Origin of the sequence: Halorubrum lipolyticum DSM 21995 (genome assembly GCF_000337375.1) — an archaeon.
Lineage (GTDB): Archaea > Halobacteriota > Halobacteria > Halobacteriales > Haloferacaceae > Halorubrum > Halorubrum lipolyticum.
This window is the reverse complement of sequence record NZ_AOJG01000004.1, coordinates 1-55,667: the sequence shown is the minus strand read 5'-3', so window position 1 is coordinate 55,667 and position 55,667 is coordinate 1. Positions and strand designations below refer to the sequence as shown.

Annotated in this window: 46 protein-coding genes and 2 pseudogenes; 23 read left to right on the top strand and 25 right to left on the bottom strand. The window is 69.8% G+C overall.

Annotated elements, in window-relative coordinates:
• Window positions 1-1,216: molybdopterin-dependent oxidoreductase (locus C469_RS01660; protein ID WP_008003257.1), on the bottom strand; the 1,216-nt coding region annotated here is incomplete at its 3' end.
• Window positions 1,217-1,459: 243 nt separating this feature from the next.
• Here C469_RS01660 and C469_RS16990 point away from each other — a divergent pair.
• From C469_RS16990 to C469_RS16600, 6 genes are all read left to right on the top strand, one after another.
• Entirely contained in the window at window positions 1,460-1,603 is a 144-nt protein-coding gene (locus C469_RS16990) for a hypothetical protein (RefSeq protein ID WP_160163054.1), read from the top strand.
• Window positions 1,604-1,893: 290 nt separating this feature from the next.
• Window positions 1,894-3,699, top strand: coding sequence for a nitrite/sulfite reductase (locus C469_RS01655; RefSeq protein WP_008003256.1), 1,806 nt, complete (start codon window positions 1,894-1,896; stop codon window positions 3,697-3,699).
• A 150-nt stretch (window positions 3,700-3,849) separates the two neighbouring features.
• Complete coding sequence (locus tag C469_RS01650; protein ID WP_008003252.1) at window positions 3,850-4,272, top strand: universal stress protein; 423 nt, start codon at window positions 3,850-3,852, stop codon at window positions 4,270-4,272.
• Between the two features lie 16 nt (window positions 4,273-4,288).
• Entirely contained in the window at window positions 4,289-4,573 is a 285-nt protein-coding gene (locus tag C469_RS01645; RefSeq protein WP_008003250.1) for a DUF6360 family protein, read from the top strand.
• A gap of 70 nt (window positions 4,574-4,643) precedes the next feature.
• A complete protein-coding gene (locus tag C469_RS01640; RefSeq protein WP_008003248.1) occupies window positions 4,644-5,921 on the top strand; it encodes an amidohydrolase in 1,278 nt (425 codons plus the stop codon).
• A 206-nt stretch (window positions 5,922-6,127) separates the two neighbouring features.
• On the top strand, window positions 6,128-6,394 hold the full coding sequence (locus C469_RS16600; RefSeq protein ID WP_147587225.1) for a hypothetical protein: 267 nt from the start codon (window positions 6,128-6,130) through the stop codon (window positions 6,392-6,394).
• A gap of 267 nt (window positions 6,395-6,661) precedes the next feature.
• On the opposite strand, the gene C469_RS01635 is transcribed toward C469_RS16600, so the two are convergent.
• The 6 genes from C469_RS01635 to C469_RS01610 all read right to left on the bottom strand — a co-directional run bounded on the left by C469_RS01635 (window position 6,662) and on the right by C469_RS01610 (window position 15,007).
• Complete coding sequence (locus C469_RS01635; protein ID WP_008003246.1) at window positions 6,662-8,032, bottom strand: geranylgeranyl reductase family protein; 1,371 nt, start codon at window positions 8,030-8,032, stop codon at window positions 6,662-6,664.
• A 166-nt stretch (window positions 8,033-8,198) separates the two neighbouring features.
• Entirely contained in the window at window positions 8,199-9,251 is a 1,053-nt protein-coding gene (locus C469_RS01630; protein WP_008003244.1) for an ABC transporter permease, read from the bottom strand.
• Window positions 9,244-10,590 (bottom strand): ABC transporter permease, encoded by a 1,347-nt coding sequence (locus C469_RS01625; protein WP_008003242.1) that lies wholly within the window; start codon window positions 10,588-10,590, stop codon window positions 9,244-9,246. Before C469_RS01625 ends, C469_RS01630 begins: the two co-directional genes overlap by 8 nt.
• Complete coding sequence (locus tag C469_RS01620; RefSeq protein ID WP_008003240.1) at window positions 10,587-12,185, bottom strand: ABC transporter ATP-binding protein; 1,599 nt, start codon at window positions 12,183-12,185, stop codon at window positions 10,587-10,589. The genes C469_RS01625 and C469_RS01620 overlap by 4 nt, the downstream gene beginning before the upstream one ends.
• A 143-nt stretch (window positions 12,186-12,328) precedes the next feature.
• Window positions 12,329-13,420, bottom strand: a complete 1,092-nt coding sequence (locus C469_RS01615) for a BMP family lipoprotein (protein WP_008003238.1) — start codon at window positions 13,418-13,420, stop codon at window positions 12,329-12,331.
• A gap of 93 nt (window positions 13,421-13,513) precedes the next feature.
• A complete protein-coding gene (locus C469_RS01610) occupies window positions 13,514-15,007 on the bottom strand; it encodes a phosphoglucomutase/phosphomannomutase alpha/beta/alpha domain I (protein WP_008003236.1) in 1,494 nt (497 codons plus the stop codon).
• Window positions 15,008-15,122: 115 nt separating this feature from the next.
• Between C469_RS01610 and C469_RS01605 the strand changes: the two genes are divergently transcribed.
• Window positions 15,123-15,401, top strand: coding sequence for an acylphosphatase (locus C469_RS01605; protein ID WP_008003234.1), 279 nt, complete (start codon window positions 15,123-15,125; stop codon window positions 15,399-15,401).
• 38 nt (window positions 15,402-15,439) lie between these two features.
• Here the strand turns inward: C469_RS01605 and C469_RS01600 are convergent, their stop codons facing one another.
• The gene (locus C469_RS01600) at window positions 15,440-15,901 is read right to left on the bottom strand and encodes a hypothetical protein (protein ID WP_049910913.1); all 462 of its coding nucleotides are present in this window, start codon (window positions 15,899-15,901) and stop codon (window positions 15,440-15,442) included.
• 119 nt (window positions 15,902-16,020) lie between these two features.
• Here C469_RS01600 and C469_RS01595 point away from each other — a divergent pair, with 119 nt between their 5' ends.
• Window positions 16,021-16,242: a hypothetical protein gene (locus C469_RS01595; protein ID WP_008003230.1), complete on the top strand. Its 222-nt coding sequence runs from the start codon at window positions 16,021-16,023 to the stop codon at window positions 16,240-16,242.
• 3 nt (window positions 16,243-16,245) lie between these two features.
• On the opposite strand, the gene C469_RS01590 is transcribed toward C469_RS01595, so the two are convergent.
• Window positions 16,246-16,653, bottom strand: coding sequence for a winged helix-turn-helix transcriptional regulator (locus tag C469_RS01590; protein ID WP_008003228.1), 408 nt, complete (start codon window positions 16,651-16,653; stop codon window positions 16,246-16,248).
• 69 nt (window positions 16,654-16,722) lie between these two features.
• Here C469_RS01590 and C469_RS01585 point away from each other — a divergent pair, with 69 nt between their 5' ends.
• On the top strand, window positions 16,723-17,172 hold the full coding sequence (locus C469_RS01585; RefSeq protein ID WP_008003226.1) for a DoxX family protein: 450 nt from the start codon (window positions 16,723-16,725) through the stop codon (window positions 17,170-17,172).
• A gap of 95 nt (window positions 17,173-17,267) precedes the next feature.
• A complete protein-coding gene (locus C469_RS01580; protein WP_008003224.1) occupies window positions 17,268-17,750 on the top strand; it encodes a VOC family protein in 483 nt (160 codons plus the stop codon).
• A 27-nt stretch (window positions 17,751-17,777) separates the two neighbouring features.
• Here C469_RS01580 and C469_RS01575 read toward each other — a convergent pair whose 3' ends face one another.
• The gene (locus C469_RS01575) at window positions 17,778-18,293 is read right to left on the bottom strand and encodes an SRPBCC family protein (protein ID WP_008003222.1); all 516 of its coding nucleotides are present in this window, start codon (window positions 18,291-18,293) and stop codon (window positions 17,778-17,780) included.
• Between the two features lie 408 nt (window positions 18,294-18,701).
• Between C469_RS01575 and C469_RS01570 the strand changes: the two genes are divergently transcribed.
• From C469_RS01570 to C469_RS01535, 8 genes are all read left to right on the top strand, one after another.
• A complete protein-coding gene (locus C469_RS01570; RefSeq protein ID WP_008003221.1) occupies window positions 18,702-19,217 on the top strand; it encodes a CNNM domain-containing protein in 516 nt (171 codons plus the stop codon).
• A 102-nt stretch (window positions 19,218-19,319) separates the two neighbouring features.
• Window positions 19,320-20,432, top strand: a complete 1,113-nt coding sequence (locus tag C469_RS01565) for a succinylglutamate desuccinylase/aspartoacylase family protein (RefSeq protein ID WP_008003218.1) — start codon at window positions 19,320-19,322, stop codon at window positions 20,430-20,432.
• A gap of 98 nt (window positions 20,433-20,530) precedes the next feature.
• Window positions 20,531-21,598, top strand: a complete 1,068-nt coding sequence (locus C469_RS01560; protein ID WP_008003217.1) for an ABC transporter ATP-binding protein — start codon at window positions 20,531-20,533, stop codon at window positions 21,596-21,598.
• A complete protein-coding gene (locus tag C469_RS01555) occupies window positions 21,595-23,541 on the top strand; it encodes an ABC transporter permease (protein WP_008003215.1) in 1,947 nt (648 codons plus the stop codon). The genes C469_RS01560 and C469_RS01555 overlap by 4 nt, the downstream gene beginning before the upstream one ends.
• Complete coding sequence (locus C469_RS01550; protein WP_008003214.1) at window positions 23,534-24,589, top strand: ABC transporter permease; 1,056 nt, start codon at window positions 23,534-23,536, stop codon at window positions 24,587-24,589. The genes C469_RS01555 and C469_RS01550 overlap by 8 nt, the downstream gene beginning before the upstream one ends.
• 121 nt (window positions 24,590-24,710) lie before the next feature.
• Window positions 24,711-27,134 (top strand): DEAD/DEAH box helicase, encoded by a 2,424-nt coding sequence (locus tag C469_RS01545; RefSeq protein WP_008003212.1) that lies wholly within the window; start codon window positions 24,711-24,713, stop codon window positions 27,132-27,134.
• 64 nt (window positions 27,135-27,198) lie between these two features.
• Window positions 27,199-27,645, top strand: coding sequence for a phosphate-starvation-inducible PsiE family protein (locus C469_RS01540; protein WP_008003210.1), 447 nt, complete (start codon window positions 27,199-27,201; stop codon window positions 27,643-27,645).
• Window positions 27,646-27,684: 39 nt separating this feature from the next.
• Window positions 27,685-29,265 carry a cryptochrome/photolyase family protein gene (locus tag C469_RS01535; RefSeq protein WP_008003209.1) on the top strand — a complete coding sequence of 527 codons (1,581 nt, stop codon included), beginning with the start codon at window positions 27,685-27,687 and terminating at the stop codon, window positions 29,263-29,265.
• A gap of 259 nt (window positions 29,266-29,524) precedes the next feature.
• Here the strand turns inward: C469_RS01535 and mvaD are convergent, their stop codons facing one another.
• The 3 genes from mvaD to C469_RS01520 form a co-directional block, all read right to left on the bottom strand.
• On the bottom strand, window positions 29,525-30,523 hold the full coding sequence (mvaD, locus tag C469_RS01530; protein ID WP_008003207.1) for a phosphomevalonate decarboxylase MvaD: 999 nt from the start codon (window positions 30,521-30,523) through the stop codon (window positions 29,525-29,527).
• A gap of 135 nt (window positions 30,524-30,658) precedes the next feature.
• Window positions 30,659-31,660: a cytochrome d ubiquinol oxidase subunit II gene (locus C469_RS01525; protein ID WP_008003205.1), complete on the bottom strand. Its 1,002-nt coding sequence runs from the start codon at window positions 31,658-31,660 to the stop codon at window positions 30,659-30,661.
• Window positions 31,653-33,101, bottom strand: a complete 1,449-nt coding sequence (locus C469_RS01520; protein ID WP_008003203.1) for a cytochrome ubiquinol oxidase subunit I — start codon at window positions 33,099-33,101, stop codon at window positions 31,653-31,655. Before C469_RS01520 ends, C469_RS01525 begins: the two co-directional genes overlap by 8 nt.
• 254 nt (window positions 33,102-33,355) lie before the next feature.
• On the opposite strand from C469_RS01520, the gene C469_RS01515 reads away from it, so the two are divergent.
• Window positions 33,356-33,697, top strand: coding sequence for a 2Fe-2S iron-sulfur cluster-binding protein (locus C469_RS01515; protein ID WP_008003202.1), 342 nt, complete (start codon window positions 33,356-33,358; stop codon window positions 33,695-33,697).
• Window positions 33,698-33,762: 65 nt separating this feature from the next.
• Here the strand turns inward: C469_RS01515 and C469_RS01510 are convergent, their stop codons facing one another.
• Window positions 33,763-34,260 (bottom strand): SRPBCC family protein, encoded by a 498-nt coding sequence (locus tag C469_RS01510; RefSeq protein WP_008003200.1) that lies wholly within the window; start codon window positions 34,258-34,260, stop codon window positions 33,763-33,765.
• Between the two features lie 118 nt (window positions 34,261-34,378).
• Between C469_RS01510 and C469_RS01505 the strand changes: the two genes are divergently transcribed.
• On the top strand, window positions 34,379-35,305 hold the full coding sequence (locus C469_RS01505; protein ID WP_008003198.1) for a DNA-3-methyladenine glycosylase family protein: 927 nt from the start codon (window positions 34,379-34,381) through the stop codon (window positions 35,303-35,305).
• A gap of 94 nt (window positions 35,306-35,399) precedes the next feature.
• The gene (locus C469_RS01500) at window positions 35,400-35,816 is read left to right on the top strand and encodes a DUF555 domain-containing protein (RefSeq protein WP_049910909.1); all 417 of its coding nucleotides are present in this window, start codon (window positions 35,400-35,402) and stop codon (window positions 35,814-35,816) included.
• Between the two features lie 157 nt (window positions 35,817-35,973).
• Here C469_RS01500 and C469_RS01495 read toward each other — a convergent pair whose 3' ends face one another.
• From C469_RS01495 to C469_RS01460, 7 genes and pseudogenes are all read right to left on the bottom strand, one after another.
• On the bottom strand, window positions 35,974-36,207 hold the full coding sequence (locus C469_RS01495) for a UPF0058 family protein (RefSeq protein ID WP_008003195.1): 234 nt from the start codon (window positions 36,205-36,207) through the stop codon (window positions 35,974-35,976).
• Window positions 36,208-36,468: 261 nt separating this feature from the next.
• A complete protein-coding gene (locus C469_RS01490) occupies window positions 36,469-36,648 on the bottom strand; it encodes a DUF7836 family putative zinc-binding protein (RefSeq protein ID WP_008003193.1) in 180 nt (59 codons plus the stop codon).
• Window positions 36,649-36,744: 96 nt separating this feature from the next.
• Entirely contained in the window at window positions 36,745-37,746 is a 1,002-nt protein-coding gene (locus C469_RS01485) for a transcription initiation factor IIB (protein ID WP_008003192.1), read from the bottom strand.
• 276 nt (window positions 37,747-38,022) lie between these two features.
• Window positions 38,023-40,272: pseudogene (locus C469_RS17805) on the bottom strand (DUF7282 domain-containing protein); the annotation flags it as partial.
• Window positions 40,273-40,680: 408 nt separating this feature from the next.
• Window positions 40,681-40,986: a hypothetical protein gene (locus C469_RS01470; RefSeq protein WP_008003190.1), complete on the bottom strand. Its 306-nt coding sequence runs from the start codon at window positions 40,984-40,986 to the stop codon at window positions 40,681-40,683.
• A gap of 99 nt (window positions 40,987-41,085) precedes the next feature.
• Window positions 41,086-41,367, bottom strand: a complete 282-nt coding sequence (locus C469_RS01465; protein ID WP_008003187.1) for a winged helix-turn-helix domain-containing protein — start codon at window positions 41,365-41,367, stop codon at window positions 41,086-41,088.
• A 66-nt stretch (window positions 41,368-41,433) separates the two neighbouring features.
• A pseudogene (locus tag C469_RS01460) lies at window positions 41,434-42,193 on the bottom strand (mechanosensitive ion channel family protein).
• 257 nt (window positions 42,194-42,450) lie between these two features.
• On the opposite strand from C469_RS01460, the gene C469_RS01455 reads away from it, so the two are divergent.
• A complete protein-coding gene (locus C469_RS01455; protein ID WP_008003184.1) occupies window positions 42,451-42,663 on the top strand; it encodes a PLDc N-terminal domain-containing protein in 213 nt (70 codons plus the stop codon).
• 524 nt (window positions 42,664-43,187) lie between these two features.
• Here C469_RS01455 and C469_RS01450 read toward each other — a convergent pair.
• The 4 genes from C469_RS01450 to malA all read right to left on the bottom strand — a co-directional run bounded on the left by C469_RS01450 (window position 43,188) and on the right by malA (window position 50,557).
• The gene (locus C469_RS01450) at window positions 43,188-44,219 is read right to left on the bottom strand and encodes a sodium:calcium antiporter (protein WP_008003182.1); all 1,032 of its coding nucleotides are present in this window, start codon (window positions 44,217-44,219) and stop codon (window positions 43,188-43,190) included.
• A 4-nt stretch (window positions 44,220-44,223) separates the two neighbouring features.
• Window positions 44,224-45,714, bottom strand: coding sequence for a 4-alpha-glucanotransferase (gene malQ, locus C469_RS01445; protein WP_008003180.1), 1,491 nt, complete (start codon window positions 45,712-45,714; stop codon window positions 44,224-44,226).
• Window positions 45,715-45,818: 104 nt separating this feature from the next.
• On the bottom strand, window positions 45,819-48,455 hold the full coding sequence (gene gghA / locus C469_RS01440) for a glucosylglycerol hydrolase (RefSeq protein ID WP_008003177.1): 2,637 nt from the start codon (window positions 48,453-48,455) through the stop codon (window positions 45,819-45,821).
• Window positions 48,452-50,557, bottom strand: a complete 2,106-nt coding sequence (gene malA / locus C469_RS01435; RefSeq protein WP_008003175.1) for an alpha-amylase MalA — start codon at window positions 50,555-50,557, stop codon at window positions 48,452-48,454. Before malA ends, gghA begins: the two co-directional genes overlap by 4 nt.
• Window positions 50,558-50,669: 112 nt before the next feature.
• Here malA and C469_RS01430 point away from each other — a divergent pair, with 112 nt between their 5' ends.
• Complete coding sequence (locus C469_RS01430) at window positions 50,670-55,418, top strand: glycoside hydrolase family 15 protein (protein WP_008003173.1); 4,749 nt, start codon at window positions 50,670-50,672, stop codon at window positions 55,416-55,418.
• Window positions 55,419-55,667 lie beyond the last annotated feature (249 nt).

The following is a 55,667-nucleotide window of genomic DNA, read 5'->3' as shown; positions in this document are numbered from 1 at the left end:
GGCTCGCGTCCGGCATCCCCGCGACCGGGTTCGTCGCCACCGTCCAGCACACCTCCGGCGGCCCGTCCGCGACGGCGTCGACGATGCCGACCGGTCCCGGCCCCGGGTCGTCCGGGAGCCGGTCTCGGGGAACGTCCCACGCGTCGGCGACGGTCCGGCGCTGCTCCGGGTCGGTGAACTCGCGTTGCCCGGGCCACGTCCCCTTCGACGAGCAGACGCGGGTCCCCATCGAGTTCGCCTGCCCGGTCAGCGAGAAGGGGCCGCTCCCGGGCCGGACGTTCCCGGTAGCCAGACAGAGGTCGATGAGCGCCCGCGAGGTCGCGGTCCCCTGCACGCTCTGGTTGACGCCCATCCCCCAGTAGACGAGCGTCGAGTCGGTCATGGCGTCGGCGACGCGCTCGACCGTCTCGACCGGGACGCCGGCGGTCTCCGTGGCCTCCTCGACCGCGGGCAACGAGTCGACCGTCGCCTCGAAGCCGGTCGTCGCCTCGGCGACGAACTCCCGGTCGACGGCGTCGTCCGCGACGATCTGCGCCAACACCGCCCGGGCGAAGGCCAGATCGGTACCGGGGTCGACCTGCGCGTGCAGGTCGGCGTCGTCGACGGTCTCGCTCTCGACGGGATCGACGACGATCAGCTCGCCGTCGTCGTCGCTCGCGCTGTCCGCGATCCACCGGTACATCACCGGGTGCGCCACCGCGGGATTCGCGCCCCAGACGACGTGGGTCCGCGCGTCGGGGATGTCCTCGTACGTCGGCGGCGGCGCGTCGCTCCCGAACGCCTGGTAGTAGGCGGTGACGGCCGAGGCCATACAGAGGGTGGTGTTGGCGTCGTAGTACCGGGTCCCGAAGCCGCCGCGGGCCAGCTTGCCCAGCGCGTACGCCGCCTCGTTCGTCTGCTGTCCGCTCCCCAGCACCGCGACGCCGTCCGAGCTCTCGGCGAGCGCGTCCTCGACGCACGAGACGACGGTGCCGATCGCCGTCTCCCAGCTGGTCGGGACGAGGGTCCCCTCCTCCCTGATGAGGGGTCGCGTCAGCCACTTGCCGTCGGGGTTCGCGGTCTCGTCGATTCCGCGTTGGCAGGCGAGCCCGCGGTTGACCGGGTGCGACGCGTCGCCGCGGACGGTGTCGAGCCCGTAGTGGTTGGTGTACCCCTGCTGGAGGTGACCACAGCCGACCGCACACCGCATACACGTCGTCGGCGTCCACTCGGTCATCTGCGGTGCCGCTCCGCCGTGGAGGCCCCTCGCCGCGCCGGAACGGACGATCCGCCGGCGGCTCCGATCCGCGACCGGTCCGAAACGGGTGGCCCGTACACGTGATGTCGCATCAGTTGATTTCTGAGTACCACATACCGTATCACCGGCATAATTGTTTTGGTATAGATGAGATTCCGGAATTTCGAAAAAGAACGTCTAGTTATTCAGAATATTTCTAAATAAACACGCACATGCTTGTGCATGGGGGCGCCCACGTCGCTCCCGTGCGCACGCCGCCCGTGCACACGCGGAGCCTCACCGACGACTCCCGACGCCAACGACGCCGACGGCACCAACGACGTCGACGACGCCGACAACCCCGACGATACCAACCACAACGACTGACACGCTCGCCCGTATCGCACCGGCACCCCGCCCCGGTTCGGAACCGTCCGTTTGCATTTGTGAACTTCTGTCTCGCTTCGGTACCGCATATATAATTTCCTTGTTGAATAGATGAATTATATCTCGCACTGGCGGACGGGTTTTCGATCGCCTCGTTATCTCCCTTATTTTGTGTTTTTATAAAAGCCGAAGTATTTTATTCCATCCTGTAAACTTCTATCCGAGATGACCCACTATTCGGCCAATATAGGTTCGGAACGGTTGCGCACCAACGACGAGGGTGATCGGTGATGGCCAACAAGAAGGAAACGTGGAAATCGGAGCTGTACGGCGACGAGGTGCGGGAGAAGCTACTGGAGTTCGCGGAGGAGGGGTTCGAGTCGATCCCCGAAGACGAGCGGGACGCGTGGTTCACCCGGTTCAAGTTCTGGGGGGTGTTCCACCAGCGCTCGGGACAGGAGGGCTACTTCATGATGCGGCTGACCAACGCCAACGGGATCTTGGAGCCCGATCAGCTCCGCGCGATCGGCGAGGTCGCCCGCGAGTACGCCACCGGTCCCGTCTCGAACCCCGAGTTCGGCGACAGCTGGATCGACCTGACCACCCGCCAGTCGGTCCAGCTCCACTGGATCGAACTCGAAGACATCCCGGAGATATGGGAGAAGCTGGAGTCGGTCGGGGTGACCACCCGGTCGTCGGGCGGCGACACGATGCGGAACATCTCCGGCAGCCCGGTCGCCGGCAAGGACGCGGACGAGGTGATCGACACGCTCCCGCTGCTCGAACGGTTCCAAGAGGAGATCCGCGGCGACGACGATCTCTGTAACATGCCCCGGAAGTTCAACATCAGCATCTCCGGGACTCCCGAGGGCGGCGCGCAGGACGCGATCAACGACATCGGGCTCGAACCCGCCAGCAAAGAGGTCGACAGCGTCGAGGGAACCTCGACGGGCAGCCGGACGGAGTCCGGCGACGGCGAGGAGACGCTCGGCTTCAACGTGCGCGTCGGCGGCGGGCTCGGCGGCCGCGAGCCTCGGGTCGCCCGTCCCCTCGACGTGTTCGTGACCCCGGACGAGGCGTACGACGTCGTCCGCGGCTTCGTCGAGCTGTACCACGACCACGGCGGCCGCCAGGTCCGTGCGAAGAACCGCTCGCGCTTCTTCGTCGACGAGCACGGCACCGAGTGGATCCGCGACCTCCTCGACGAGGAGTACGTCGACGCCGACCTGCGGACCGCCGGCGAGGACATTCGCGACGAGTACACGTACAACGCCGGGTCGGCTCCCGAAGACGGGAAGCAGGACTACACCGGCGTCCACGAGCAGGGCGACGGCAAGCGATACGTCGGCCTCAGCGTCGCCGTCGGTCGGCTCCCGGCCGACGAGGCCATCGAACTCGCCGACCTCGCGGACGAGTACGGCTCCGGAGAAGTCCGGCTCACGCGCCGGCAAAACCCGATCATCGTCGACGTGGACCCCGATCGGGTGGACGAGCTGCTCGCGGAGCCGCTGCTCGCGAAACACCGGCCGGAGCCGAACCCGTTCGTCCGCGGCGCGATGGCCTGTACCGGCACCGAGTTCTGCTCGCTGGCGCTCGTCGAGACGAAGGCCCGGACGGCCGCCATGCTCCGCTGGCTCCGCGACAACGTCGCCCTGCCGGACGACGTCGAACAGCTGAAGATCCACTTCTCCGGCTGCACCGCCGACTGCGGCCAGGCCAACACGGCCGACATCGGTCTGCTCGGGATGCGGGCGCGGAAGGACGGCGAGATGGTCGAGGCGGTCGACATCGGCGTCGGCGGCGGGATGGGCGAGGAGCCCTCCTTCGTCGACTACGTCCGACAGCGGGTGCCCGCGGACGAGGCGCCCGGCGCGATCCGGAACCTGATCGAGGCGTTCGCGGCGCGCCGCGAGCCGGGCCAGACCTTCCGCGAGTGGGCGGACGCGACCGACGACGAGGCGCTCGCGGAGCTGTGCGAGCCCGAGGAGACGGACTACGTCGATCCGTCGCTCACCGACGCGAAGCAGTCGTGGTACCCGTTCGCCGAGGAGGGGACGACGGCCGCGAACCCGGGGGTGGCCTCGTCGGATGACTGACCGGACGATCGGTCCGAAGACGGACGACGGCGGGACTGTCGTCGACGAGTCCGCGGACGACCGTGCACAACACGCGTCCGCCGACGTCGCGCCCGAGCTCTTCGGCTGGTAGCCCTGCACTGACGCGACCGATCGATCCACACTCGACACATGTACGACGAGATTCTGTTCCCGACCGACGGCAGCGAGGCATCGAAACGGACGCTCCCGCACGCGGTGAGTCAGGCGGAGGCCTTCGACGCGCGGGTTCACGTCCTCTACGTCGTGGACACGACGTACGCCGGCGTCGGCGCCGGCGGCGGCAAGAACGTCAACTCCCTCCGGGCCGAGGGCGAGGAGGTGACCGAGGAGTTCGAGCGGCGGGTCCGCGACGAGAACGTGGACGCGGTCTCGCGGATCGAAGAGGGAGATCCCCACGCGGAGATCACGGAGTACGCCGCCGACGAGGCCGACATGATCGTGATGGGCACGCGGGGACGGAGCGGGATCGAGAAGTACCTGCTCGGCAGCGTCACCGAGAAGGTCGTCCGGACGGCCGACGTGCCCGTGTTCACGGTCCGCACTCCGGAATGACCGGCTCCCGAGCGAGATGAACGAACGGATCACGTCGGTGACCGCGTACACCACCCTGGAGTTCGTCGACGGCGCGGCCCTCGGTCACGACTGGACCGAGGGGGGTTCGGGCGTGTTGAACGTTACCGCGTCCGGCGAGGAGCCCGACCGCGTCGAACTCCAGTTCGAGCTCGACGGCCTCGACGTCGAGCGGCTTCCGAACCACGCCGATCGGATCGACCTCACCCCCGAGCAGGCCAGAACGGTCGCGGCCGCGCTGACGCGGTACGCGGACCGGATCGACGGCGACGAGTCGGCGTGACCGAACGGCGAACCGGAGCGAGCCGCGCCGACACGGGGCCTTTTAAGCTCGATCGCGGCCTCCGGCCGGTATGAGCGCTCTCGACGACGCGTACCGCGCGTTCCGCCGCGACCTGCACCGTCACCCGGAGCCCGCGTGGTGCGAGTTCTACACCACGGCCAGAATCGTGACTGAACTCCGCGAGCGCGATCTCACGGAGCTGCACGTCGGGCCGGAGGCGCTGGCGACCGACGACCGCATGAACGTCCCCGACGACGAGGAGCTGGCCGAGTGGGAACGGCGCGCCCGTGACGCCGGCGCGGACCCGGAGATCGTCGACGAGCTCTCGGGCGGGTACACCGGCTGCGTCGCCGTCGCCGAGCGCGGTCCCGGTCCCGTGGTCGGGCTCCGGGTCGACATCGACGCGCTCCCGGTGACCGAGTCCGCGGACGGCGACCACGTTCCCGCCGCTGAGGGATTCCGCTCGGAGCGGGACGGGTACATGCACGCGTGCGGCCACGACGCGCACGCGACGATGGGCCTCGGCGCCCTCGACGCGGTCCTCGACTCCGACTTCTCCGGCACGCTCAAGGTGTTCTTCCAGCCGGGCGAAGAGCAGGTCGCGGGCGGCAAACCGATGGCGGAGTCGGGCCACCTCGACGACGTGGACTACCTCTACGCGGTCCACGTTGGCCTCGATCACCCCTCCGGCGAGGTCGTCTGCGGCGTCGAGGGGTTTCTCGCCGTGCGCCACTTCCTCGCCGAGTTCACCGGCGAGCCCTCGCACGCCGGCGCGCGGCCCGAGCAGGGACGGAACGCGGTGCAGGCGATGGCGGCCGCGGTCCAGAACCTCTACGCGATCCCCCGCCACGCGGACGGGCCGACCCGGGTGAACGCCGGGCTCGTGGGCGGCGGCACGGCGACGAACGTCATCCCCGAGGAGTCGCTCGTCGAGGGGGAGCTCCGCGGCGCGACGACCGAGCTGGCGGAGTACATGTCCGACCACGCCGACCGGATCCTGGAGTCGGCCGCGGGGATGCACGACTGCGAGGTCGAGGTCTCGACAAAGGGGGAGGCTCCGAGCGCGACGAGCGACGACGCGCTCGCCGGGATCGTCGGCGAGGTCGCCGGCGAGACCGACGGCGTCACCGAGATCGTCGACCGCGCCGATCTGGGCGGTTCCGAGGACGCCACCTACCTGATGCGGTCGGTCCAGCGGCGCGGCGGGCTCGCCTGCTACGTCGGCGTCGGCACCGACCACCCCGGCGGCCACCACACGAGCACGTTCGACGTGGTCGAAGGCGACATCGCGGTCGGAATCGACGTGCTCTCCGGGGCGATCCGACGCGTCGCCGAGACGCGACCGTAAAAGGCGTGAAAACGGCGGAGTCTGAACACCCGATGTTGGTGAATTCTTTTTTAAGCCGAAAAAGATAGAATATCAGGTCACTGAAGCCCGTTTTTTGAGTGATAGCGGGAGTAGGTATCGCAGATCGGTGACGGTGATACGGTATTTAACTGAGACTGAGCGGTCCCGAGGATCACTTATAAAAAACGGTGCGGTGGCGCGCCCTGGTGAGCGGCCGTCAGGCCGCGAACCGCGAGGGACCGAAGGTCCCTCTGGCAGCCGGCGGCGACGACGGTGCGAGGGAGTCGCTGGCGGCCGTCGCCGCCAGCGACAGGGCGAGAGCGAAGCTCTCGCTTGCAGCCGGACGCAGTCCGGCGACGAGGCTGGGGAGGTGTGAGGTGCGGGGCAGTTGCGGGCGGGTGGGACTCAAAGGGGCAGCCGGTGAGGCGGGCACAGGCGACACAAGCACCGCAACGAGTGAGCGAACGAAGTGAGCGACCGAGTGAGGAGCGCAGCGAGCGTGCCCGCCTCACCGGCTGGGGCTTTGGAGGTGTTCACCGCAAAGTCGTCGATCATTTATAAACAACCGATCAGCCAAATTGATACACGTACTCCCGCTATTGCTCACCACCGTCGCTGCACTGACCGCACCCCAGTCAGAGTCCTACAATTTTTGAAGAACTCGACAGATTCGAACCGGAGAACGCGGAGATCGAAGATCCGGACGATCGCACCGAACAGCGGGACGATCGGCGCCCGACTCAGTACTTCGCGTCCGCGCCGGTCGTCTCGTAGATCCGGTCCATGATCGCGTCGCGCTCGCCCGTCCAGTTCGCCATCGCGGCGGGGCTGGTGGGGTACGACCCGTAGTGGTCGAGCAGCTCGTCGGCGAGCGACTTCGTCTGGTAGAAGTTCCGGATCGTCCCCCAGTAGCCGAAGCTCTTGACCGCCGCCTTCAGCTTCAGCCCGAAGGACATGGAGGTCGACCCCTCGTACAGCGCCTCAGCGAGCTTCTCGCCCGGCAGCGCCGCGAGCAGGCCCATCAGGTCGTCGACGTCCACCGCGGTCGCGAGCACGTTGTACACGTCGAGGCCGGCGTACCGGCCGCCGAAGTGGTCCATCACGCGGGTGTTGTACCGCCAGAGGTTCTCCTCGCTCACGTCGCCGTCGGAGACGGCCTTCACCGCCTGTTCGCCGGCGTACTTGCCCGCGTACGCCGCGCCGGCGATGCCGCCGCCGGTCGTCGGGTTGACGTGGCCCGCGGCGTCGCCGACCGCCATGTACCCCGGCGCGACCGCCGAGTCGTACGGGCGGCGGGTGGGGAGCGCCGCGCCGAGCTTGTCCGTGACCTCCGCGCCCTCGAACTCGGGGCGGTCCCGGAGGTCGCGTTTCAGCGCCTCGACGAGCTGCATCGGCTCCTCGTTCATCTGGAAGCCGAGCCCGGCGTTGATCTCCGTGCTCGTCCGCGGGAAGTACCAGAGGTAGCCCGCGGCGCGGTCGGTCGCCTTGAACACGAGGGCGTCGTCCCACTCGACCGGCTCGGGGACCTCGACGATCTCGCGGTACGCCGAGCAGAACTGCGAGTAGCGCACGTTGGTGTCGAACGTCGTCCCCTCGAAGTCCGCCTTGTCCTGCAGCAGCGACAGCGACCCGGCGCCGTCGATGACGAGGTCGGCCTCGTAGGTCACCGGGTCGCCCCCGCGCTTGGCGCGCAGCCCGGTGACCCGCCCGTCGCCGGTCTGGACCACGTCGTTGATGACGGTGTCGTAGTGGAACTCGACCCCGGCGTCCTCCGCACCCGCGATGATCCGCCGGCCGTACTCCCAGCGGTCGATGACGGCGAGCTCGCCCGGGACCGGGATCTCGAGGACGGTGTCCTCCTGCGGGATCTCGAAGCGCCCGTGGTCGACGCCGGTGTTGGTGAACGCCGGCTCCAGCCGGTCTTTCGGGATCGCTTCCGGGAAGGCGTCGGCGCCCTTCAGCGCGTCGCCGCAGGCGATGTGCCCGGCCTCCTCCGCGTCCTTCCGCTCGACGATGACGACGTCGAGCCCCTCGTTCGCGATCGTCGCGGCCGCGTAACAGCCGGCGGTCCCGGCGCCCGCCACGACGACGTCGTACTCGTCGATGCTCATACCACGTGCGTGGTCGCCCCTGTGGCAAAACTCTTTGTTCCCGATTCGGTCGCCTGCGGGACGACACGAGCCGGAGTCGGACGGAAGAACGCGAGTCGGAGTCGGACCGAAGCACGCGAAACCGCGACCGCGTCGAGCGCGCTCGGACGCGGGTCGAGGTCTGCGCTCAGTCCTCGGTCTCGTAGTGTTCGCCCGCGGCCTCGGGCAGTCGGGTGCGACCGACCAACGCGAGCACCACGATGACGACCACGTACGGGATCGTCTGGACCAGCGTGTCGGGGACCGCGTAGCCGAGCTGCTGGAGCCGGATCTGGGTCGCGTCGAGCCCGGCGAACAGCACGCCCGCCCCAAGCGTGCCGACCGGGTTGTAGTTGCCGAACAGGTACGCCACGATGGCGATGAACCCCTTGCCCTGCACCATCGTCTCGCCGGAGCCGATGAACTGGCCGATCGAGAGCGCGAGCGCGGAGCCGCCGATGCCGGAGAGCACGCCCGACAGCAGCACGCCGGCGTGTCGCACCTTCGAGACGGATATCCCCACCGTGTCGAGCGCCTTGGGGTTCTCGCCCGCCGCCCGGAGGTGCTTGCCGAACGCGGTGCGGTTCAGCGCCCACCACGACGCGACCGTCGCGACGACGACCATGGTCGCGGAGTACCGCCACCCGATCCGCGCACCGAGGTTCGGCGTGTTGACGCCGCCGAAGAACACCGTCGACATGAACGGCGCGAGCCCGAGCGCGATGAGCCAGACCGCCAGTCCCGCGATGATCTGGTCGGCCTTGAACTCGATACAGACGACGCCGAACACGCCCGCGAGCGCGGTCGACGCCGCGATGCCGCCGAGGAAGCCGACCCAGATGGCGGGGACGCCGAGCACGGTGTTCCCGATACCGACGACCGAGGCGACGTAGACGGAGACGAACGCCGAGATGATCAGCAGCCCCTCCAGCCCGATGTTGATGACGCCGGACTTCTCCGCGAAGATGCCGCCCAGCCCGGCGAGCACGATGGGCGCCGCCAGCCGCGACGTCGACGCCGCGGTGCTCGTCGAGAAGACGATTCCCGAGAGGTCGCCGACGACGGTCTCGGGGAACAGCGCCCCGAACACCAGCAGCACGCCGAGCACCCCGACGGTGCCCACGATCAGCGACCGCACGTAGTCGGACTCGATCAGGTCGTCGAGGACCGGGATCGTGAGGTCCGCGAGCGGGTTACGCATCGGTCTCACCTCCGTCGGCGACGGCCGCGTCGTCGTCCGCGTTCGCAGCGCTCGACTCCGACCCGCCGGAACCGCCCGGCCCCGACGACCCTATCCCGGCGTACCGGCCGAACATCCGGAAGAACTCCGGCATGGCCACGAACAGGATGATCAGGCCGCGCAACACGCCGACGAGCTCTGTCGGCACGTCCGTTCGAAAGCCGATCTCCAGGGCGCCGCCTTTCAACAGTCCGAAGAGGAACGCCGCCGGCAACACCCCGAGCGGGTTGTTGCCGGCGAGGATGGAGACGGTGATCCCGTCGAAGCCGAGGTCGGGGACCGACGCCATCCACCGGCCCTCCGACATCAGCACCCACAGCGACCCGCCGACGCCGCCGATCGCGCCGGACAGCGTCATCGCCCGCACGGTCGTGAGCTTCGCGTTCACGCCGCCGTACTCGGCCGCGGCCGCCTGCATCCCGCTGGTGCGCAGGTCGTATCCGAATGAGGTGTGCTCGACGAGGTAGTAGAGCCCGGCGATGAAGCCGACCCCGACCAGCAGCGCCAGCAGCGCGAAGTCGCTCGACTGCGGGAAGAGCCACGGGAGGAACTGCGCGTACTCGGGGACGTACCGGGTGGCGACGACCGACGAGCCCTCGGCGCGGAACACCTCCAACACGAGGACGTACGCGACGTTCGCCGCGACGAAGTTGAGCATGATCGTCGTGATCACCTCGTTGGCGTCGGCGTACGCCTTCAACGCGCCGGGGATCGCGCCCCAGAGCCCCCCACCGACCGCGCCGGCGAGGGTCCCGACGACGATCAGCACCGCGCCCGCGACCGGGCCTTCCGGGAGGAACGGCGCCGCGGCGAGCACGGTCAGCGCGGTCGCCAGCGCGCCGACGACGAGCTGGCCCTGCGTCCCGATGTTGAACAGCCCGGCGCGGAACGCGACCGCGACGGAGAGCCCGGTGAAGATCAGGAGCGTCGTCTCCGAGAGCGTCAGCCCGAACGAGAGGTTAAACGGTGTCCACGACGGGTCGAACAGCCCCGGCTCGCCGATAGCGAACGGGTAGCCCAGCGCGCCGTTGAACAGGACGAGATACACCTCGAACGGGTCGTAACAGAAGCCGAGCCCGGTGACCGGCATCGTCCACGCGGCGGTGCTACACTGCGCGACGCGCCCGGAGACGAGCACGATGGCGAAGCCGACGGCGATCGAGAGCAGGATCGCGGCGACGCTTATCAGGAGGCGCTCGGCGACCGAGCGGTCGACGAACGGCGTCACGACGCGGCGGGCGATCGAGGGGACCCGATCCGAGCCGGAGCCGTCGGCGGACCCGCCGTCGGAGCGGCTCACGCGTCCACCTCCTCGTCCCCGCTATCGCCGGCGAGATCGGTCGCGGCGTCGTGGAGCGCGGCTCCCTCGACGGAGTCGTCGTCGAGTCGCTCGCCGGCCATCAGCAGGCCGATCTCCTCTTCGGTCACCGTGCCGGGGTCGACGACCCCAGTGAACTCCCCTTCGTGGATCACGGCGAGCCGGTCGGAGAGCCCCTGCACCTCGTCCAGCTTCGAGGAGATCAACAGGACCGCCTTCCCCTCGGCCCGCAGTTCGAGCAGGCGGTCGTGGAGGAACTCGGTGGAGCCGATGTCGACCCCCCGCGTCGGGTGCATCGCGACGACGAGCTCCGGGTCGCGCTCGAACTCCCGGCCGACGATGAACTTCTGCTGGTTGCCGCCGGAGAGGTCCTCCGCCTCGGCGTCGGCGTTCGGCGGGCGCACGTCGTACTGCTCGATCACGGACTCCGCGTGGTCCCGGGAGGCGCGCCAGTCGAGCCGGCCGTTCTCGGCGAACGGCGGGTCGTGCTGGCTCCCGAGAATGCCGTTCTCGGTCAGGTCGTACGACATCACCAGCCCCCGTTCCTGGCGGTCCTCGGGGATGAAGGCCATACCGCGGTCGATGTGCTCGCGTCGGCTCTCGCCGGCCATCGGCTCGCCGAGGTAGGTGATCGACCCCTCGGTCGGGTCGCGCATCCCGGTGATCGACTCGACGAGCTGCGACTGGCCGTTGCCGTCCACGCCCGCGACGCCGAACACCTCGCCCGCGCGGAGCTCGAAGGAGATCCCCGACACCGCCTCGACGCCGCGGTCGTCGTCGGCGCGGAGGTCGGTCACCTCCAGCACTCGCTCGCCCGGCTCCTGCGGCGTCGTCGCCGGGTCCATCAGCACCTCGCGGCCGACCATCATCTGCGCGAGGTCCTCGCGGGTCACGTCGCCGGACGCGACCGTGCCGACGTTGACGCCGTCGCGGAGGACCGTGATCTCGTCGGCGGCCGACAGCGCCTCGCTGAGCTTGTGCGAGATGAAGATGATCGTCTTCCCCTGGTCGGTGAGCTCCTCGAAGACGCCGTAGAGGTCCTCGACCTCCTGCGGGGTGAGCACCGCGGTCGGCTCGTCGAGGATGAGCACGTCGGCGCCGCGGTACAGCGCCTTCAGGATCTCGACGCGCTGTTGGACCCCCACCGACACGTCCTCGATCCGAGCGTCGGGGTCCACGTCGAAGCCGTAGCGCTCGCTCAGGTCGGCGACCGCCTCGCGGGCGGCGTCCTCGTCGACGCGGAGCCCGCCCCACGTCTTCGGCTCGTTGCCCAGGACGACGTTCTCCCACACCGTCATCGGATCGACGAGCATGAAGTGCTGGTGGATCATGCCGACGCCCGCGTCGATCGCGTCGCGCGGCGAGTCGAACGACTGCGGCTCGCCGTCGAGGAAGACGGTCCCCTCGGTCGGCTCGTAGAGGCCGTACAGCACGTTCATCAGCGTGGTCTTGCCGGCCCCGTTCTCGCCGAGGAGAGCGTGGACGCTTCCGCGCTCCACCGCGAGATCCACGTCGTCGTTCGCGACGACCCCGGGGAATCGCTTCGTGATGCCGTCCATGTGGACCGCCGGGTTCATTCACCCGTAACTCCGCGCCGGAGCCTAAAAGAGCGCGGATTCGGCCGCGAGGCGCGGAGAGCGCCGGAGTGCCGACCGCGGCACCGCGGCTACGCGGGTGGTGAAATCGGCGGATCGATCGGAGCGGCTCCCGGCGGACCGGCTCAGTTCCCGTCGGTCGTCTCCGGCACGTCGATGTTCCCGGCGATGATCTCGTCGCGCGCGTCCGAGACGGCGGTCACGACCTCGTCGGGCACGTCGTCGCCGATCTGGTCGCCGTAGACGCACTCGACGCCGTTCGACTCCAGCCCGAGCGCGACCGTCGAGCCGCCCTGGTGGGCGTCGTCGATGACGTTCGAGATCGACTCGTACACCGCGGTGTCGACGCGTTTCACCATCGAGGCCAGGATGACGTCCGCGAACGAGTCGTCCGAGATCGACTGGTCCTGGTCGACGCCGAACGCGAACCGCCCCTCCTCCTCCGCGGCCTGGAACACGCCGACGCCCGTCGCGCCCGAGGCGTGGTAGACGATGTCGGCCCCGCCCTGGTACATCGAGAGCGCGGCCTCCTGGCCGCCCGAGGGGTCCGCGTAGCTGCCGACGTAGCTCGTGGTGACGCTGACGTCCTCGGAGACGTACTCGACGCCGGCCTCGAAGCCGGCCTGGAACCGGCGGATGACCGGGCTGTCGACGCCGCCGACGAACCCGACCTCCGTCGAGTCGGTGTCGGTGGAGCCCGCGCCCGCGGAGAAGTCCATCTGCGTCAGCTCCGCGGCGAGCACGCCCATCAGGAACGAGCCCTGGTGCTCGCGGAACAGGTAGCTCGCGACGTTCGGCTCGTCGACCTCGGTGTCGACGATCATGAAGTTCTGGTCGGCGTACTCGGGCGCGGTCTCGGTGAGCGCGTCGCCCTGGTTGAAGCCGATGGTACAGACCAGGTCGTACGCCGGGTCCGTCGAACCGGCGTACTGCTGTTGGAACTGCTCGAACTCGCCCGCGCCGTCCGGCTCCGACTCGTCGTACGCGATGCCGAACTCCTCTTCGGCCTGGAAGATGCCCTGCTGGGCCGCGTCGTTGAACGAGTTGTCGCCGAGCCCGCCGTCGGAGTAGACGATCCCGACCGTCGCGGAAACGTCGTCAGAGCCGTCGGAACCGTCCGAACCGCCGCTCGGTCCGCCGCTACAGCCGGCGAGGCCGACGAGGCCCGCCGCGCTTGCCGCCTTGAGGAACCGCCGCCGATCGAAGTCGGATGCCATGTCACCTACAACGGGGCGGGTACGCGGCATAAATTCGTCGCTCTCCCCGTCTCGGCGTCGCGCGTTCGCTCGATACCGCAGAACGGCCGTCGCCTATTGGCCGCCGTCGACCGCGGCGACCGCGTCCTCGACGACCGCCTCGACGCTCGCGATCAGCTCGTCGACCTCGTCGCTCTCGGCGTACACCCGCACGTACGGCTCCGTCCCCGAGGGGCGCACCAGCGTCCACGAGGCGTCCGGGAACTCCAGCCGGACCCCGTGGTCGGTGTCGACGGTCGCGTCCGGGAAGGCGTCCGGGAGAGCCGCCGCCAGTCGGTCCATTACGTCGGGCTTGGCGTCGTCCGGGCAGTCGACGCTGACCTTGCGGTACGGGCGCTCCGCGATCGGCTCGCGGAGCGCCTCGAGCCCCGACTCGGCGACGAGCCGGGCGATCACCGCCGCCGAGGCCACCCCGTCGATCCACCCGCCGAAGCCGACGTGGATGTGCTTCCACGGCTCGGCGGCGAAGACGACGCGGGTGTCCGAGGTCGTCCCCGCCGACTGGGCCTCCGCCCGCACCGCCGCGATCCCCTCGTGAAGCGCGCCGAGGCGGACGCGCTCGACCCGGCCGCCGGCCTCGCGGACGCGCTCGTCGATCCGGCCCGAGGCGTTGGGGGTCGTCACGACCACCGGGTCGGCGGCGTCGCTCTCGCGGGCGTACCGCTCCGCGAGCAGCGCGAGGACGGTGTCCTCGTGGACCACGTCGCCGGCGTCGTCGACGATCACGATGCGGTCCGAGTCGCCGTCGTGGCCGATGCCGAAGGCGAACCCCTCGGTGTCGTCCCCGTCGTCTCCGTCGCCTCCATCGCCTCCATCGCCGCTCCCGCCCGGGCGACCGGGATTTGCCACGCCCTCGTTAGCGTCGGCGACGAACGCCCGGAGGTCGCGCAGCGTCTCCGGGGTCGGCTTGCTCCCGCGGCCGGGGAAGTGCCCGTCGACGTTCCCGTTGAGCGTGACGACCTCGGCGCCGAGCTCGCGCAGGACGGTCGGCGTCGCGGGCGCGGACATCCCGTTTCCGCAGTCGACCGCGACCCGGAGGCCGTCGAGGTCGTCGCCGAACCCCTCCGCGTACGCGCGGACCGCGTCGAGGTAGCCGCCGAGGGTGTCGACGCGCTCCGCCTCGGTCCACTCGTCCCACGCCGCCGGCGGCTCCTCGCCCGCGACGCGCTCCTCGACGGCGCGCTCGGCCTCCCGGTCGAACTCGCTGCCGTCCCGGAGCAGCTTGATCCCGTTGTCGGTCGGCGGGTTGTGCGAGGCCGTGAGCATCACGCCGTACCGCCCCTGCGAGGCGTGCGCGAGCGCCGGGGTGGGGAGCCGCCCGGCCCGAAGCACCCGGACGCCGCCCGAGGCGAGCCCCGATTCCATCGCGGCCGCGAGCGCCGGGCCGGTCACGCGCCCGTCGCGAGCGAGCACGACCTCGGCGGGCGCGTCTCCGTCAGCGGCCTCCCGTACCTCCGCCGCGACCGCGCGACCGACGGCCAGCGCGAGCTCCGGCGTCACTCGGGTCTCGGCGCCGCCGCGGATCCCCGCGGTTCCGAACAAGTCCATACCTCCGGTCTCGGCGGCGAGGAGTTAGAAGTCGTCGGTTGCGGGTCGCCGTCCGGATCGATCTCTCGCGACGGCCCCGCGATTTTTAACTCTCCGGCGGACGCAGCCGTCACCGATGACCGACCGAACGCGAGCACACGTGTACGTCTCGGGGCGCGTACAGGGCGTCTACTACCGCGCGACGACCCGCGACACCGCCCGGGAGAAAGGCGTCGACGGCTGGGTTCGCAACCTCGACGACGGCCGCGTCGAGGCCGTCTTCGAGGGCCCCGACGCGGCCGTCGAGGAGCTGGTCGCGTGGTGCGAGACGGGCAGCAAGGCGGCCGACGTCGACGGCGTCGACGCGACGTACGGGGAGCCGGAGGGACTGGACGGGTTCGAGGTTCGGTGGTAGGCGGGCGTATTTAAATATCGCCGGCGCGCGACGGCGCGCTACGGCGCCACCGGATCGCTCGACACGTCGCGGACGCCGAGCTCCTCCAGCGCGCGTAACGCGACGATCGCCTCGACCACGTCGCGCTCCTCGGTGTAGGGGTCGCCGACGGCGTCGAGCGTCGCCTCGGCCTCCGACTCGACTCGCGCCTCCAACTCCGTCTGGTCGGTCTCGGCCTTCGTCGCCGACAGCAGCGCCTCGTGGTCCTCGCGGAGGTCGAGCGAGACGTGGGCCGCGTTACACCGCGAGAGGGGATGCGCGTCCATCTCGACGGCCAGATCGCTCACGAGGTCCCAGTCGTCGGCGCAGAAGCGGAGCGTCACCGTCCCGACCACGTCGCGCCACGCGATCGGTTCGCCGTTCTCCATGAGCCGGATCGCCCGCGGCGGCACCGCGATCCGGGTGTGGGTGTCGTCGCGGCCGCACAGGCAACAGGGGGTGTTCTTCAGTCCGGCGTACACGCCGATCCGTACGGGTCGGAGGAGGGTGTCGCTTTCGGTGGGATCGGTCTCGCCGGGGCCGGGCGGGCACAAAGCGTATGTCGAGTGGACTCGACTCGCCACACACTCGCCCCATTGTCATGGCTCCGATTCCCGCTCCCGTCTCCGACCGGTTCCGCTCCGTCGAGATCCTCGTCGCCGTCTATCTGGTGGCCGTCTTCGGTCTCACGGCCGTCATCGTGGCCGCGTGGCTCCCGGTCGAGTGGGCCGTGCCGACGCTGGCGGTCGTCGCTGCGGCGCTTCTCGTTCCCTTCTGGCCGGCGATCAGACGGGCCGCTCCGGGCTCGGCGCGGCCAGATTGACAGTCAGTTGCTGCACTCGGCGAGCCACTCGTGGGCCCAGTCGTCGATCTCCTCGAAGACGGGCGCGAGCGATTCGCCCTTCGGCGTGAGGCTGTAGTACGTCGCCACGGGCGAGTCCTCCTCCAGCCGGCGGTCGACGAAGCCGGTCTCCTGGAGGTCGTCGAGCACGCGCGAGAGCGTCCGGGCGTTCGCGTCGGTCTCGCGTTTCAGCTCGTTGAAACGGGACTCGCCGTTCAACAGCTCGTGGAGGACCACGAGCCGCCAGCGCGAGCCGATCTGCTCGAGCGAGTCGACGACCGGACACGGCGTGTCCGGGGCCGAAGTCGCACTCGGGTCGGAGGACGCGTCCGTGTCGGGCTCTGAGTCCGTCGTGTCCGCCGGTTCGGCGCCGGCGAGGTCCTGCGATGACATCGATGTTACCTACTAACCATATTGTCCGGGAAGCGATAAATAGGTTACGTCCGTATATGTGGTTACACAATGTTAGCAGAAATCGCGACGATACCGCTACAGCTCGACACTCCCCTCGCGGGCGAGATCTTCCTGCTCGGCCGGGTCCTGTTCGGTGTCACGCTCGCGTTCATGGGGCTGAACCACTTCATGGACGTCGACACCATGACCGGCTACGCCGAGTTCAAGGGCCTCCCGGCGCCGCGCTTCTCGGTGATCGCCTCCGGGCTCGTTCTGGTCCTCGGCGGGGTCGGCGTCGCGGCCGGCGCGTTCCCCGTGCTCGCGGCCGGCGCGCTCGCCGTCTTCCTGCTCGTCTCGGCCGTGACGATGCACGACTTCTGGTCGGTCGACGACCCCGAGGAGAAGCAGAGCGAGATGACGAGCTTCCTCAAGAACGTCTACGGCGCCGGCGCCGCGCTCGCGCTGCTGGCCGTCGGCGGCACCGCGTGGCCCTACGCGGTGAGCCTCGGGCTGTTCTGAGCGACCCGACCGATCCCGAACGAAACGACGCGCTCCCGACCGTTTTCGAGCCGCCAGTACGACTAACTGTCTTCCCGACGACCTATCACACAGCTATGACCGACGCGCCGCCCACCACCGGACTGCACCACGTGACGAACATCTGCACCGACATGGACGAGACCGTCGCGTTCTACGAGGACGCGCTCGGCTGGTACACCGTCAAGCGGACGCAGAACTACGACGACCCGGGGACGCCGCATTACTACTTCTCGCCCACGCCGACGGGCGAGCCGGGGACCAACGTCACCTATTTCGAGTACCCGGGCTCGCAGGGCGCCCCCGGCCCCGGCGCGAGCCATCACTTCGCGTTCGGCGTCGAGGATGAAGAGACGCTCCGCGAGTGGCAGGCCCACCTCCGCGAGCAGGATGTGCGCGTCTCCGAGGTGAAGGACCGAACCTACTTCAAGAGCATCTACTTCAGCGACCCCGACGGGCTCGTCTTCGAGCTGGCGACTCAGGGGCCGGGGTTCACCCGCGACGAGGAGGAGCCCGGCAGCGAGGAGATCGACCCGTTCGAGGAAGGCTACGAGAGCTGATCGGCCCCACGGTGCGAATCGGGGCCGTCAGGCGTCGATGTCGATCGCGCGCTCGGTCGATTTCTCGCCCGACCGGTCCTCGACCAGCGCCGCGAACCGGTCGAGCGCGCGCCGACAGACGGGGACGTACCAGGCCGCGACGACTGGCACCTCGACGACGACGCGGCTGCGGTCGGGTTCGCCGGCGTAGCTGTCGACGCGGTGGCCGGTCGCCGGGATCCCGGAGATCCGCCAGTCCCAGCGGCGACCGTTGCAGGCGGTCACGCGGAACGGGAGCCACGAGCCGGCGACGCGCACCTCTCCCGTCGTCCCGCGGGTCACGTATCGGTCGTCGCTCTCGACCGCGTCGATCGCCGGTCCCCAGTCGGGCCACCTGCGGGTGTCGCGGAGGTACTCGGCGGCGACCGCCGGCGCGACCGCGACGTCGCGACCCACGGCGAGCGTCGCTCCCTCGCGGACGACCGTCGACGCGGACTCCTCGCCGCAGCCCCCGAGATCGAAACGACCGTCCGATTCGTCGCCGAGACAAGGCTGATTATTCACAGTTCGTCCAACGGTCTCGTCGTAGTTAAGCCGACACATATTAATTCCTTAAATGGTATCAGGACTCATTATCTCTTTCCACGAAGGGTTAATACGGTGATCCTCGCTATCCAGCTTCAAGATGGCAGACGACCGCGATACCATGAAAGACGTCTCGCACACGGCACCGAACGACACCTCGGCGAAGGGCGTCTGGGAACGAGGACGAGGGCCCGTCGAAGAAGAGGAAGAAGAGGAGTAGCTAGAGAGTCCGTTTTCTGAGTACTGCTTGTCACCGCTTATCGCTACTTACCAGTCGTTTTCACGACGTATCGGCGCTTCGCGCATCGACGCGGGAGCGGAGCGCATCCGCTTCGATCGCCGGTGTCCGGCCGACACCCTCTTTGACGTTGTATTTAAATAGAGCGCATGGTCGGAGTCACACTCGGGTTGGCCGGGATCGCGACGGTGATGGTGTTGCTAGCGCTCAGCGCGTTCTTCTCGAGCTCGGAGACCGCGATCTTCTCGCTGCCGGCCGAGTGGTTCGAGCAGCAGGCCGCCACGAACGATCCCCGAGCGCGCGTTCTGAAGGAGCTCTACGACGATCCCCACCGGCTGCTGGTGACGCTGCTGGTCGGAAACAACGTCGTCAACATCGCGATCTCGAGCATCGTGACCGTGCTGGTCGCCAGCTACCTCCCCACGGGCAGCGCGGTCGCGGTGACGACCGTCTGTACGAGCTTTCTCGTCCTCGTGTTCGGTGAGATCGTCCCCAAGGCGTTCGGTCTCGGGAACGCCGAGCGGTGGTCGCTGCGGATCGCGTCCCCGATCCGACTGGTCGAGCGCCTCCTCTCGCCGCTGATCACGCTGTTCGACGGGATCACTCGTCGGATGAACGCGTACATCAGCGGCGACGCGAACATCGAGAAGCCGTACACGGACTGACGGGGACTGAATCGTCGGGACCGCTCGATCCTCGAGGCGTCGCGTTCGACGCGCGGCCACCGCCGCCAGAGGGATTTTATCCCCGTGTTACGACCTCTGGCCATGAGCGACCCGCAGTCCGAGTCGAGTTCGGATTCGCAGTCGGAGCCGCCGTCCGAAGCGAGCCGCGAGCCCGAACCGTTCCGCTACGACGCCGTCGTCGACCCGGGCGAGAAGCGACACATCCGGTACGAGGTCGGCGAGACGTACCTCGGCGACCCGATCGAGATGCCGGTGACGATCGTCAACGGCGAGGCCGGCGGGCCGACGCTCTTCTTAAGCGCCGGGATCCACGGCGACGAGCTCAACGGGGTCAAGGTGGTCCAGGAGGTCGCGGACCGCTACTCGCCCGCCGAGATCCACGGAACGGTGGTCTGTCTCCACGTCTGTAACGTCCCGGCCTACGAGGCGCAGCGCCGCGACACCCCCATCTACGACCAGGACATGAACCGATCGTTCCCGGGAAAGGAGCGCTCGAACACCACCGAGCGGATGGCCAACCGCATCTACCGGCGGTTCGTCGCGCAGTGCGACCTCGGCTTAGACTTCCACACGTCGACCCGCAACCGGACGACCATCTACCACGCGCGCGCCGACCTCGACGACCCCGGCGTCCGGCGGCTCGCGCGGGCGTTCGCGACGAACGTGGTCCTGTACGGGGCCGGCGATCAGGGGTCGCTCCGGTCGACGGCGACCGCGGACGGGATCCCGACCGTCACGGTCGAGATGGGGCGCGCCCACCGGTTCCAGCCGGTGCTCATCGAGAAGGCGTTGGAGGGCGTCGAGAGCGTCCTCGCCGAGTACGAGCTCACCCCCGGCGAGGCGGTCCACTGGCCGGGCTGGTTCCAGTCGACCGCCGCCGACAGCACGAAGCGGTGGCTCCGCGCCGACACCGGCGGCCTCGTCGAGATGGAGTGGGGACCCTATCCGCTGGTGTACGAAGGCGAGACGATCTGCACCGTCACGAACCACTTCAAGACGGCAGAGCACGCGGTCGAAGCGCCGTTCGACGGGCTGATCCTCGGCTCGCTGGAGAACCCGGTCGCCGCGCCTGGCCACCCCCTCTGTCACATCGCCCAGCTCGACGGGGAGACGCGACGGGAGATCGAACGCGAGATCGAGATCGGTGAGTTCGACGGGTATCGCTCGCACGGCGACTCGTGGGCCGACGACTGACGGAACTCTGAGTCCCCGTCCACCGTCCCGTCCGCCGCGTTCTCGCGGGTGATAGCCGCGGGCGTGGCTTTAACCCGGCCGACGGCGGAGCCGAGCGCATGATCGAAGTGGAGGGGCTGTGCAAGACGTACGGGGAGTTCGCCGCCGTCGTCGACAGCACCTTCTCCGTCGAAGCGGGCGAGGTGTTCGGGATCGTCGGCCCGAACGGCGCCGGGAAGACGACCACGCTGAAGGTGCTCGCCGGGCTCGTCGACCCCACCGACGGCGAGGTCGAGGTCGCCGGCTTCGCCTCGGACGACCCGGAGATGCGCCGGCAGTTGGGGTTCCTCCCCGAGGAGTCGCCCCTGTACGAGGAGATGACGCCGCTGTCGTACCTGCGCTTCTTCGCCGACCTGTACGACGTGCCGCGCGAGGCCGCGAACGAGCGGATCGAGGCCGCGCTCGACCGGCTCGAACTGGACCACCGCGAGCGCCGGCTCGGCGACATGTCGAAGGGGATGAAACGCAAGGTCGCCATCGCCCGGTCGCTCGTCAACGACCCCGACGTGCTCGTGTACGACGAACCGGCCTCCGGGCTCGACCCGGTGACGACGAACTCCGTGCTGGCGTTCACCCGCGAGCTGCGCGAGACGGGCAAGACCGTCGTCTTCTCCGCGCACAACCTCTACCACGTCGAGTCCGTCTGCGACCGGGTCGCGGTGATGAACGAGGGGCGGATCGTCGCCCGCGGGAGCGTCGACGGGATCCGCGAGCGACACGGCGAGACGACGTACCACGTGTTCACCGACGTACTCCCTGCCCGAACCGACGCGCTGGCCGAGGTTTTCGGCGACCTCGACGCCCTCGGCGACCCCGCGGACGACCGAGCCTCCCTCGACGCCGCGACCGAGGAGATCGGCGACCGGTTCCGGACGACCGTGCCGACGATGGACGCGGTCGAGGCGGTCCGCGAGGCCGCCGCGGCGGCGGACGGCGAGGTCGTCGACATCCGCACTCGAGAGCCGAACCTCGAGGACGTGTTCCTCGACATCGTCGGGCGGCCGATGCCGGGGCGGTACACCGGGGGCGGCGGGGGCGCCGGTGACTCGGACGGCGGAGACCCCGCGCCGGAAGGGGGCGAACGCGACGCGACGCGACCGACGGAGCCGCCGGAGGGGACCGAGTGATCGACCGACTCCGACGGGTCCTCCGGGTCGCCCGCTGGGAGACCGCCCGCGCGGGCGGGGGCGTCGACCGTCGGACCCTGCTCGCGGCGCTCGCGCTCCTGCTCGTCGCCGGCGGGGTCCTCGGCGGGGGGCTCGCGGCCGGCGTCGTCGGGCTCGACGTCGACCGCGACGTGTACCGCGTCGCCGTCGACCGCGACTCCCCGTACGCGGACGCGGTCGAGGAGGCGCCGGCGCTGACGGCCGTCCCCGTCGACGGCGCCGCGCTCGGCGACACGGCCGACCTCGTCGTGTTCGACGGGGGGCAGACAGAGACCGGGGCAGTCGAGACCGTCGCCGTTCGCGCCAGCGACACGCGGAAGGGCGAGGCCGCGGCCGCCGAGTTCCGCGAGGCCGTCGAGGCGCACAACGAGCGGCTGATGGCCGCCGAGGAGAACCGGACCGCCGCGTTCCCGATCACCGTCACCCTCCAGTATATCGGGCGGACGAGCGGGCTCGACGAGGGCTCGACGCTCGGCGGGGAGGAGGGCGGAGACGGGGACGGGGAAAGCGGCGCCGGCTCCGGAGACGCCGACGGCGACGGTTCCGGCGGGAGCGATGGCGGCTCCGGCGACGAGAGCGGAGGAACCGGCAGCGACACTGCGGACGAAGACGCCGAGGGGGACGACGGCGGCTTCGCGGTCCCCTCGGTCGGCGGCGCGGCGTTCGGTGCCGACACGGTCGGCTCGCCGGGGTCGATCGCGCCGCCGTTCCCGTTCGTCTCGCTCCTCCTCGCGTTCGTCTTCCTCGTGCCGATGAACTTCCTCATCCAGGCGTACGGCTCGTCGGTGCTCGACGAGCGCACGAACCGTCGCGGGGAGCCCCTGCTCGTCACGCCGCTGTCGCCGGTCGACATCGTCGCGGGAAAGACGCTCCCGTACGTCGCGGCCGCGGCGCTCGTCACGACGCTCATCGCGGTCGCCGTCGGCGGCGGGGCGCTGTCGGTCGTCGCCGTGCTCCCGGTGGCGCTGACCTTCCTCGCGGCCACCTTCGTCGGCGCGATGTTCGCGCGGTCGTTCAAGGAGCTCACCTTCGTCACGGTGGGCGTGAGCGTCCTCCTCACGACGTACGCGTTCGTGCCGGCGATCTTCACGAACGTCACGCCCGTGGCGCTCGTCTCGCCGCTCACGCTCGTCGTCTTCGACCTGCAGGGCGAGGCGGTCGGATTGGGTGAGGTCCTCTTCTCGACCGGGCCGATGACGGTCGGGGCCGCGCTCCTGTTCGGACTCGGGCTCGGGGTGTACCGCGAGGAGGACATGTTCACCCAGAAACCCGTCGGGCGGAAGTTCCTTGACGCGCTGGCGGTGCGGCTCGCGGCGGTCGGCGAGTCGACCGCCGTCGGCGAGTCGGACTCGACCAGCAGGTCGCTCCGAGAGCGGCTCCGCGCGCTCGCGCCGGTCGCGTTCCTCACGGCCTGCACGATCCCCTTCGTGTTCGTCGCGGAACTGCTGGCGGTCGCGCTGCTGTTCGCGCTGCCGGTGACGGTGTCGATCCCCGTGCTCTTAGTGACCATCGCGTTCATCGAGGAGCTCGCCAAGAGCGTCCACCTCTACGCGGGGTTCGAGCGCGACGCCTTCGCCCGGACCGATCGGGTCGCCGTCGCGGTCGGCGTCGCCTCCGCGGTCGGGTTCTTCCTCGCGGAGAAGGCCACCGCGGTCGTGCAGGCGGTCGGGCTCACGGAGCTGTACGTCGGCCGCGCCGCGTTCGGGAGCGTGGCGGGACTGGAGGGGCTCCCACCCCTCGCGGTTGTGGGGCTGTTCTTCGCGCCCCTCGCGCTCCACGGGTTCGCGACGGCGGTCGCCGCGGTGGGCGCGAGCCGGAGCCGGACGTACTACGTCCTGACGCTGGCGCTGGCGACGCTGATCCACGCCGCGTACAACTTCGGGGTGATGCGCGTCTATGCGTAGCCGAGACGGCCGTCTGACGATCGCCGGGAGAGAGCTGTCGGGGCTGCGCGCCGAGAAGACGATCCTGCTCGCGATCGGGATCCAGCTGTTCATCGCCGCGTTCTCGTCGTTCCTCGTCGTCGGGCTCGTCTCGATGTACGACCCCGGCTCGCTCGGCGGCGCGGAGGTCGAGGTGGCGGGCGCCGGCGACGCCGTGAGCGACCTCGAGCGCGCCGCGAACGAGGTCGAGGGCGCCTCGGTCACGCGCTACGAGGACGCCGGCGCGGCGCGGCTCGCCTTCGACCGCAGCGCCGCCGACGCGGTGGTGGTCGCGAACCGGCACGACGACGGGCGGATCTCGGCCACCGTGACCGCCCCGGACGCCACGGTGGAGACCACCGTGATCGTCGTCCAGCTCCGCGACCTGCTCCGGACCTACGAGCGACAGGAGCGCGCGGACCGGACCGCGTCCCTGAGCGAGTCGCCGCTCCCCCTCCCGGAGCGCACCGGCACCAGCCCGTACTTCACGTTCACGTACACCGTGTTGATTCCGGTCCTCGTGTTCCTCCCCGTCTTCATCTCGGGGTCGCTCGTGGTCGACTCGATCACCGAGGAGATCGACGAGGGGACCTTCGAGCTGCTGCGCGTCGCGCCCGTCACGCTCGGGGAGATCGTCGACGGAAAGGCGCTGGCGGCGGTCGCGATCGCCCCCGGACAGGCGCTCCTATGGCTCCTCCTCCTCCGCGCGAACGGGACCCCGGTCGCCAACGTCCCCTCGATCCTCGTCCTCATGACCGCGCTCACGACGCTTGTCGTCGCGCTCGCGCTCGCCATCTCCGCGCTCGCGCCCGACCGGCGGGCGGCGCAGTTCCTCTACTCGATCGGCGTGCTCGTCCTCTTCGGCGGCGCCACGGCGATGGCGGGCGGCCCCGCGAACGCGGTCGCGCGCCTCGCGATCGACAGCGCCGACGCGGCTACGACGGCGCTGGTGGTCGCCTACGTCGGTATCGCCGCGGTCGCGTACGTCGGCGTCCGAACGCTCGTCGCGGAGAACGGGTTCGAGACGTGAGCGACAGCCGTGAACGCTTATAAATAGCCGAAGCGGTGCGACGGCAACATCTCTCGTTCCGTTTATAAACGGTCACCCGACCGCAACGATTAGGCCCGGTCGACCCCACGATACCGTAGCCGTGGAGGACGCCATCGAGTGGCTGCGGAACCGACCGTTCTACGAGGGACAGATCGCGGAGCACCGCCGACTTCCCGCCCGCGAGCCGGCGTACCGCGAGGTCGACCTCGCGCCCCGAATGGCCGACGCGCTCGCGAAGGACGGGATCGATCGGCTGTACCGCCACCAGGCCGAGGCGATCGAGGCGGTCCGCGGCGGCGACGACGTCGTGCTCGCCACCGAGACCGCGAGCGGGAAGTCGCTCGCGTACACCGTCCCCGCGTTCGAGGCCGCGATGGACCGCGGGGGGCGGACCCTGTATATCGGTCCCCAGAACGCGCTGATCGCGGACCAGGAGGAGAGCCTGAGCGACCTCGCGCACGGGCTCGGCTTCGGGAGCGGCGTCTCGGTCGAGTCCTATACGGGGCGCCTCTCGCGGTCGGAGAAGCGCGACGTGCGCGACCGCGAGCCGACCGTGTTGCTGTCGAACCCGGACATGCTCCACTACGCCCTGTTACCGTACGCCGGGCGCCTCTGGGACTGGTTCTTCTCGTCGCTGGAGTACGTCGTGATCGACGAGGTCCACAGCTACCGCGGCGTGTTCGGATCGCAGGTCGCGATGACCTTACGCCGCCTCGCGCGGACCTGCGAGCGGTTCGGGTCGAACCCGCAGTTCGTCTGCTGTTCGGCGACGATCAACAACCCGGTCGAACACGTCGCGACCGTGACCGGGCGCGACCCGGAGGGGATCGCCTTGGTCGACGAGGACACGTCGGGCCGCGGCCCGCGCGACTGGGTGTTGTGGAACCCGCCCGAGTACGACGACGACTGGAAGGAGCGCGGCAGCGGCCGCCGGAAGTCGAGCCACGCGGAGAGCAAACGGCTCTTCTGTGACCTCGTGACCGCGGGCGCGCAGACGCTGGCGTTCACGCGGGCCAGGCAGACCGCGGAGCAGTACGCGACCGACAGCGCGAGCGACCTCCGAGAGCGGGGCGAGCGCGGTCTCGCCGGGAAGGTCGGCGCGTACCAGGCCGCCCTGACCGACGACCGGCGCCGGGAGATCGAGGCGGACCTCCACGCCGGCGACCTCCGGGGCGTCTGGTCGACGAGCGCCCTCGAACTCGGCGTCGACGTGGGCGGGCTCGACGCCGTGATCTTGGACGGCTACCCCGGCACGCGGATGTCGGCGTACCAGCGCGCGGGGCGGGCCGGCCGCGGCGACGACCCGGCCCTCGTGGTAATGGTCGGCGGCGAGGACCAGCTCGACCAGTACCTGATGCGCAACCCGAGCGACTTCTTCGAGGCGCCGCCGGAGGACGCGATCTGCGACCCCGAGAACGACCAGCTGCTCCCGGGTCACGTCGCCTGCGCGGCCGACGAGAGCTGGCTCTCGCCCGGCGACGAGCGCTTCTTCGGCGAGTCGTTCCCCGGCGTCGTCGCGGACCTGACCGACGAGGGGACCTTGGACAGACGGGAGGTCGCCGACGGGATCCGGTGGACGCACGCGGGCTCGTCGAGTCCGCAGCAGTCGGTGAGCCTGCGGACCGCCGGCGACCGCGAGGTCGACCTGATCGACTCGTCCCGGAACGAGACGGTGGCCTCGCTCGGCTTCGGCGACGCGCTCCGGGACGCGCACCCCGGGGCGATCTACCACCAGCAGGGCCGGACCTACGAGGTGACGAATCTCGACCTCGACCGCGACGTGGCCGAGCTCCAGTCCTCGTGGGCCGACTACTACACGCAGCCGCTCACCGAGAAGGACATCGCCGTGAACGCCGACCTCGGCGAGCGCGAGCTGTCGGCCCGCCCGGACGTACCGGTCCGGTTTGCGGACGTGACGGTGACGGAGCGGATCACGGGGTTCGTCCGGAAGGACGCCAAGACGGGCGAGTCGCTCGGCGAGTCGACGCTTGACCTCCCCGAGACGACGCTGCGGACGAAGGCGCTGTACTTTCCGGTGCCGGCGGACGTCGAGTCCGAGATGCGCGCACTCGGGGGCCGTGACGGGACCGACCGCGACACGGAGGGAACGGAGGGCACGGAGACGGCAACGGACGGCGGAGAGAGCCTTCCGGGCGGCGAACACGCCTTCAACGGCGGGATCCACGCGGCCGAACACGGGATCATCTCGCTGTTCCCCTTCCACCTGCTCTGTGACCGCGCCGACGTGGGCGGCATCTCGACACCGTACCACCCCCACACCGACGCGCCGGCGGTGTTCGTTTACGACGGCCACCCCGGCGGCGTCGGGCTCACGCGGCGGGGCCACGAGCGGATCGAGGAGCTGATGGCCCGCACGGCCCGCCTGATCGACACCTGCGACTGCGAGGGCGGCTGTCCGGCCTGCGTCCAGTCGCCCCACTGCGGCAACGCCAACGAGCCGCTGGCGAAGGCGCCCGCGGTGCGGCTGCTGGAGGCGCTGACGGGCGGCGACGCGGGGCGGTGACGACGCCGTTCCCTGACCACGTCCACCCCAAGCCACTTGCTGTCGGGCGCCGTCCGGTCCGTCGATGGCGTTCGACCTCGACGACGCGGCGGATCCGGCCGCGCGGGCGATGGAGTGGCTCGTGTTGGGGGCGGCGTACTTCCTGCTCATCCTGTTTCTCATCGGCGTGTTCGACCTGTTCATCTCGCTGTACCGGCTGCTCGTCGCGGGCGATTTCACCGATCCCGTCGCGGTGGTCGGGCTGCTCGACAGCGTGCTGCTGCTGTTGGTCATCGTCGAGGTCCACCGGACGCTCGTGGCGTACGCGCGGGGCCAGCCCGTGCTCCGGATCGTCGTGAGCGCCGCGATCATCGCCGCCTCTCGGCGCGTGATCAGCTACCGACTCGACGACTACGCCACCGCGGAGGACGCGCTGCTCGCGGCGGTCGCCATCGGCGCGCTGGTGCTCGCGCTCACGGTCGCGTACTTCCTGCTCGACCGCGTGAGCGTGCCGGGACGCGTCGAGCTTTGAACCCGGTGGTTTCACGGTCATCGCACCCCTGTCGATCCCATGGAGCTGTTCTGGCACCGGCGGGACCTCAGAGTCGCCGACAACGTCGGCCTCGCGGCCGCGACCGGCGCGCGCGACGACGACCGAGGGCCGGCCGCCCCCGTGTTCGTCTTCGACCCGGACGTGCTCGACCACGCGAGCGACGTGCGAGTCCGCCGTCTGCTCGACGGGCTCGCGGCGCTGCGGGCCGACTACCGCGACCGCGGGAGCGACCTCCTCGTCGCCCGCGGCGACCCGGAGACCGTCCTCCCCGAGCTGGCCGGCGCGCTCGACGCCGACCGCGTCGTCTGGAACCGGGACTACTCGGGGCTCGCCCGCGAGCGCGACGCGAGCGTTCGAACGGCCCTCAACGACGCCGGGATCGACCGCGAGGCGCACCACGACGCGGTGTTGCACACGCCGGACTCGATCCGGACCAACGCCGGGGACCCGTACTCGGTCTACACCTACTACTGGAAGAAGTGGACCGGCCGCGAGACCGACGCGCCGGCGCCGACGCCCGAGGCGAGCGACCTCGTCGACGCCGACGCGCTGGCGACGACGGTCGGGGGCGACGGCGGCGCGTTGGCGGACGGCGGCGGGCGACCTGACGGCGGGGTCGAAGCCGACCGCGTCGCCGTCGGCGACCTCCCGTCTCCCGCCGATCTGGGGTTCGCGGAGCCGGACGCCGATATCGGTGCGGCCGGCACCGAAGCGGCTCGCGACCGGCTCGACGCGTTCCTCTCGGAGGCGGTGTTCTCGTACGACGCCGAGCGCGACTACCCGGCGCGCGAGGCGACCTCCCGCATGTCGGCCTTTTTAAAATACGGCGAGATCGGCGTGCGCGAGGTCTACGAGGCGACGGAGCGCGCGACGGCCGCCGCGGAGGAGCGGACCGCGAAGGACGACGAGGCGGCGGACGGAGACGGCGGTGGGTCCGACAGTGACGACGACGAGGGCGGACCGGTCGCCGCCGTCGAGGAGTACCAACAGCAGCTCGCGTGGCGGGAGTTCTACGCGCAGGTCCTCTTTCACAACCCCGAGGTGGTCACCGAGAACTACAAGACGTACGAGGAGGGGATCGCGTGGCGCGACGACGCCGAGGAGATCGCGGCGTGGAAGCGCGGCGAGACGGGCTACCCGATCGTCGACGCCGGGATGCGGCAGCTCCGGGAGGAGGCGTTCATGCACAACCGCGTGCGGATGATCGTCGCCTCCTTCCTCACGAAGGACCTGCTCGCGGACTGGCGACACGGCTACGAGCACTTCCGGGAGACGCTGGCCGACCACGACACCGCCAACGACAACGGCGGGTGGCAGTGGGCGGCCTCGACGGGGACCGACGCGCAGCCCTACTTCCGGATCTTCAACCCGATGACGCAGGGCGAGCGGTACGATCCCGAGGCGGAGTATATAACGGAATACGTGCCGGAGCTGCGCGGGCTCGACGCCGACCTCATCCACGAGTGGCACGAGCTGTCGCCCACGCAGCGCGCGAACGCGGCGCCCGAGTACCCGTCACCGATCGTCGACCACTCGGAGCGGCGCGAGGAGGCGTTAGCGATGTACAAGCGAGCGCGCGGCGAAGATCCGGAGGAATAAGCGGATAACGTTGGGAGACGCATCGTCGTTCGTGTGAGGGGATACGTCGTCGCTGCGACGGTGAACGCTGCCAAAGCTCCAGTCGCTCGCTTATAAATGACCGCCTGTAGATCGATTTCGAACGCCTCCAAAGCCCCAGCCTCGCGGCTCACGGCTCGCGGCTTCGCCGCTCGCGTTCGCCGCGTCCCTCGCGCGGTGCTGTTCGCGGTCGCCGCCGGCGACCGCTCACAGGCACGCGCCACCGCACCGCGGCTTATATTTAAAAGAGCGCCTCGCTCTCGTCGAGGACGCGCGCCGGGCCGCCGACCTCCCAGACGTCGGTGTCGATGCCGATCTCGGCGATTCTCTCTTCGACCTCCTCGGCGTGGTCGGCGAGCGTGTTCACGTACACCGACGCGCCGGTGTCCGTCGAGAAGTAGACGGGGACGCCCGCCTCGCGGAGCTCGCGCACCGCGTTGAAGACGGCGATCGTCTCCGGCTGCCAGTACACCCAGCCCGCGGGGCCGGTCATCGTCGTGGCCGTGAGGGAGAGCGAGTCGTGCTCGGCGGTCTCGAAGATCCGGTCGAACTCTCCCTCGCGGAGCGCGTCGGTCATCTCAACGAGCTGGTCCTGCACGTGGGCGGTCCGCGCCTGCATCATGTGGCTCGCGGCGGCCTCGCGGTGGGCCTCCTCCGTCTCTTTATAAGCGGGGACGTGCGCGGCGACGATCCGGAGGTCCTCCTCGGGGTCGAACCCGTCCCCGCTCACCCCCACGTCGAGGCGGTGCGAGCGGCAGTCCTCGTCGTTGAGCCCGGCGTCGAGCCGGGAGTACGCGCCCGTCACCGACCGGGCCGCGGAGGAGGAGCCGCGGCGGGCGACGGTGGAGACCTCGGGGAGGGAGAGGTCGAGGCCCGCGGCCTCGGTGAGCGCGAGCGCGGCGGCCGCGAACCCCGACGACGAGGAGCCGAAGCCGATGTTCGACGGGAAGGAGTTCTCGCTCTTCAGCCGCACCGCGGCGTCGACGCCGGCCAGCTCGCGGACGTGGTCGACGACCATGTCGATGCGCTCGGCGGCGCGTCCGTCCACTTCCTCGTCGCCGATGACGTAGACGTCCTCGCTCGCGTCGGGCTGCCACTCGACGGTGGTCGTCGTCGCGGTCGGGGCGGTACAGAGGCTGATGCTGTCGTGGTACGGGAGCCGGAGCTGCTCGTCGCGCATCCCGTGGTACTTGACGAGCCCCTGGATCGGGTGGGCTCGCGCGGTGGCCTTCTCGGTCATACCTCGGGAAGCGTCCGGCGGGGGATTAGTCGTTGCGATGGACGGGAGGGAGCGGAGCGGCAGAGACCGGCGGGCGGGTCGAGTCGACGCGCGAGGCCCGACCCCAAACTCGCGGCGGACCCGGCGGTTCGGCGTTCAGCTCCCGTACCCCTCCGCGTCGATCGGCCCGCTGAACACGCGATACAGGTACGTGAAGTACCCGAGCACCAGGAACAGCACGGGGAGTCCGAGGACCGTCACGAGGTTCAGCGCCAGCGGCGAAACGACCGCTGCTCTGAGTGTCAGCCCGGTGGGCGGGTAGACCGTCGGATACAGCAGGAGCGCGATGAGCGCCGTTAACAGCGCCGGAAGCGCCAGCGCGCTCGCCAGCCATGCGCGGTACGCGCCGCGTCTGGCGAGCGCGATCCCGCCAGCCCCCGCGATCGCCGACGAGCCAACCACCGCGACCGCGGGCAGCGAACGGACGGTGTCGGCGGCGCCGCCCGCGTCGGTCAGAACCACGGTCGTCAGGAGGGCGACGACGCCGCCGAGGTAGGCGAGCGTGGCGCCGATCCCGTACGGTCGCAGGTCCGACGCCAGTGCCGGGTCGCCCTTGGCGGCGAGGAACGCGGCCCCCGTGACGACCGAGACCGCGACCAAGCCGACGCCGGTGAGCAGCGCCGGGAGCGACAGCGTCGCCGCGTCGAACACCCAGCGACCGGCGAGCGTCCCGAACAGCAGCGGCGCGGAGAAACTGCCGCCGATGAACGAGTAGTCGCAGTACCGCTTCCACCGCTCGTCGCTGCGCTGTTCGCGCAGTTCCGGGCCGAGCCCGCGGAACAGCAGCGCGAGCACGAATCCGATCGCGAGCAGGTAGTGGTCGGCCAGCAGCCGCGAGTACACCCGCGGGAACGCCGCCATCAGCATGGTTCCGAAGGCGACCAGCCACACCTCGTTGGCGTCCCACACCGGGCCGAACGCCGACAGGAGCGTCTCCCGCTCGTGCTCGGTGTTCCGAGTCGCGTACAGCAGGCCGATTCCGAAGTCGAACCCGTCGAGGACGAGGTACATCCCCAGCGCGAACACGACGACGCCGAACCAGACCTCCGGTAGCGACGCGACGAGGTACGCGTCGACGGGGAGCACCGACTCAGTCATCGTCGCTCACCCCCGGCAGCGGACCGTACCAGCGATCGCCGCTCGACGGCTCCCGGCCGAGCGTCCGGAGCTCTTCCCTGATCAGCCACTTCAGGACATAGAGGGCCGTCGCCACCAGCCCGACGTAGACGACGACGAACCCGACCAGCGTCAGCGTCGCCTCGGCACCGGTCAGCGTGGAGGAGACCGCCTCGGAGGTCCTGAGTTCGCCCTGGATCACCCAGGGTTGGCGGCCGATCTCGGTGACGTACCACCCCGTCAGCAAGGCGGCGTAGCCGAGCGGTGACGTCGCTATCATCGCCCTCAGATACCGATCGCTGTCAGACAGCCGGCCGCGGAACGCGAGGTAGCCGCCCCACAGCGCCAGCCCGATGAACAGGAAGCCCAGCCCGACCATCACGCGGAACGACCAGAACACGAGCGCCACGGGCGGGTTCTCCTCGTACTCGTTCAAGCCGATCACCTCGGCGTCGAAGTCGCCCCCGCTGGCGAGGAACGACCCGATACTGGGGAGGCTCACGGTAAAGAGGTTCTCGGCGCGGGGATCGGTGATCGCGTCCAAACTCGTCGGGACCGCGAACAGGTGTAAGTCGGCTTGTCCCGTCTCGTAGTGGCCCTCCATGGCCGCGAACTTCTGCGGCTGGGTGTCCTCGACGTGCCGGGCGTACGCGTCGCCGTGGACGGCTTGCAGCGGTGCGGAGACGAGCAGGATAACCACCGCCAGCCTCAGCGCGGTGTTCCACGCCTCTGCGTCGCGCCGCTTCCAGACGATGTACGCCGAGACGCCGGCGACCAGGAGGGCGACCGAGATGACGGATGCGTTGATCATGTGGACGTACATCCAGGTCATCCGCGGGGTGAAAAACGCGGCAATCGGGTCGGTGAGCCTCGCGACCTCCATCCCGTTGCGGGAGATCATCTCGTACCCCCGCGGCGTCTGCATCCAGGCGTTGACGACGAGGATCCAGAACCCCGACAGCCACGCCCCGAAGCCGACGAGCGCGGACGACAGCACGTAGGTCCGGTCGCCCACGCGGTCACGCCCGTACAGCAACACGCCCAGAAACACCGCTTCGAGGAAGAACGCCATCTTCGCTTCGAAGGCCAGCGGGCCGCCGATCAGCTCGCCGGCCACCTCCGAGAACTGCGGGAAGTTCGTCCCGAACTGGAAGCTCATCGGAATTCCGGTGACCGTTCCCATGACGAAGCCGGCGGCGAACACCTTCACCCAGAACGAGCGCAGACGCGCGAACCGCTCTTCGTCGGTTCGCACGTCCTTGTACGTGAAGTAGACGATAAACGGTGCGAGGCCGATCGAGAGCGACGCGAAGATGATGTGGACGGAAATCGTCCACCCGAACTGTGCACGGCTCGCGAGTTCTGGGGAAAGGGCTAGCGCCCAACCCGGGTCTACAGCACCGAACAGCGCGGTCGGGTTCATACGTCCCGTAGTTGCCCGAGCCGACGGAAGAGGCCCACAGCTGTTCCCTTTTTCGAGTACCGTACTACGGCAACTTATGCTCGTGGAGCCGTAGTTTGTGTAGCGTTCGCCCAACACCGCGGGACCAGTGACGCGGCTTCGCGGCAGTGCGACGACGCGTCCTCCCGGCCGTTCTCTATCCTCCCGTTCCGTCCCCGCGTCGCCGACGCGATCGAGGGGAACCCTTTTTGATTGGTCGGCCGGTACTCCGCGTTATGACCGAGTACACCGTCGAGTTCGTCGGCACCGGCGAGACGATCGAGGTGGCCGACACGGAGACGATCCTCAGCGCCTGTATCGACGAGGGGATCGCACAGGAGTACTCCTGCCGCGTCGGGATGTGCCTCGCCTGCTCCGCGGAGGTCGTCGAGGGCGAGGTGACCCAGCCGGCGGCCCGCGGGCTCACCGACGAGGAGGCCGAGGCGTACGCGCTCACCTGCATGGCCCGGCCGCAGTCGGACCTCAAACTCGATCGAGGGAAGTACCCGCCGAGCATCGAGGACGACGCGGCGACGGACGTGAGCGACGCCGACGGCGCCGCGGCCGACGACGACTGAGACGTGTTGTGCACGCGGGAGCGTGCGAACAACTGACGCACTCGACGCGACCCCTCGCCGCCGAACTACGGTTCGAACCGAGCGATCGTTCGGCGGTGTCGGTCCCGAAACATCCCTTCGAACCCGACCTTCGCGAACGGTCCCGCCGCGTCCCCGAGGGGACCGAACGGGAGTCGGTACGCGACGGTGTCCACGAGCAGGGTCTCCTCGCCGTCGGCGTAGAAGGCGTGCGTGTGCTCCCACGTCCGGAACGGCCCGCCGGACATCTCGTCGACGAAGTGTGCCCGGTCGCCGGGGTCGCCCCCGTCGTCGGGCTCCCGTTCGGTGATCCGGGAGGTCCACCGCTGTCGCGGTCCGACACCGAACGGCCGCATCGACATCCGTATCTCGGCCCCTTCGACGAGCACGTCCGGGTCCGGCTCCCCGTTCGGCCCTTCGACGCCCTCGATCCGGAGGTGCATCCAATCGGGAGTGAGCTCGCGGAGCCCGTCGATCGTGGAGTGAAACGCCCACACCTCGTCGATGGGGGCCGGCACGCGGGTCGTCCGTCGGTACGTCGGCATATCGGTTTTACGGGGCCAACGGGCAAAAACCCCTCCTCGGCGGCCATTTGGGGAGGCCGACGCGGGCGCGTCCGACCGACCGAAACCCGGATACGGCCGCGGCGCCGTCGGATCGGTAATGGAACGAGGCGCGATCGACGTCGCGGACCTGGCCGGCCCGTTCGATCTCCAAGCGACCGTCGAGAGCGGACAGAGCTACCTCTGGAACCGCGCCGACGGCGGGACCTACGAGGACCTCCACGCTCACGGCGGCGACGCGTGGTACGAAACGATCGTCGACCCGATACCCGGCGTCGTCGACGAACGCGTCCCGGTCCGGGTGCGACAGGAAGGCGGTGTTCACGACGGAACCCTCCACTGGGAGTCCTCGGCGGACGCGGTCCCTCTCCTCACACACCTGTTCCGGCTCGACGACGACCTCGACGCGATCCTCGGCTCGACGCCCGACCTCCCGCTCCTCGAACGGGCGTACGAGGCCTACGAGGGGATGCGGCTCACGCGCGACCCCGTCTTCCCGTGTCTGATCTCCTTTATCTGCTCGGCACAGATGCGCGTCGCCCGGATCCACGGGATGCAGCGCCGGCTTCGGGAGACGTACGGCGACGCCCTCGCGCTCGACGGCGAGGAGTACCGCGCCTTCCCGACTCCGGAGCAGCTCGCGTCTCGGACGGAGGCGGAGCTCCGTGACCTCTCCTTGGGGTACCGCGCTCCCTACGTGCAGCGGACCGCGGAGATGATCGCGTCCGGCGAGGCGCACCCTCGGGAGGCGGCGGGGCTCCCGTACGAGGAGGCCCGCGAGTCGCTGACGCGGTTCGTCGGCGTCGGCGACAAGGTCGCGGACTGCGTGCTGTTGTTCTCGCTGGGCTTCCTCGAGGCGGTCCCGCTCGACACGTGGATCCGCACGACGATCGAGGAGTACTACCCGGACTGCGAGCGCGGGAACTACGCCGAGACCTCGCGCGCGATCCGAGAGCGGTTCGGCGGGGAGTTCGCCGGCTACGCGCAGACGTACGTGTTTTATCACCTCCGAGCGGGCGGCGAGTAGCCGTCGCGGGTCGGTCTCTCCCGGCGGCGTCGTTTCGCTCGGGTGACCTGTCGGCCGAACTTTCATGCCGATCGGCGTGGTACTGGGGGCCGTGATGGACTGCCGAGTCGTCGTCGAGGCCGCCGTTCCGGTGTACGACGTGGAGACCGCCGACGAAGCGGTCCGGATCGCCATCTCGAAGACCGGTGAGATGCTCAACCCGGACCTCAACTACGTCGAGATCGAGACCGGAAGCCGCACGTCGCCCGGCGGGGAGGAGCTCCCGCCCGCGTTCGTCGCCGCCGACGAGGCCCTCGTCGCGCTCCGGCTCCGGATGGACGTGTTCAACGTCGATCGCGAGGAACACGCGAGCCGCGTCGCCCGCAAGGAGATCGGCCAGCGGCTCCGGAACATCCCGCTGAAAGTGCTCCAGGTCGAGGAGATCGCGAGCGAGAACGAGAGCGACTCCGCCGAGGGGTCGCCCGCGGACGAGTCGGAAGGCGGCGGCTCGACTCCCGACGCGCGAGACTGACGCGCGAGACTGCCCCTTCGTGAGGACTTCCTCGGTCTCTCGACCGGCTCAGGCGACGCTCGGCGCGCGTTCGGTGCGACGCTCTTTTCAGGATTCTCCCGAACGACGGCCTACCCACTAGGAACGTACCAATCGGTCGGCAAGCGGCGACGAAGATTCAGTCTGCGGTCGGGGCCAGCGGCTCCGACTCGGCCTCGTCCATCGGCTCAGTGATTCCCTCAGTCAGCTTAAAAACGGCGGCTTTGTGGTCGGTCTTCGACTTGTGGATCGATGTCGGTTTGACGCCGAGTTCCTCGTACGCGTCGAGGTCGATGTCCTCGTCCCAGAACTCGCACTGTTTTCGTACTTCCGCAAGGAGGCCGTGAAGGTGGATAAGCTCCTGCTTCTTCATGAGTACCAGTCCTTTGCTACCGGAGGTTTATATTATTATCCTGAGTCACGTTACCATGGTTACTCCGGGTTTCCCCGTTTCCGGGGCGGAGACGCGTCTTCTCGCGTTATCGATCGGGAAGGTTATCGAAATCTCCGCCGAACCGTCGACCGGCGAATGCCGAACGTTCGCACGGGCCGATCCGCTCCCGATCGGGCGCCGTCGCGAGCGCTCGCTCGACGACTGACCGAACCGCCCGTCGTTGCTGTGAACCGCCCGTCGTTACTGGAACTGTTTCACCGCCTCGAGGTCGCGTTCGGTCCGCATGAACTCCGTCAGTCGCCGGGTCGCGTGACAGTCGGGACAGCTAAAATTCGAGCGGAGGCTCTGTAACTCCGCGGGGTTGTCCTGCCACTCCTTGGTGCACTCCGGACAGACGAGTCTGACGAACGCATCCACCATGGCCCGACGTACACGTGGCCGGGTTAAAAACGTAGGTGGCGGAACGGGTCGCATTTTCCACCGGTCGGGGCCGCCGATGAGAGTCGTTACCGGGAATCAGGCGACGAGCCCCTCGCTCGCGTCGAGGAGCTCCTTGTACCGGTTCCGGATGGTGACCTCGGAGATGTCGGCGACCGCCGACACCTGACTCTGGGTCACCTTCTCGTTCGACAGGAGCGCGGCGGCGTACACCGCGGACGCGGCGAGCCCGACCGGCGACTTCCCGCTGGTGATCCCGGCCCGCTTGGCGCCGTCGAGCAGCTCGCGGGCGAGCCGCTGGGTCTCCTCGGAGAGGTCGAGCCGCGAGACGAACCGCGGGACGTAGCTCTCGGGGTCGGCGGGCTGAATCTCCAGCTTGAGCTCCCGGATCACGTAGCGGTACGTCCGGGTGAGCTCCATCTTGTCCACTCGCGAGACGGCGGTGAATTCGTCGAGGCTGCGCGGATTTCCGTCCTGTCGAGCGGCGGCGTACAGCGCCGCGGTCGCGACGCCCTCGATGGAGCGGCCGGGTAGCAGGTTCTCGCTCAGCGCGCGGCGGTAGATGACGGAGGCGGTCTCGCGGACGTTGTCCGGGAGGCCGAGCGCCGAGGCCATCCGGTCGATCTCGCCGAGCGCCTGCTTGAGATTGCGGTCCTTGGAGTCGCGGGTGCGGAACCGCTCGTTCCAGGTGCGCAGCCGCTGCATCCGCTGGCGCTGGCGGCTGGACAGCGACTTCCCGTAGGCGTCCTTGTCCTGCCAGCCGATGTTCGTCGAGAGCCCCTTGTCGTGCATCATGTTCGTCGTCGGAGCGCCGACGCGCGACTTGCTGTCGCGTTCGCTGGAGTCGAACGCGCGCCACTCCGGCCCGCGGTCGACCGAGTCCTGCTCGACGACGAGCCCGCAGTCGTTACAGACGGTCTCGCCGTGTTCGGTGTCGGTCACGAGGTTCCCCTCGCACTCCGGGCAGGTCGTGGTCCGGTCGCCCGTCGACTCCGTCTCGTCCGCCGTCGACTCGGTCGACTCCGTGGTTCGGTCTCGCTCCGTCTCACCGTCGTAGCCGCGTATGTGTGTCTCAGTCATGGTGTTCTCCCCGATCGAACTCCCGACAGAAATACTGGCGCCGGGCTCGCCGATTCGTTAACCAATAGTAAGTCTCGAGAGTATATAAAGTTTTGTATCGTTATCTCAGTAATGATACTGTAAATTGGCCGTATCTGTCCGATATATTCGGATATGGCGATCTGTGGCCCCTCGTCCGAGTAACTGAGCTGTCGCAGTCGACATCACCGAGGTACATAAAGAATGGTGCTCGAACTGCTGCCGGCTCGTCGCCGTCGGTCCCCGTTCTCAGGAGTAACGACGCGCGACGAGCGCGACTGCGATCAGCGCGACGAGCGCGACAGCGACACCGAAGCCGGGCGCCTCGTCGCCGCTCCCGTCCTCGTCGCTTCCGTCCCCGTCGCTTCCGTCCTCTCCGTTCATCTCGTCGCCGTCGGACGCGTCGCCGACGGCGTCCTCACCGTCCTCCCCGTCCATCTCGTCGCCCATGTTCTCGCCGCTCTCGACGGTCAGATCGGCGGCGGACATCACCGGCGCTCCCGCGGCCGCGTACGGCCCGTCCTCGGCGCCGTCGGTGGCGGGGAAGTCGTACGCCTCGTTGCCGTCGGTGTCGCGGTGCGCCATCGCGAACACCGTGTCGTCCTCGGTCAGGGGGTCGTCGAGCGCGATCTCGACGTCGGTGTGCGTCCCCGGCCCGAGGTACGCGCTGGTACCGCGGACGGAGTCGAACACCGCGCCGTCCGCGAGCGAGGAGTCGTGGACCGTCACGAACCCGCCGTCGTGGAGCGTCACCGAATCGACGACGACGGTCTCGCCGTCGGTGTCCTGCGCGGTCGCGTCGACGAACGCGGTCACCTGCGCGCTCGCGACGGCCGTCACCGGGGCGTCGTCACCGGTCAGGAACGGGCCGTCGGCCTCCCCGTCGCTGTCGACGAAGTCGTACGCCTCGTTGTCGTTGGTGTCGCGGTGCGGCATCGCGACTAACTGTTCCGTGTCCGTCAGCGGCTCGTCGAGCTCGATCGTCACGTCCTCGTGGACGCCGGCCTCGAGGTACGCGCTGGTGCCGCGAACGGAGTCGAACACGGCGCCTCCGCCGATCGAGGCGTCGTGGATCGTCACGAACCCGCCCTGGCTCAGGTCGACCCGGTCGACCGTGACCGTCGCCCCGTCCGAGTCGCTCGTCTCGAACGCCACGCCCGCGGAGACGGTGACGTTCCCGTCGTCCATCACGATGTCGGACGAATCGGTCGTGTACGGGCCGTCCTCGTTGCCCTCGCTGCTCGGGAAGTCGTACGCCTCGTTGTCGTTCGTGTCTCGATGCGCCATCGCGAACACCGTGTCGTCCTCGGTCAGCGGGTCGTCGAGGAGGACGACGACGTCGCGGNGGGAAGTCGTACGCCTCGTTGTCGTTCGTGTCTCGATGCGCCATCGCGAACACCGTGTCGTCCTCGGTCAGCGGGTCGTCGAGGAGGACGACGACGTCGCGGTGGATCCCCGGTTCGAGGTACGCGCTCGTGCCGCGGACGGAGTCGAAGACCGCGCCGTCCGCCAGCGAGGAATCGTGCATCGTCACGAACCCGCCCTCCGGCAGGTAGACCTCGTCGACGACGACCGCGTTGCCGCCGGCGGTCTGGGCGTCGAAGCTCGACTGCGCTTCGTCGTCGAGCTCGGCCTCGATACCGGCCATCACGATCTCGTCGTTGGCGTCGAGGTACGGACCGTCCTCGTTACCTTCGCTGCCGGGGAAGTCGTACGCCTCGTTGTCGTTCGTGTCTCGATGCGCCATCGCGAACACCGTGTCGTCCTCGGTCAGCGGGTCGTCGAGNTGCCGGGGAAGTCGTACGCCTCGTTGTCGTTCGTGTCTCGATGCGCCATCGCGAACACCGTGTCGTCCTCGGTCAGCGGGTCGTCGAGCCGGACGCGAACGTCCTCGTGGACGCCCGCCTCCAGGTACTCGGTGGTGCCGCGAACGGAGTCGAACACGGAGCCGTCGGCGAGCGAGGAGTCGTGAACCGTCACGAACCCGCCCTCGCTCAGTTCGACGCGGTCGACGATCACGTACTCGCCCTCGGTGGGCTGGTCGGTCCCGGTCACGCTCGCGGAGACCGTCACGTTCGCGTCGTCCATCGCGATGTCGCCGTCGACCGTGTACGGGCCGTCCGCCTCGCCGTTCGAGGAGACGAACGCGTACGCGCGGTCCTCGTCGGTGTCGCGGTGGGCCATCGCGTGGAACGTCCCCGTCTCCACCGCGTCGGTGAGCTCGACGGTCACGTTCTCGTGCGTCCCCGATTCGAGGTACGCGCTCGTGCCGACGACGCTCCCGAGGGTGTTCCCGTCGGTCAGCGAGTCGTCGTGGATCGTCACGAACCCGCCGTCGGGGACGTGGACCTCGTCGACGACGACCGTGCTCCCGCCGGACGTGCCGTCGGCGAAGCTCACGCTCGCCTCGTTGGTACCGCCCTGTGCCGCGACCGCGCCAGCCGCGCCGGCGACCGCCGACACGACTACCGCGACCGTTATCGCCAATGTCAATGCGCTGTTGCGCATGAGAGAGTCGACCGAGGATATATAAAAAGAGATTTCCCGAACTCCCGCCGCGTTCTCACCCAAATTCGTTCGGAAAGCCGCCCAAAACGGATTTTCAGGCGCTGACGTTCCGATTTGGGGAATCACAGTGATAGACTGCGGAAGCGAGTGTCGCAGTTTGGCTGTGACGATAGCGTATGTAAATGAACGTGAGCGACGGCGAGGATCACTTATAAATAGGGACTTTTGGAGGTCGTCACCGCGCCGTCGACAACAGGTGAGTGGTCGACAGCAACACCCAACTCCGAGTTATAAATGACCGATCGACCGAACTGCAACACCGACACCTGTCATCGATCTCTCTACGCCCTCGTCTACGGCTTCGCAAGAGCCACCCCCACGCCGACCTCAACAGCGGCCCCGATCGAGTCAGTCCCACGTGATCCAGACGAGAAACAGGAGCCCGAGGGTCTGGAGCACGTGTAACGCCATCATCCCTCGCCACGCGATGGCGGGAACGTCGGAAGCGAACCACACGGACAGCATGGGATCGACCAAGTAGATGTACAGCGCGAACGCGTTCTCCCCCAGCAGAAAGACGCCGAACATCGCCAGGCCGAGGGCGTGCTTCGAGCGGAACTCCACGTAGTTCCGCCCCCACACCCAGACGAGCGCGAGGAGGAGGGCGACGTTCACCCCCACCGAGATCCGCGCTACGTCGAACCAGAGACTCATCGTACACCTGCTATCGGCGGGGCGGGTATAACCGCTTTCCCAAATTCGTTCCGAATACGACCCGTAACCCGACGGCTACGGGCCCGAACTGCCGATCTGTCAGTCGTCATCTGTTTGCTCCATGATCGTTTCGATGGTGTCCCAGTGCTGGCGCGCTCGCGGCGTCGGCAGGTAGACGGCGCCGTAGTCGTCGCCGCTGCGCTCGACGACGTCGTTGTCCATCAGTACGTCGAGGTGGTGTCGGACGGTCTTGTAGTCCAGATCGAGGTCCTCGGCGAGCTGGTTCGCGTTCCGCGGGCGGTCGTCGAGCGCCCGCAACAGCCGGACGCGGTTCGCTCCGCCCCGCGTTCCGGTTAGCACGTACCAGAGTGCCGCTTCCATCGTATGCGAGTCGTCGGCGTGCCACCTAACTCCACCGTTCCCGGACGGTCGCGGATGCGAGGACGCCTATCGGCTCCGACTCACCGGGAACGCCACCCGGTCCGGGTGCTCGTTGAACCGAGCGAGGATCCGCTCGTACAGCCGGTTCTTGACGCGCTGTCCCCGACGCGGGTGCGTGAGGTACCGGACGCGGAGTTCGACCCACGACTCGCCCCTGTCTCTTATACACATCNTTGACCACGTTCGACGAGAGCACGACGCTGTTCGGCACCGTCACCACCCGCCCGGACGGCTGGTTCGTCGTCACCAGCTCGCCGTCGATCTCCCACAGCGTCGTCACGAGGAAGTCGACGCCGATCACGTCGCCCTTCGCGTCGTCGATCCGGACGCGGTCGCCCACCCCGTACGGCTGCTTGACGGTGATGTACACCCACGCGATGAGCGACAGGAGCGGCTGCTGGAGCGCGAAGGTGATCGCGAAGCCGATGACCCCGAGCGAGAAGAGGAGCCCGAGCCAGTTCTCCGTCACCACCGCCAGCGTCGCGACCGTTCCGACGAACCCGAACGCGAGCCGCAACACGTTCCGCGTGTTGTACGCGCGTCGCTTGTTCGCGGACCGCATCAACAACCGGACGGCGAGCAGATACGACCCGTACAAGACGCCGAACACCGCGACGACCAGCAGCGCCCGCCCGACGACGAGCGTCGCCGAGTGACCGACCAGGTCGGGCCACCCGCCGAGCGCGTCGGTCGTCGTTACCAGCCCGCCGGCCACGCCGGCGGCGACGCCGAGGACGATGGCGCCGAGCCCGAGAGGTCGTCTCACGGTCGTCGGTCGCGGCCGACCGGCAAAACGGTTGTGACGACGGGACGGTTCCGGTCCGCCCGCGCTCACCGGAGTCGTCGTTCGCGACCCGGTCGACCCCGGCGTCCGGGTCGGGACCCGCCCGGAAGCGGTCGACGTCGACCGGCGGGTCCACGCCCGGAGCGGTGCCGGTGGCTCGAAACGGTTCGCGGTCGGGGACGCGTGAGACTGTCAGTGCAACCAAAGACACTTAGTTTTTCCCCGAGTCGTCGGGGACGATGTCCCCGATACTGTTGCAGGGAGGAGCCGGTGCGCTCTTCTTCCTGTTCGGCCTCCTGACGCTGCTCGTACAGCTCGGTATCATCGTCTGGATCTACTCGGACGCCCAACAGCGGAGCGACCAGCCCGCGTTCCTGTGGGCGATCGTCGCCTTCCTCGCGCCCCTTCTGGGCCTGGTGTTGTACCTGATCATCGGCCGGAACGGATACTGAACGGAACCTCCGTCGAAACTCCGTTTTCGGCGCCGCGTCGTGTGAAACGGCCGTTGGCCGGTGAGTTCTCCTTGATCGATAGCGGGAGTGGGTATAGCGAGTTGGGTGAGTGGTTATTTATACGTGATCGAGTGGTGTTGCTGGCGGCTGTTTATATGTGATCGACGACTCTGTGGTGAACACGTCCAAAGCCCCAGCCGGCGAGGCGGCTGCCCCTTTGAATCCCACCCGTACAGCACCTCACACCTCCCCAGCCTCGCCGCTCGCTGCGCTCGCGGCGTCCCTCGCACCGTCGGCTCGCGGCCCGGAGGCCGCGAGCCGGGGCGCGCCACCGCGCCTGCCATTTATAAAGGATCATTTCCGTCGCTCATGTCTTTTTAAATACGATCTTGCCACCACCGATCTGCAATACTCACTCCCGCTGTCGGTCACTCCCGTTCTCGTGCCTCTCGTTCCCAGTCGGGGGTATCCTTGAGGTGTCCCGCGAGAGTGAGACGGCGAGCGATCAGCCACGGTGAGCCGTTTCAAACCCCTCTGAGGACGGACGTCGCGCCGACCGTCTCCGCGACCACCCACGCGACGAACAGGAGGTACGCGATCAGCAGGGCCGACGACTCCCGCTCGGTGAGCGACAGTCCGGTCCGGAGCGCCGCGAACAGCAGCACGGTGGCGACGGTGAGCACGCCGAGCATCGGGACGGCGGTCGAGAAGTTCACGTCGACGCTCCCGACGATCAACACCCCGACGGGGATGGCGACGAGCAGGTCGAACGTGTTCGAGCCGAGCACGTTCCCGAGGCTCGTCCCGCCGCGTCCCTCGCGCGCCGTCCGGACGCTCACGAGGGCGTCGGGGAGACTCGTCGCCGCCGCGACGATCGTGACCCCGGCAAGGAACTCCGGGACGCCGAACGTCGCCCCGAGCGACTCGACCGACCCGACCAGCCGCTCGACGGCGACGCCGATGAGGAGCAGGCCGGCCGCGAGCCTCCCCCACTCGCGGCGGATGTCGACGCCCTCCCGCACTCGATCGACCGCCGCGTCGCCGACCTCCTCGTACTGGATGAACAGGTAGAGCCCGTACAGCGCGAGCGGGATCGCGGCGACGGGTCGGGTCAGCTCCCCGACGATCGGGTCCGACGAGACGGGGTAGTAGATGACCGCGAGCGAGAAGGTGACGACCAGCGCCGACACCGCGATCATGTAGAACTGCGCCTCCTTGTACACGATCGCGCGGCTGGCCTCGAGGTCGCCGTCGGCGCCGAACCCCGACAGGGCGGGGATCACGAGGACGTTGAAGATCGCGGACCCCACGAGCGCGCCCACGCCCATGTCGAAGACGCCGGTGGCCGCGGTGACGACGACGCTCGCGAACTCCGGGAAGCTCGACCCGACGGCGACGACGATCGACCCCTGCACCACCGCCGGCAGCCCGTAGTACTGAGAGAGCGTCTCCGCGGCCTCCTCCAGCCAGCCGCTCCCGACCCAGATGGCGCCGGTCGCGACGGCGATCACCGCGGCGTGAACGACCGGGGCGTCCGGGAGGATCCCCCCGAGCATCGACCTACCTGATGTGCCGCCCGGCGAGCTCCCACAGCCGATCGGCGGTCTCGTCGTCGAGCGCGTCGCGGCGGACGCGCCACTCCCAGTTGCCGTCGAGGGTGCCCGGCTCGTTGAACCGCGACTCGCTCCCGAGGCCGAGGAGGTCTTGGACGGTCGTCATCGCCAGCACCGCCTCCGAGGCCCACACCTCGTCGATGATCTCCCACTCGGTCGGGCGGCCGCCGTCGGCCCCGACGTTGTACCGGAAGCAGTCGCGCTGGCGCTCCGGGAGGTTCTCGAAGTAACCGACCCACGTGTCCGTGTCGTGCGTCGACGTGTAGCCGACGACGCCCTCGGGGTAGTGCATCGGCTGGTACTCGTTGCCCTCCGCACACCAGTCGGCGTACTGCGGGACGCGCATCCCGGGGAAGCCGAACTCCGCCATCAGCTCGTCCATCGCCGGCTCCTCAAACCCGAGGTCCTCGGCGATGAACGGCGCCTGCCCCAGCTCGCGCTCGACGGTCTCGAACAGGTCGCGTCCCGGCCCCTCGCGCCACTCGCCGGCGGCCGGGTCGTCGCGGTCGGCCGGGATCGCCCAGTACTTCACGAACCCGAGGAAGTGGTCGAGCCGGGCCACGTCGGCGAGCTCGAACAGCCGCCGGAACCGGGCGATCCACCAGTCGTACTCTCGCTCCGCGAGACGGTCCCAGTCGTAGACGGGGTTCCCCCAGCGCTGCCCGTCGTCGCCGGCGTTCGGCGGCACTCCCGCCACGGCCGCGGGGCGGTTCTCGGCGTCGAGTCGGAACGATTCCGGATTCGCCCACACGTCCGCGGAGTCGAGCGCGACGTAGATGGGCACGTCGCCGACGATCGACACGCCCTCCTCCTCGGCGACCGCCCGGAGGTCGCGCCACTGCCGGTCGAAGACCCACTGGACGAACTCCCGGAATCGGACCTCGGTCGCGTGTCGCTCGCGGGCGTCTCCGAGCGCCTCGGGGTCGCGCGTTCGAAGCGGATCTGGCCAGTCGACCCAGGTGTCCTCGTCTCTCGCGTCCGAGATCGCCCGGAACAGCGCGTAGTCGTCGAGCCACGGCTCGCCCTCGCGGAAGGCGTCGAGTTCGTCTTCCCCTTCGGCCTCGCCCCCCTCGTCGAACCGCTCGAACGCGGTCCGCAACAGCGGCTCCTTGTACTCCCGGACCGCCTCGTAGTCGACCCGATCCGCCGGGAAGTCGGGAACTGGTTCGAGGTCCGACTCGTCGAGCCAGCCGTCGTCGACGAGCCCGTCGAGGTCGATGAGGAGGGGGTTGCCGGCGAACGCGGAGGGCGACTGGTACGGGGACTCCCCGGCGGCGTCCATCGTCGGCCCGAGCGGACAGACCTGCCAGTGACGGACGTCGGCGTCGCCCAAAAAGGAGAGGAACGCCGCCGCGCCGTCGCCGAGATCGCCGATACCGTGTCTCCCCGGGAGCGAGGTGACGTGACAGAACACGCCGCCGGAGCGGTCGAGTCGCATACGTCCCCCTGCAACCCCCACCGACTCAAGCGTTGCGTCCGCGCGAGGGCCTACGGTCGTTGCGTCCGCACGAGGGTCTCGGGCGTTGCGTCCGCGCGACCCGTTCAGTCGTCGCCGGGCCGCGCGCGCCACACGACCGCGTCCGCGGTTTCGAGCGTGACGGGCTCCGCGTCGTCCCCGGCCGCCGCGCCCGTCTCGGGCGCCGCGAGCGCGACGGTCCAGTCGAACGAACCCTCGTCGCGCCCGAGCGCGTCGCGGTCGCCGGAGACGCCGAGGTCGTCGAGGACGCCGCCGGGCGACGCCTCGACGGGCGTGCCCTCGACGTTGCAGGCGACGAGTAGCGCCTCTCTGCCCTCCGGATCGCGCCTCAGCGCCTGGTACACCACGGTCCCCTCGGTCGGGTGGCGGTAGCCGAACGCCTCGCCGCGCTCCGGGTCCACGTCCGCGCGGAGCCACGGCCGCGCCTGCCGGAACTCGCGAACGCGGCGGTCGAACGCGGTCCGCGCGTCGTCCTGCTCGCCCTCCCAGCGGTCCAAGACGAGGTAGTCGGCCACGTCCGCGCTCCACGCGAAGGAGAATTCCTGGAGGTCGCCGGCGTCGATTTCCCCTTCGGCGCGCGGGGCGGCGTCGGAGTCGGCCCCCGACAGCGGCGTCCCCCGCACGGAGAGCAGCTCCGCGATCAGGTCGAGGTCGTAGTCGGTCGCGTCGACGAGGGCCGCGAGCGTCGTGACGAACCCCTTCAGCTCCGCGCGCGTCTCGAACCCGAGGGACTTCAGCCGCGGGAACGCGTCGCCCTCGGCGTACGACCCCTCAGGGACGTGCCAGTCGAGCCACGGCGCCTCCTCGGCGACGACCTTGACGTTCCACGTCGGGTCGGTGTCGCGGACGAACCCCCACGGCGCGCGGTAGTTCGCGTGGAGGAAGTCCATCGGGACGCCCGGCATCGCGGCGTGGAACCAGACGAGCGCGGCGGGGCTGTCGTACGCCTCGCGGATCGTCTCGGGCGGCGAGTCGGCGAGGTAGGGGTTGATGAGCGCGCCGCCCCAGTCGTCGGTCACCTCGACCTGCGACCCGCGCCGGAGCGTGTCGTGGTTCGCGACGCCGGTGATCCACTGGCTCCCGGTTTCGCCGACCTCGCGCATGCGCCACCACTTCGTCGCCCAGAACGTCAGGAGCGCGGGCTTGTTGTGCGCGAACGTCACCGGCGACCACTGAAACGCGTGCGGGTGTTGGTCGATCAGCGTCCGGTAGGTCGACGCCAGCTCCCAGTCCTCGCGGGGCCACGGCCGGCCGTCTTCGTAGATCATCCACGGGCGGAACTCGGTCCCGGCGACCTCGTGTGTCACCCGGTCCATCTCGGCGAGGAACGCGTCGTCGTGGACCTGCTCGCCGGTCTCCTCGTCGTGGTACGTGAAGTCCTGCGCGCCGTCGATCCGGATCCCGTCGGCGCCGAAGTTCGCCTTGCGGCGCTGGAGCTCGAGGAGTATCGCCCGCACCACGGGCTGACGGTAGTTCAGGTGGAGCCCGTACATCCCCGGCCCTTCGAAGAAGGGGTCGGGGAGCAGCTCTGCCGCGGCCTCGTCCGCGTGTCCGAGCGCCACGTCGAAGACGACGCGGACCGGGTCTGGCATCGCGTGGCAGGCGGCGATGAAGTCGACGAGCTCGTCGGGCCGCCCGGTCTCCAGTATCGCGGGGTTCGCGGCCGAGAACGCGCTCACGACGACGTCGTACCCCCAGTTGGTCTGGTCGGGGCGCTCGACGCCGACGGTCACGCGCTCCGCGTCGCGCTCGCGGTCGAAGGCGCCGTCGAGCGTCTCGCGGTCGACGCCGCCGGGGCGCCAGTACCACTGCCGCCCGTACGCCTGCGTGAGCGGCTCGACGGGCATGAGCTGGACCGCGTCGTAGCCGGCGTAGTTGCGCTCGTAGGGCGCGAGCGGCTCGCCGTCTCGGAGCGTCTCGCCGATGGCCTCGAACCGCTCCGCGAGCGCCGCGAGCGACCCGCGCTCGGTCGACGTGCCGGGATGGACCTCCAGCATGCTCGTCGCGGGGTCGACCCGCGGCAGCCCGTCGTCCTCGGTCGTCGACAGGGCCTCGTCGTCGCTCCCGAGCGACGCGAAGTGGTCGCGGTCGGCCCGCGTCGCGTCCAGGCGGGGCCAGTCGTACGCCTCGGCCGGCGCGAACGCGCCGAACGGGACCGAGTACGCGAGCGGGTCGCGGACCGTCTCCCACTCGTCGTCGCCGTCGGGCGTTCGGTACGTCAGTTGATACAGCGCCCCGAGCCGGTCGCGGGTCCCGACCGGAATCCCGTCGACGGCGACCCAGTGGAACTCGCCGTCGCGCTCGACCGGGAGCCGGTCGACGCGGAACGCCGCCTCGCGGCGGTCGTCGCGGCCGGGATCTATCCCTGCGTCGCCGTCTCCGTCACCCTCCTTCCCGTCCTCCGAAAGGGGAGTGAACAGCTCGAGCCGCACGTCCTCGACCGGGACGCCCGCGTCGACGAGGTCGGGCGTCCAGAAGCCGAAGGCGACGCCCTCGGGCGGGTCGGTCGCCGGGTCCGCCCCCTCGCCTCGGATCGGGTGCGCGCCAAGGCGCTCGGCGATCGATTTGGCCGACTCGAACCGACCGTCGGCCGCGTCGCGGTCGGCCCGCGCCCGCTCGACGAGCGCGGCGGTTCGGTCCGGGAGGACCGCCGGAGACGGGTCGTCAGGTGCGCTCGCGTCGTCGCCGCGGCCCCCGATCATTCCGTCTCCCGGACGACCGCGACCTCGTCCGCGCGGATCCGCTCCGTCCCCTCGCCGTCGACGACGACGCACGACTCGTCGGTGACCAGGTCGTGCCCGGCGTGGTCGGCCTCGACCGCGACCTTCGCGGTGTCGGGAGCGAAGTTGAGGACGACGATCAGCGACTCCTCGCCGTCGCGCCGGCGGAACGCCACCACGTCGTCGGGGTGGATGTTCCCGCTGGCGACGATCGGGTGCTCGCCGAGGTCGCCGCTGGCGACGTGGTACCCCACTCGCTCGAGTTCGCCCTCGGGGCCGAGCGCCGGGTGGTCGGCGCGGGTCTCGAGCAGGCGCTCGTAGCGCTCTCGGACCTCGTCGCGCGCGTGGTCCCACGCGATCGCGTCGCGGCGGCCGCGCTGGCCGATCTCCTGGCCGGCGTACACCATGGGCACGCCCGGCAGCGTGAACGTCGCGGCCCCCGCGGCGGCCGCGGCGGCGTCACCGCACTCGACGCGGTAGCGCGTCTCGTCGTGGTTCTCGATGTACTGGAGGAAGCCGGCGTGGTCGGGGAAGCCGATCTCCGCGCGCTGGTCGATCGCGTCCAGCAGGGTCGTCGCGGGCTCGGCGCCGCGGCCGACCTGCCGGAGCTGGAAGTACAGCGTCGCGTCGAAGTGGACGTCGAACATCCCCTCGTGGAAGCCGGGGATGTACGGGATCGTCTCGTCCATCAGCAGGAAGTCGCGGTCCTTCGCCTTCACCCGGTCGCGGAGCTCGCGCCAGAACGAGTCGGGCACGGCCCACGCCATGTCGCAGCGGAACCCGTCCACGAGCGGGGCCCACTCGTCGATGACGTCGAGCAGGAACCGGCGCACGTCGAGGTTCGCGTGGTTCAGGTTCGCGATCAGCTCCCAGTCGAAGTACGTCCCCGGCTCGCCGGACTCCTGCCACTCGTAGCGGTCGCGGAACGGGGAGTCCGGGTTCTTGTAGGCGTCCCGGAACCACTCGTGGTCGCGCGCGGTGTGGTTGGCGACGAAGTCGAACAGCACCCGCATCCCGTGGTCGTGGGCGGTCTCGACGAGCGCCTCGTAGTCGTCGCGGTCGCCGAGGTCCTCGGCGACGTCGAAGAAGTCGACGATGTTGTAGCCGTGGGGCTTCCCGTCGTGCTGGAGGACCGGCGTGAGCCACAGCGTGTCGACGCCCAGCTCGGCGATCCGCGGGATCCGCTCCGCGATGGACTCGAACGCCTCGCCCTCGTCCGCGTCGGCGAACGTCCGGACGTACACCTCGTAGACGGTCGCGTCCGCCGTCCACTCGGGCGGTTGGTTGAGTCTGACGGTCTCGAAGGCGGCCCCGTCGGCGCCGGACGGAGCCGTCAGCTCCGGATCGGCGGGCTCGGTCCCGTCGGCGACCGCGAGGCCGCTCCGATCGACGCGTTCCACAGCGACCGCGTCGGCGACGCTGACCCGCTGCTCGCGCCCGGGCTCGCGGGCGACGGCGACCCCGTGAACGCGGAGGCGGTCCGGCACCGCGTCGGCGGGGATCCGGAGCGCGCGCCCGTCCTCCGTCGTCCGGAGCGCGTCCCGCGGGTTCCGCCGCCCCTCCGCGACCGCCTCCTCGACGTCGCGGTCGTCGACGACGAAGCCGACCGCGAGCTCAGACGCGTCGAGGGCCGACTCCGGGTTCGGCGCCGGCGTCGCCCGCACGACCAACTCGGCGCTCTCGGTCCCCTCGTCGCCCTCCTCGACGGTCGCGTCGAGTCGGACGCGGGGTCGCCCGACGCCCTCGTGGGCGCGCTCGGCGCCGTAGTCGATCGCGGCGTGGTCGGCGTCGCGGTCGCGGATCGCGGTCCCGCTCCCGCCGGCGACGTCGGCGCCCTCGTAGCTCGCGGCGAACGCGCGCACCGTCAGGAGGTGGTCGCCGTCGGGCGCGTCGAGGCCGATCCGGTACCGACCGGGGACGTCCGGCGTGAAGTTCGTCACGGACTGTTCGCCCACGGTCGCCTCGCTGTCCGGCGGCGCGTCGGCGACGCGCCACTCGTAGCTCGCCGACGGGTCCGGGTCCCGCGGCGCGAGCTGCGTCGTCTCCCCGGTCGAGAGGAATCGGGGGGGTCCAGGGTGATGCATGTGACACCCATCGACGCCCGGGGTCTTTGTTATTGCTCTTCGATCGATCGCGACGCGGGCGACGGCTCGCCTCGTTCGTCAAGGCTTTTACCGAGGGTATCGCAGAGCGACTATGCGACTGCGTACCGCCCTCACCGAGCACGAACGTCGGCGCGGCGAGCGCTACCCGGCGGAGCGACCGACCACCGCCGGCGCGTTCACGGGCGACGACGGCCGATTGGTCCACGTCGGGCCGAACGGAACCGTCCACGACTGTTCGTACTCCCTGTCGGGAGTCGGCGGCGCCGATCGACTCCGCATGGGAATCACGGCCGGACGCGGCGTCCGCTGGTTCGACGACCTGACCACGACCCGGCAGCATTACGACGGCGACACGCCGCTCGTCGAGACGGAGTACGACGCCGGCCGCTACACCATCCACCAGTTCGACCTGGTCGTGAGCGACACCCACCTCACGCACGTCGAACTGCGCGGCGCCCCGCCCGCCGACGCGGAGCTCGTCGCGGCCTGCGCGTTCTCCCCGGACATGGTCGAGGGGCGCGTCGGCAACCTCGTCCACGAGGAGGCCGGCCCCGAGGCCGGGAGCGTCGTCGAGGTGTACCACCGGACCGAACACGACTTCCTCACCGCGTCCACGGGCCTGTCGGCCGCGCACGGCCAGCGGCTCCGCACCGTCTCCGAGCTGCTCGGGGAGGACGGCGAGGGGTTCCCCCACCGCGGCGAGATCGACCAGCGCGAGGACTCCCGGCTCACCCCCGACGTGGTCGTCCGCGCGCCCTTCGAGCGCGACGGCCGGACCGAGCGCGTCACGCTCGCGAGCCGCGCCGTCCTCGACCGACGGGAGACCCGCGAGACGGGCGACGACGCGATGGACGCGATCTCGGACGGTCCCGACCGCCAGCGCCGCATCGACGAGCTCTCGCGGATCGCGACCGCGTACCCCGACGCCGACGACCTCCGCGAGGCCGCCGAGGGCCGCGGTCCGACCGTCCCCGGCGACGTGCCGCGGCGGTCGGTGGTCGCGAGCGACCTCCGCGCGCTCGACCTGCTCACCGCCGAGTCCGGCGCGCGGATCGCCGCCCCCGAGTTCGACCCGTTCTACTCGACGTCCGGCGGCTACGGCTACACGTGGTTCCGCGACGAGGCGGAGGCGTCGCTGGCCCTGCTCGGCGCGAGCGACGAGCTCGGCTTGGACGCCGACGAGAAGCTGCTCGCGACGGCCTCCTTCTTCTGTCGCACGCAGGACGCCGACGGCTCGTGGCCCCACCGGGTGTGGGCCGACTCCGGCAAGGTCGCCCCGGGCTGGGCGAACGCCCGGATCGAGGGCGCGAACGGCACCGCGGGCCCGAACGACCAGCTGGACCAGCCCGCGTCGGTCGTCGCCTTCCTCGCCCGGCTTCGCCGGACCGCCGACCTCCCCGCCGAGTGGCGCGACCGCGTCGACGACACCATCACGGACGCCCTCGCGTTCCTCCGCGAGACGACCGAAGACGACGGGCTTCCCCGGCGGTGTCAGAACTGCTGGGAGAACGCGCTCGGCCGGTTCACCCACACCGGCGCGACGTACCTCCGCGCGTTCGCCGCCGCGGCGCGCGCGCCGCTCCCCGAGGACGTGCGCGCCGACGCCGCCGCGGCGGCCGACGCCGCCCTCGCGGGGCTGAACGACCGATGGAATCCGGACACGGAGCGGTTCCCGCAGCGCGCGAGCGCGGAGAGCCGCGACGACCGCCCGGACGCCAGCACGTTCGCGCTCGCGAGCGCCGCGACCGAGTACGCCGCGCTGCGCGACGAGCGCGACGAGATCGGCGCCGACGGCGGCTCGACGCCCGCCGCCGCACCGACCGCCGAGGTCGACTTCGACGCGTTCCTCGACCGGGTGACGACGCACGTGCTGACGACGATCGGCGAGCTCCGCCGCGAGACGGCGGACGTTGAGGGGCTCGTCCGGTTCACCGGCGACGACTGGCGCACCGCGGAGCAGGGCGCCGCGAAGGTGTGGTCGATCGCGACCCTGTGGGGGTCGACGGCCGCCGCCGAGCTGGGCGGGCTCGTCGGCGAGCGCGGCGGAGACGCGAACGAGCTGTTCGGCGCCGCGCGCGACCTCTACGCGCTGTGCGAGCCCGACGGGCCGTTCGTCAACGACGCCGGACTCATCGCCGAGCAGGCGTTCGACGACGGCGACCTCGACGGCGCGACCCCGATCGCGTGGTCGCACGCCCTCCGGATCGACGCGACGGTGACGCTCGCGAGACACGGGGCGCTCCCGGTCCCGCACGACGAGCCCCGAGGGCCGGACGAGGCGCCCCACTGGACCACCGGCCGGAAGTTCGGCGTCGGCACGCCGGCCGACCACGAGGCCGCCGACCCGGTCCCGGTCTGGTTCACGCTGACCGAGGGGGCGCTCACCGAGGCGCGGTTCCCGCGGATCGACGTGATGAACGTCCGGACGTTCGACTTCCTCGTCGCCGATCCGGAGACGGGGTACACGGTCCGGACCTTCGACGAGACCAGCCACGTGACGGCGACGGAGACGGTCGAGCGGACCACGGAGCCGACGGTCGACGACGCCCTCGCGTACACGCAGACGATCCGCGAGACCGGCGACGAGCACGGGCACCGCTGGACGCTCACGGTCGAGTACGCGGTCGACACCGACGGCGACGCGATCCTCGCCGACGTGACGTTCGAAGGGAGTCGCGAGTACGACGTGTACGCCCTCGTCGACACCACGGTCACGAACGTCGGGACGAACGACCGCGGTGACCGCGTCAGCGGCTCCGACGGGTACCACCTGCTCGCGCGCAACGACGACGCGGCCGAGCGCGATCCGGGCAAGCTCGTCGACGACGACGGCGACTCCTTCGAGGTCGCGCTCGCGCTCGACAGCGCCGGCGGCTTCGACTGGGCGAGCGCGCTCGCGGCGGGCGGCGACGAGGCGAACGCCCTCTTCGCCGACGGCGACCGAGACGAGGGGACCGAGACGGCCACCGGCAACGTCGTGCTCGCCGGGCTCGTCGGGAGCGGCACCGAGGTGTCGGACGCGGTCGCGCTCGGGTTCGCCGAGAACGCCGACACCGCGGCCGCCCTCGGCGAGGCGCGCGGCGCCGTCTCGCGCGGTTTCGCGGACATCTCCGAGTCGTACGTCGACACGTGGCGCACGTGGCTCGCGGACCGGGAGTTCCCCGCGTCCGTGACCGGCGACGCGGACCTCGAGACCCAGTACCGGTTCGCGCTGATGACGCTCGCGGCCGTCGAGGACAAGCGCCACGACGGCGCGGGAATCGCCAGCCCGTCGGTGCCGTGGGGCGAGACCGAGTACGCCGCGGAGGACCGCGGCTACGGCTACAACTTCGTCTGGTCGCGCGACCTCTATCAGGTGTTCACCGCGCTGATCGAGGTCGGCGAGGTCGAGCGCGGCGCCGACGCGCTCGCGTACCTCTACAACACCCAGCAGGACGACGACGGCTTCCTCCCGCAGAACACCTACATCGACGGACGCACCCGATGGGGCGGCGAACAGATGGACAACATCGCGTTCCCGTCGGTGATGGCGTGGCAGCTGTACGAACACGGGGTAGTGCCCGCGGAGGCCGACTACACCTACGAGCAGGTCCGGCGGTCGCTCTGCTACATCGCCGCTAACGGCCCCGAGACGGCCCAAGAGCGCTGGGAGGAGGAGGCCGGTTTCTCGCCGTCGAGCATCGCCGCCGAGATCGCGGGCCTCGTCTGCGGCGCCGCGCTCGCGGTCGCCGAGGCCGACCGGATCGAGGCCGGCGACGGCTCCGCCGGCTCCGGGTCGGCGGCCGACCCCGACTCGCTCCGCGCCGACGCCCTCGCGTGGCTCGCGCTCGCGGACGACTGGACGGCCCGCGTCGAGGAGTGGTGCGCGACCGCGACCGGCACCGAGCGACACGGCGAGACCCCGTACTACGTGCGGGTCACGGCCGACGGCGACCCCGAGTCCGGGCGCCCCCGGACGATCGCCAACGACGGCCCCACCTACGACGAGCGGGAGATCGTCGACGGCGGCTTCCTCGAGCTGGTCCGGCTCGGCGTGAAGCCGGCCGACGACGACGCGGTCCGCAACTCCGTGTCGGTCGTCGACGACTCGATCCGCGTCGACACCCCGTACGGCCCGGCGTGGTACCGATACGTCGGCGACGCGTACGGCGAGCTCGCGCGGGGCGACCCCGGGGGCCCGTGGGCCGGGACCGGCGACGGCCGGGGGCGGCTCTGGCCGATCTTCACCGGCGAGCGCGGCGAGTACGAGCTGCGCGCCCGTGCCGGCGGCCCCGACGCCTTCGGCGGCACCGACGAGGACGCGCTCGAGCCCGACGCCCTGCTGGAGACGATGGCCGGGTTCGGCAACTCCGGGCGCATGCTCCCCGAGCAGGTGTGGGACCGGGAGCACCCGACCGACTACGGCTGGGAGTTCGGCGAGGGCACCGGGGGGGCGACCCCCCTCGCGTGGTCGATGGCCGGGTTCATCCGGCTCGCGCACGGCGTCGAGGCGGGCGAACCGGTCGAGACGCCGACCGTCGTCCGCGACCGCTACGTCGAGCGCGGCCGCGCGGCGGCGCCCGACCTCGACGCGACCGCGGAGTACGTCGACGACGCCCTCGTGGTCTCCGGCGAGACGACCGCGGACACCGTCGCGGTGTACTCCTCCGAGGGGTCCACGCTCGCGACGCCCGCGGACGGCGAGTACGAGGTCGACCTCGACCCCGCGCTCGACGCGAAGACGATCGTCGTCGCCGCCGCGAACACCGGCGGCGACGCGGACGGCGAGGCGACCGACGCCGACGCGGTCCTCGACGCGTTCTCGGGCGCCGGCACGGCGGTCGAGCGACTCCGAGTGTAGCAGAGAGCGGGTTTTCGTCGGAACCGTTCGGTCACGTCGTTCGGACGTCTTCTCGTTCAAAACGGCTGGCCGCCGGAGACTACTTTTTGATCGATAGCGGGAGTGGGTATAGCGAGTTGGTTGAGTGGTTATTTATACGTGATCGAGTGGTGTTGCTGTCGGCTGTTTATATGTGATCGACGACTCTGTGGTGAACACGTCCAAAGCCCCAGCCGGCGAGGCGGCTGCCCCTTTGAATCCCACCCGTAC

Coding starts and splice junctions, on each gene's coding strand:
- C469_RS16990 (WP_160163054.1), top strand. CDS start 1,460: ATGGGGGCGCCCACGTCGCTCCCGTGCGCACGCCGCCCGTGCACACGC.
- C469_RS01655 (WP_008003256.1), top strand. CDS start 1,894: ATGGCCAACAAGAAGGAAACGTGGAAATCGGAGCTGTACGGCGACGAG.
- C469_RS01650 (WP_008003252.1), top strand. CDS start 3,850: ATGTACGACGAGATTCTGTTCCCGACCGACGGCAGCGAGGCATCGAAA.
- C469_RS01645 (WP_008003250.1), top strand. CDS start 4,289: ATGAACGAACGGATCACGTCGGTGACCGCGTACACCACCCTGGAGTTC.
- C469_RS01640 (WP_008003248.1), top strand. CDS start 4,644: ATGAGCGCTCTCGACGACGCGTACCGCGCGTTCCGCCGCGACCTGCAC.
- C469_RS01635 (WP_008003246.1), bottom strand. CDS start 8,032: ATGAGCATCGACGAGTACGACGTCGTCGTGGCGGGCGCCGGGACCGCC.
- C469_RS01630 (WP_008003244.1), bottom strand. CDS start 9,251: ATGCGTAACCCGCTCGCGGACCTCACGATCCCGGTCCTCGACGACCTG.
- C469_RS01620 (WP_008003240.1), bottom strand. CDS start 12,185: ATGAACCCGGCGGTCCACATGGACGGCATCACGAAGCGATTCCCCGGG.
- C469_RS01615 (WP_008003238.1), bottom strand. CDS start 13,420: ATGGCATCCGACTTCGATCGGCGGCGGTTCCTCAAGGCGGCAAGCGCG.
- C469_RS01610 (WP_008003236.1), bottom strand. CDS start 15,007: ATGGACTTGTTCGGAACCGCGGGGATCCGCGGCGGCGCCGAGACCCGA.
- C469_RS01605 (WP_008003234.1), top strand. CDS start 15,123: ATGACCGACCGAACGCGAGCACACGTGTACGTCTCGGGGCGCGTACAG.
- C469_RS01595 (WP_008003230.1), top strand. CDS start 16,021: ATGGCTCCGATTCCCGCTCCCGTCTCCGACCGGTTCCGCTCCGTCGAG.
- C469_RS01590 (WP_008003228.1), bottom strand. CDS start 16,653: ATGTCATCGCAGGACCTCGCCGGCGCCGAACCGGCGGACACGACGGAC.
- C469_RS01585 (WP_008003226.1), top strand. CDS start 16,723: ATGTTAGCAGAAATCGCGACGATACCGCTACAGCTCGACACTCCCCTC.
- C469_RS01580 (WP_008003224.1), top strand. CDS start 17,268: ATGACCGACGCGCCGCCCACCACCGGACTGCACCACGTGACGAACATC.
- C469_RS01570 (WP_008003221.1), top strand. CDS start 18,702: ATGGTCGGAGTCACACTCGGGTTGGCCGGGATCGCGACGGTGATGGTG.
- C469_RS01565 (WP_008003218.1), top strand. CDS start 19,320: ATGAGCGACCCGCAGTCCGAGTCGAGTTCGGATTCGCAGTCGGAGCCG.
- C469_RS01560 (WP_008003217.1), top strand. CDS start 20,531: ATGATCGAAGTGGAGGGGCTGTGCAAGACGTACGGGGAGTTCGCCGCC.
- C469_RS01550 (WP_008003214.1), top strand. CDS start 23,534: ATGCGTAGCCGAGACGGCCGTCTGACGATCGCCGGGAGAGAGCTGTCG.
- C469_RS01540 (WP_008003210.1), top strand. CDS start 27,199: ATGGCGTTCGACCTCGACGACGCGGCGGATCCGGCCGCGCGGGCGATG.
- C469_RS01535 (WP_008003209.1), top strand. CDS start 27,685: ATGGAGCTGTTCTGGCACCGGCGGGACCTCAGAGTCGCCGACAACGTC.
- mvaD (WP_008003207.1), bottom strand. CDS start 30,523: ATGACCGAGAAGGCCACCGCGCGAGCCCACCCGATCCAGGGGCTCGTC.
- C469_RS01525 (WP_008003205.1), bottom strand. CDS start 31,660: ATGACTGAGTCGGTGCTCCCCGTCGACGCGTACCTCGTCGCGTCGCTA.
- C469_RS01520 (WP_008003203.1), bottom strand. CDS start 33,101: ATGAACCCGACCGCGCTGTTCGGTGCTGTAGACCCGGGTTGGGCGCTA.
- C469_RS01515 (WP_008003202.1), top strand. CDS start 33,356: ATGACCGAGTACACCGTCGAGTTCGTCGGCACCGGCGAGACGATCGAG.
- C469_RS01510 (WP_008003200.1), bottom strand. CDS start 34,260: ATGCCGACGTACCGACGGACGACCCGCGTGCCGGCCCCCATCGACGAG.
- C469_RS01505 (WP_008003198.1), top strand. CDS start 34,379: ATGGAACGAGGCGCGATCGACGTCGCGGACCTGGCCGGCCCGTTCGAT.
- C469_RS01500 (WP_049910909.1), top strand. CDS start 35,400: ATGGACTGCCGAGTCGTCGTCGAGGCCGCCGTTCCGGTGTACGACGTG.
- C469_RS01495 (WP_008003195.1), bottom strand. CDS start 36,207: ATGAAGAAGCAGGAGCTTATCCACCTTCACGGCCTCCTTGCGGAAGTA.
- C469_RS01490 (WP_008003193.1), bottom strand. CDS start 36,648: ATGGTGGATGCGTTCGTCAGACTCGTCTGTCCGGAGTGCACCAAGGAG.
- C469_RS01485 (WP_008003192.1), bottom strand. CDS start 37,746: ATGACTGAGACACACATACGCGGCTACGACGGTGAGACGGAGCGAGAC.
- C469_RS01470 (WP_008003190.1), bottom strand. CDS start 40,986: ATGAGTCTCTGGTTCGACGTAGCGCGGATCTCGGTGGGGGTGAACGTC.
- C469_RS01465 (WP_008003187.1), bottom strand. CDS start 41,367: ATGGAAGCGGCACTCTGGTACGTGCTAACCGGAACGCGGGGCGGAGCG.
- C469_RS01455 (WP_008003184.1), top strand. CDS start 42,451: ATGTCCCCGATACTGTTGCAGGGAGGAGCCGGTGCGCTCTTCTTCCTG.
- C469_RS01450 (WP_008003182.1), bottom strand. CDS start 44,219: ATGCTCGGGGGGATCCTCCCGGACGCCCCGGTCGTTCACGCCGCGGTG.
- malQ (WP_008003180.1), bottom strand. CDS start 45,714: ATGCGACTCGACCGCTCCGGCGGCGTGTTCTGTCACGTCACCTCGCTC.
- gghA (WP_008003177.1), bottom strand. CDS start 48,455: ATGATCGGGGGCCGCGGCGACGACGCGAGCGCACCTGACGACCCGTCT.
- malA (WP_008003175.1), bottom strand. CDS start 50,557: ATGCATCACCCTGGACCCCCCCGATTCCTCTCGACCGGGGAGACGACG.
- C469_RS01430 (WP_008003173.1), top strand. CDS start 50,670: ATGCGACTGCGTACCGCCCTCACCGAGCACGAACGTCGGCGCGGCGAG.